Source organism: Gluconacetobacter brunescens (assembly GCF_048695475.1).
GTDB lineage: Bacteria > Pseudomonadota > Alphaproteobacteria > Acetobacterales > Acetobacteraceae > Gluconacetobacter.
Genome location: NZ_JBLHEN010000001.1, coordinates 459574 through 513543, shown reverse-complemented (window position 1 = coordinate 513543; position 53970 = coordinate 459574). Strand labels below are relative to the sequence as shown.

The window sequence follows — 53970 nt, the reverse complement described above, 5'->3', positions numbered from 1 at the left end:
CCGATCCGCCGGTCGACGATCATCGATGCTTTCTCCCTCTGGACAGACTGCGTGCGTGGCCTTCGAAGGCCAGGCAATCAATCCCATACTGACCGCGCGCCCGCGAAAGACAACAGCCTGAACGGAAAGACGGATTTTGTGACAGTCGGGACATTCTCTGTCGCAAACCCGTGTTACGGCATTGACCCTTTCAGGGATGGCACCCTTTATGATGCGATAATTTCGATGCACGATTCTGGAGAGGCACGATCATGGACGTAAGGGCGGCGGTCGCGTTCGAGGCTGGCAAGCCACTCGAAATCGAGACGGTACAGCTTGAAGGCCCGAAGGCGGGCGAGGTGCTGGTCGAGATCAAGGCCACCGGCCTGTGCCATACCGACAAATACACCCTCTCCGGGGCCGATCCGGAAGGGCTGTTTCCTGCCATCCTGGGGCATGAGGGCGCCGGCGTGGTGGTCGAGGTCGGGCCGGACGTGCGGCACCTGAAGCCGGGCGACCATGTAATCCCGCTCTACACGCCCGAATGCCGGGAATGTAAATCCTGCCTCTCGCGCAAGACCAATCTCTGCACCGCCATCCGCGCGACGCAGGGCAAGGGCCTGATGCCGGACGGCACCAGCCGCTTCTCCTACAAAGGGCGGTCGATCCATCATTACATGGGTTGCTCCACCTTCGCGAACTACACGGTGCTGCCCGAGATCGCTCTGGCGAAGATCCGCCCCGACGCGCCGTTCGACAAGGTCTGCTATATCGGCTGCGGCGTGACCACCGGCATCGGCGCGGTGCTGTTCACCGCCAAGGTCGAGACCGGATCGACGGTGGTGGTGTTCGGCCTAGGCGGGATCGGGTTGAACGTCATCCAGGGGGCGAAGATGGTCGGTGCCGACATGATCGTCGGCGTGGACATCAACCCCGCGCGCGAGGAGATGGCGCGCAAGTTCGGCATGACCCATTTCGTCAACCCGAACGATCTGGGCCCCGATGGCGACGTGGTGGGGCATCTGGTCGAACTGACCGGCGGCGGTGCCGATTATTCCTTCGAATGCGTGGGCAACCCGACCCTGATGCGTCAGGCCCTGGAATGTTCGCATCGTGGCTGGGGGGTTTCCACCATCATCGGCGTGGCCGGCGCGGGGCAGGAGATCAGCACCCGCCCGTTCCAGCTCGTGACCGGCCGCCGCTGGATCGGCTCGGCTTTCGGCGGCGCGCGCGGGCGGACCGACGTGCCGAAGATCGTGGACTGGTACATGGACGGCAAGATCGACATCGACAGCCTGATCACCCACACCCTGCCGCTGGAGAAGATCAACGACGGCTTCGACATGATGACGCGGGGCGAGAGCATCCGCACCGTCGTCGAGTTTTGAGCGTGGCGATCACGACCCGCGCCACCCACGCCTGTTGCGGCGGCACGCTCGGCTTCTACAGCCATCCGTCCGAGAGCCTTGGGCTGGACGCGCGCTTCGCGGTGTTCATGCCCGATGGCGCCTCGGCCGCCGCCCCGGTGCCGGTCATCCACCTGCTGGCCGGATTGACCTGCACCGAGGAAACCTTCCTGATCAAGGCGAACGCGGTGCGCTTCGCGGCGGAATACCGGATCGCGCTGGTCGCGACCGATACGTCGCCCCGAGGTGCCGGCATCGCCGGAGAGGATGACAGCTACGATTTCGGCAGTGGCGCGGGGTTCTATCTGGACGCCACGCAGGCGCCCTGGGCCACCCATTACCGGATGGGCACCTACGTGGCCGAGGAACTGCCCGCCCTGACCGAAGCCAATTTCCCACTGGATGGCGCGCGGCGTGGCATCATGGGGCATTCGATGGGCGGCCACGGCGCGCTGGTGCATGCGCTGCGCGCGCCCGATCGCTGGAAATCGGTCTCGGCCTTCGCGCCGATCGTCCATCCGGCAGCGGTCCCGTGGGGCGAGAAGGCCTTCACCGGTTATCTGGGGCCAGACCGCGCGACCTGGGCCTCCCATGACGCGACCCTTCTGCTGCAAGCGGGCCGTACCCATCCGACGACCATCCTGGTGGACCAGGGCGAGGCGGATCAGTTCCTCGATGCGCAGTTGCAGCCCTGGCATCTGGAGCAGGCCGCGAAAGCCGCCGGCCAGAAGCTGATCCTGCGCCGCCATCCCGGCTACGACCATTCCTACTGGTTCATCCAGTCCTTCATCCAGGATCATCTGACCCACCACGCGGCGATCCTGTGCCGATAAAGCGAAAGAATAGCATGACGATGGCTTATCGTGCGGCACGCCGCGCGCGCCTTGCGCTCGGTGGTCTCGTTCTGGCGGCCGGCATGGCCGCCTGCGCGCCGACATCGGTTCCACCGGCTCCCGTGCCGGTAGCGGCCAGCGTGATCAGCCCGCCCGCGCACGGCGATTTCGGCCATTATACGCTGGCGCTCACCTGGCAGCCCGGCTTCTGCGCCAGCGGGCCAGGCTGCCAGCCGGACCAGCCGAAAGCGCCGCTGATCGGCCTGCATGGCCTGTGGGCATCACGCCCCCAGCCGCTCATTGCCCAGGGCGTGCCCCCGCAACGCTGGTGGGCCGCCGGATGCGACATCTATCCCGGACAGGATCCAGCCGGGCCCCTGGCCGTAAGCAGCGAGACGAAACAGGCGCTGGACCAGACCGTGGCGCATCTGCCGCATAGTCTGGCCGACCATGAATATCACAAGCATGTCCAATGTTTCGGCATTCCCGCCGAGACGTTCTTCCATACCGCGCTGGAGATGCGCACTGCGGTCGCGCAGTCCGATTTCGGCAGCACTTTGCAGGCATGGCAGGGGAAAGTGGTCACCAGGGACGCGGTGATGCAGGCGTTTCACGTCGCCTTCCATACCGAAACGGATCGTGCGCTTCAGCTTCGCTGCGAGCACGACCATGCGGGCCGTGATGTGCTGACCCAGCTCTGGTTCACCCTGAAACGCGAGCGGGTGGCCGATTTCCCACGTGCCAGCGCCTTCTTCCGCGCGCCCGAGGCGCAGGATAATTGCCCGGCGCGGTTCCTCGTTCCGGGGTGGTGAGGTTTACTCGCCGATCAGGTGCAAAATGAGCTGCCGGCGGTGGGGCTGGCGGCGATGCTCGAACAGATAGAGCCCCTGCCACATGCCCAGCACCGGTTGCCCGTCGGCAACCGGGATCGAAAGCTGGGTCTGGGTCAGCATGCTCCGCAGGTGGGCAGGCATGTCGTCCGGGCCTTCATCGTCATGGATGTAGCGGCCCGGCGCCTCGGGAACGAGCGCCTCGAAGAAGCGCTTGATGTCCTCGCGCACCGTCGGGTCGGCGTTTTCCTGCACCGTCAGCGATGCCGAAGTGTGCTGGCACCAGATCGTCAGCAGGCCGGTCTCGATCCCGGTCTCCGCGACCCATTGCCGGACCGCATCGGTAAACATCACCAGCCCCTTGCCACGGGTCGGGATGTCGAGGCGATGCAGGGCCTGGCGCATGGTGTCGGGTTGCCTATTTCAGGAAGCCGACGAGGCGTTCGGCCTCGCTGACGATCGGTTCGGCGATCTCGGCCGCGCGCACGGCACCGTCGCGCAGCACAGCGCGCAGATGGTCCGGTGCTTCCAGCAGGCGTCGGGTTTCATCGGCGATCGGCACCACGTTCTGGACCAGCACCTCGGTCAGTGCCGTCTTGAAGGGGCCGAACCCTTCGCCGCCATGGCGTGCCAGCACTTCGGTCGCCGTGATGCCGGCCAGCGCCGCGTAGATATCGACCAGATTGCGGGCCTCGGGCCGGTCCTGCAAGCCGACCGGCTCGGAGGGCAGGGGCTCGGGGTCGGTCTTGGCGCGGCGGATCTTCAGCGCGATCGCGTCGGCGTCGTCGGTCATCTCGATGCGGCTCTGGGCCGACGGATCGGATTTGGACATCTTCTTCGTGCCGTCGCGCAGGCTCATGATCCGCGCGGCGGCAGGCGGGATCAGCGGCTCGATCGCGGGGAAGAAATCCACGCCGTAATCATGGTTGAATTTCTGCGCGATGTCGTTGGCGAGTTCCAGATGCTGGCGCTGGTCGTCGCCGACCGGTACCCGCGTCGCCTTGTAGGCCAGGATGTCGGCGGCCATCAGGTTGGGATAGACATACAGGCCGGCCGAGTGGTTCTCGCGGTCCTTGCCTGCCTTGTCCTTGAACTGGGTCATGCGGTTGAGCCAGCCGAGGCGTGACACGCAATTGAAGATCCAGCCCAGCCGCGCATGGGCGCTGACGGCGGACTGGTTGAACAGGATATGGGCCTTGGGGTCGATGCCGGCGGCCAGCAGGACGGCGGTCTGGGCCAGCGTCTGCTGGCGCAGGGTTTCCGGGTCCTGCCACACCGTGATGGCATGCAGGTCCACGAGGCAGAAGACGCACTCGTGATCGGCCTGCAACGCGACCCAGTTGCGGATCGCGCCCAGATAATTGCCCAACTGCGGAATGCCGGTCGGCTGAATGCCGGAGAATATGCGTTGCATGAGGGTTCTTTTCAGGCGTCGGACCCGATCCGGTCAAGCCGGTCGTCGATCACGACATCCGGGTTTCAGGGCAATGGATGGATATGGTCCAGCGCCCGCCGTTCATCCGCCACGCGGGAAGGGCCCAGGGACTGCGCACGCTGCGCCGCGACGTCGCTGGCGGCGAAGGTGGGCGGATCGGCCTGCCCGCCGCTGGCGGAGAGATAGGTCAGGATCGCCGCGATCTCGATATCGGAGAGACGGCGAAAGGACGGCATGGAGAAATTATAGCGCCCGCCATTGGCGACCAGCGGGCCATTCAGGCCGTTCAGCAGCACATCGACCAGATAATGCCGGCCCTCGGGTGTGCGGGCGATCTGGTCGATCCGCCCGGTCAGAGGCGGGATTTCCCCCAGCATGCCTTCACCGCCATGGTGGCAGATCCCGCAATTGGTCCGGTAGCGCGCCTGGCCGAGATTGTGATGCGACGAGCAACCGCCCGTCGCCAGCAGGCCCATAAGGCCCACAACGAGCGGGGCGAGAGAACGCGCGCGCCGTATCATGCGATTCTGCACACCGGCGCGCCTCCCACGCTTACTGTTTCGAGACGCCCAGAAGCTGGATCTTGAAGATCAGCGGGCTGTCGGCGGGGATGATGCCCATCGAACGATGGCCGTAACCCAGTTCGGGCGGCACATAGAGCATCCAGGTATCGCCCACATGCATCATCGGCAGGGCTTCCATCCAGCCCTTGATGACGCCGTCCAGCGGCATCTGCATATAGGCGCCCTTGCCGTGCTGGTCGGAACTGTCGAAGATTCCGCCTTCCGGCAGGCGACCTTCATAGATCACCATCATTCCGTCGCCGACCGAAGGGCTTTGCCCGTCCTTGGGGCCGCTTTCCAGCACCTTGTAGGCCAGGCCGTCAGGCAGGCTCTTCACGCCAGGCTGGGCCCGCATCTTGGCCATGAACTGCTCGGGCGTCATGTCCGGCTTGGATTCCTCGGGGCGTGCGCCGCACGCCGCCAGCGACAGGGCCGTCGCGGATGCCAGGAGGAGGGAAGTGACGCGGGACAGACGTTTCATGACACCTCGGTTTGGCGGAAATGGAAGGGCAGGAGGGGACGCCGCGCTTACAGCGCGCCGCCCCGGCGTCCGATCTGCGCGCCCAGGCGCAGGCGGAGCGCGTTCAGCTTGATGAAGCCCTGGGCATCGGCCTGGTTGTACGCGCCCTCGTCATCCTCGAAGGTCACGACGCGGGTGTCGTACAGGCTGTTGGGGCTTTCGCGCCCAACGCAGATCACATTGCCCTTGTAGAGCTTCAGCCGCACGCGGCCGGTCACCGAATGCTGGCTCTCGTCGATCAGGGCCTGGAGCATCCGGCGCTCGGGCGAGAACCAGAAGCCGTTATAGATGATCTCGGCATAGCGCGGCATCAGGCTGTCCTTCAGGTGCCCGGCCTCGCGGTCCAGCGTGATGGATTCCATGCTGCGATGCGCCGCCAGCAGGATGGTGCCGCCCGGCGTCTCGTAGATGCCGCGCGACTTCATGCCGACGAAGCGGTTCTCCACCAGGTCCAGCCGGCCGATGCCGTTGGCCTTGCCCAGTTCGTTCAGCCGCGTCAGCAGCGTGGCCGGGGAGAGGGTCACGCCGTTCAGCGCCACCGGGTCGCCGGAGACGAAGTCGATCGCGATCTCGGTCGCCACATCCGGCGCGGCCTCGGGGGAGATGGTGCGCTGGAACACGATTTCGTCCGGCCCCACGGCGGGGTCTTCCAGCAGCTTGCCCTCGGAGGACGAGTGCAGGAGGTTGGCATCGACCGAGAACGGCGCCTCGCCGCGCTTGTCCTTGGCGATGGGGATCTGGTGTTCCTCGGCGAAGGCCAGCAGGCGGGTGCGCGAGGTCAGGTCCCATTCCCGCCACGGCGCGATCACCGTCACGTCGGGCTTCAGCGCGTAATAGGCCAGCTCGAAGCGCACCTGGTCGTTGCCCTTGCCGGTCGCGCCATGGGCGACGGCGTCGGCGCCGACCGCCTCGGCGATCTCGATCTGGCGCTGGGCGATCAGCGGGCGGGCGATCGAGGTGCCCAGCAGGTACTGGCCCTCATACAGCGTGTTGGCGCGGAACATCGGAAAGACGAAGTCCTTCACGAAGGTCTCGCGCAGATCCTCGACGAAGATTTCCTTCACGCCGAACATTTCGGCCTTCTTGCGCGCCGGCTCCAGTTCCTCGCCCTGGCCCAGGTCGGCCGTAAAGGTCACGACCTCGCAGCCATAGGTGGTCTGCAGCCAGCGCAGAATCACGGACGTATCGAGACCACCCGAATAGGCGAGCACGACCTTCTTGACGTCCTTTGCGGCCATGGAACGGGATCTCCTGTCGTCGAATCTGAAGAGGTGAAAGAATGCGGGCGGCGGGGCGCCTGATCCCCGCCTCCTAGCATCGGATGAAAGATGGTGCCAGCGGGGGCCCGCCGGAAATGCAGATGCGCCCCGCCGGGATGTCAGGCCGGCAGGCTGCGGCGTTCACGCTGGCTTTCGGTGCGCAACTGCCCGCACGCGGCCAGGATGTCGCGGCCGCGCGGCATGCGGATGGGCGAGGCGAAGCCGGCATCCATCACGATCTGGGCGAATTTGGCCAGTTGCTCGCGCGTCGAGGGCCGGTAATCGCTGCCGGGCCAGGGGTTGAACGGGATCAGGTTGACCTTGGCCGGAATGCCGGCGATCAGCCGCACCAGTTCGCGGGCATCGGCCTCGCTGTCATTCACGCCGCGTAGCATGATGTATTCAAACGTGATGCGCCGCGCGTTGCTGGCGGCGGGGTAGCGGCGGCAGGCGGCGATCAGGTCCTCGATCGGATATTTGCGGTTCAGCGGCACGATCTCGTCGCGCAGGTCGTTGCGCACGGCGTGCAGCGAGATCGCGAGATTGATCCCCAGTTCCGATCCGCACTGGTCCATCATCGGCACCACGCCGGAGGTGGAGAGGGTAATGCGGCGGCGCGACAGGCCGATGCCCTCGCCATCCATGACGATCTTCATCGCCTTGGCGACGTTTTCGTAATTATACAGCGGCTCGCCCATGCCCATCAGCACGATGGTCGAGAGCAGGCGCGGTGTCTCGCCCCGGGGGCTGGGCCATTCGCCATAGCTGTCGCGCGCCGCCATGAACTGGCCGACGATCTCCGCCGCGCCGAGGTTGCGCACCAGCTTCTGCGTGCCGGTATGGCAGAAGGTGCAGGAGAGCGTGCAGCCGACCTGCGAGGAGATGCAGACCGCGCCGCGATCCTCGCGCCGATCGGGAATATAGACCGTCTCGGCCTCCTGCCCGTCGCGGAAGCGGAAGAGGAACTTGCGGGTTTCGTCGTTCGAGGTCTGGACCGTGGTGGCTTCCGGCCGGCCGATGACGAAGCGTTCGGCCAGCTTCGCCTGCAACGGCTTGGCGATCGAACTCATGCGCGAGAAATCGGTCACGCCCTGATGATAGAGCCAGTGCCAGATCTGCTTGGTGCGGAAGGGTTTCTCGCCGATCGCGACCAGCGCCTCGGTCAGTTCCTGACGCGACAGGCCGACCAGGTCGCGCCGTCCGTCCGGCAGCATGCCGGTCGGCGGGGCGAACAGGGCCGATTTCGCCAGGATGCGCTGGCGCTCGGCCTCGGTGAGCGAGGCGGCGAGGCCGGTCTCGGCGGGGGGCTGGGGCGCTGAAGCGGAAACGGCGGTCATGAACGGCTACTCATCGGGCAGGCGCCGCGCGTATTCGCGGCGCGAATGGGCTGAATCCGCGCTGCCTATCACATTCTCGGGGAAAAAGGGGAATTACTCTGCGTCGCGCCGCGCGGCGATCAGGAATTCGCGGTTGCCTTCGGGGCCGGTAATTGGGCTGGGCTCGACCCCCAGCACGGTCCAGCCGGGCAGGGTGGACCACCATTCCTGGATCATGGTGCAGACCGCGTCATGCACCGCCGGGTCGCGCACCACGCCCTTGGCACCCACGGCCTCGCGCCCGGCCTCGAACTGCGGCTTGATCAGCGCCACCGCCCAGGCTCCCGGCTTGCACAGTGCCAGGCCAGCCGGCAAGACGGTGCGCAGGCCGATGAAGCTGGCATCGCATACTAGCACGTCGATCGGGTCGGGGATGGTCGTCGCGTCCAGCGTACGGGCATTGCATTTTTCCAGCACCACCACGCGCGGGTCGCTGCGCAGCTTCCATGCCAGTTGCCCATGCCCGACATCGACGGCGAAGACCTTCGTCGCCCCGTGTGTCAGCAGCACGTCGGTAAAGCCGCCGGTCGAGGCCCCGACATCCAGCGCCACGGCACCGGCCGGGTCCAGGCCGAAATGCTCCAGCGCGTGGGCCAGCTTGACGCCACCGCGCGAGACCCAGGGATGATCCTGGCCCTTCAGCAGCAGCGGGGCATCCTCGGGCAACTGCTCGCCGGCCTTGGCCACGCGCCGGTCGCCCGTATAGACCACCCCGGCCAGGATCAGCGCCTGGGCGCGGGCACGGCTTTCCACCATGCCCCGATCGACCAGCATCTGGTCCGCGCGCTGCTTGGCCATGATCGCTGCCGCCGGATCAGGCCGTCTGCTGCGAGGACGCGACACCCAGGGCGTGCAGGGCGGTTGCCGCGATGGCGGTGGCGTCGAGACCGGCCTCGCGATACTGGGCGTCCTGCGTGTTGTGGTCGATGAAGCGGTCGGGGAGCGTCATGGGGCGGAAGCGGACGCTGTCGAGCAGGCCGGTGCGCGCCAGATGGTGCATGACATAGGCGCCGAAGCCGCCCTCCGCGCCTTCCTCGATGGTGATCAGCACCGCGTGGTTGCGGGCGAGGTTTTCGATCAGCGCGGTGTCGAGCGGCTTGGCGAAGCGGGCATCGGCCACGGTCGGAGGCAGGCCCTGGGCGGTCAGGACGTCGGCGGCCTTCAGCACCTCGGCCAGGCGGGTGCCCAGCGACAGGATGGCGATGCCGCCCTTCTCGCGTCCGGCCTGGCGGCCCATTTCGCGGATGATGCGGCCACGGCCGATTTCCAGCACCGTGCCTTCCTCGGGCAGGGCCAGGCCCAGGCCGTTGCCGCGCGGGTAGCGCAGCGCGATCGGGCCCTGGTCGAAGGCGCAGGCGGTGGCCGTCATGTGCAGCAGTTCCAGCTCGTCGCTGGGGGCCATGATGGTCATGCCGGGCAGGCAGCCCAGGTAGTTGATGTCGAACGCGCCCGCATGGGTGGCGCCGTCGGCGCCGACCAGGCCGGCACGGTCGATGGCGAAGCGCACCGGCAGGTTCTGCAGCACCACGTCATGCATCACCTGGTCGTAGGCGCGTTGCAGGAAGGTGGAATAGATGGCGCAGAACGGGCGCAGCCCCTCGGTGGCCATGCCGGCGGCGAAGGTCACCGCATGCTGCTCGGCGATGCCGACATCGAAGAAGCGGTCGGGATAGGCGCGGGCGAAGGCGTCGAGCCCGGTGCCGGACGGCATGGCGGCGGTGATGGCGACGATGCTGTCATCCTGCTTCGCCCGGCGCGTCAGCTCGCGGCTGAAGACCGAGGTGTAGCTGGGCGGGCCGGGGGGCGCCTTGTTCTGCACGCCGGTGACGACGTTGAACTTGGCGACCGCGTGATATTTGTCCCCCGCCGATTCGGCCGGGCGGTAGCCGCGGCCCTTCTCGGTGAGGATGTGCAGCAGGATCGGGCCCTTGTCGTCGGCGTCGCGCAGGTTGCGCAGGATCGGCACCAGCTGGTTGAGGTCGTGGCCGTCGACCGGGCCGACATAATAGAAGCCCAGCTCCTCGAACAGCGTGCCGCCGGTGATCATGCCGCGCGCGTATTCGTCGGCCTTCTTGGCGGTGCGTTCCAGCCGCTCGGGCAGGCGGCGGGCCACCTTGCCGGCGAGGTCGCGCAGGCCGAGGAACTGGCGCGAGGACATCAGCCGCGACAGGTAGTTGGACATGGCGCCGACCGGCGGGGCGATCGACATCTCGTTGTCGTTCAGCACCACGATCAGGCGGCCGGCGCCGGGGCCGGCGACCGAGGCGTTGTTCATCGCCTCGTAGGCCATGCCGGCCGAGATCGAGCCGTCGCCGATCACCGCCACCACGTTGCGCTCGCGGTAGGCGGGGTCATGCTCGGCGCGCAGGTGGTGCGCCACCGCCATGCCCAGGCCGGCCGAGATCGAGGTGGAGGAATGGGCGGCACCGAACGGGTCGTATTCGCTCTCGCTGCGGCGGGTGAAGCCCGAGAGGCCGCCGGGCTGGCGCAGGGTGCGCACGCGCTCGCGCCGGCCGGTGAGGATCTTGTGCGGGTAGGCCTGGTGGCCGACATCCCAGATGATGCGGTCGTCGGGGGTGTCGAACACCGCGTGCAGCGCCACCGTCAGTTCCACCACGCCCAGAGAGGCGCCCAGGTGGCCGCCGGTGGTCGAGACCGCGTCGACCGTCTCGGCCCGCAATTCCTCGGCCAACTGGCGCAACTGGTCCACCGACAGGTTGCGCAGGTCGCGCGGTGACTGCACGCGGTCCAGCAGCGGGAAACGGCCCTTCGTCGGGATCGCGTCGTCCGGGATCTCGGCGCGGCTCTTGTCTTCGGCCATGGTCTTCAGCTCCTGCGATCGACGACGTAACGAATCAGGTCCCGCAACCGGTCGGCTTCGGGCCCGAAGATATCGAGATGGGCTTCCGCCTGTTCGGCCACGCGCCGTGCCTCGCGGGCGGCACCATCCACGCCCAGCAGGGCGACATAGGTGGATTTGCCAGCCGCCAGATCCTTGCCGGCGGTCTTGCCCAGTTCCTCGGCGCTGGCGGTGGCGTCCAGCACGTCGTCGGCGATCTGGAAGGCGGCGCCCAGGTCACGCCCATAGGCGGCGATGCGGGCACGCACCGACGGATCGGCCTGCCCGAGAATCGCCCCGGCCTCGGCCGCGTAGCGGATCAGGCAGCCGGTCTTGAGCGCATGCAGGCGCTCGACTTCCGGCAGGGACAGCGAACGGCCTTCGCCTTCCATGTCGATCATCTGGCCGCCGACCATGCCGGCCGCGCCCGAGGCGGCGGCGAGGGCGGCCACCAGGCCGATGCGGATGGTCGCGTCGGGGTGGGTGGCCTCGTCGGCCAGGATCTCGAAGGCCATCGTCTGGAGTGCGTCGCCGGCCAGGATGGCGGTCGCTTCGTCGAACTTGCGGTGCGTCGAGGGCTGGCCACGGCGCAGATCGTCGTCATCCATGGCCGGCAGGTCGTCATGCACCAGCGAATAGGCATGCAGCATCTCGACCGACGCCGCGACGCGATAGGACCGGGTGGCGTCCACATCGAACAGGCTGGCGACTTCCGCCGTCAGGTAGCCGCGCAGGCGCTTGCCGCCGCCCAGCGTGGCATAGCGCATGGCGTCGATCACCCGGCCTTCGGCACCCGGCACCGGGGGCAGCAGGCTGTCGATGGCGGCTTCGACGGCCGTGGCCCGTGTCGACAGGGAAGACCGCAGCAGGCTGGCGCGGTCCGCGGTCTGCCCTGTCCGGGCGGTCGCTGTGGTGTGGCTCATCGGTACGTCAATCCATCGATTTCGTCTCCAGCGCGCCATCGGCCCGCTGGATGATCGCCTGAACGCGGGCATCCGCCTCGTTCAGCTTGCTTTCGCAGTGTCGTCGCAGGGCCGCCCCACGCTCGTAGGATGCGATGGCATCCTGGAGGCGAAGCTGTCCGCCTTCGAGCTTGCGCACGATATCCTCGAGCTGCGCGAGGGCATCCTCGAAGGAAAGCTGGGACAGATCTTCCGTCATTGGGTGCGGTACTTCCATCATGAGGCGCAGGAATTACTCCCAGGTGGCCGCTTCTGCCAAGGGCATAGGGCGGATAGGGGGATTTTGTGCCGCCTGTGGCATTTAGGGCACGTCTTTGGAACGGACAGGCAAGTAATGGCGTCCTATGGGGCTGCCGGCGCTTCGGGCCGGCGCCGGATCACGAAAGAGAGCACGCCGCCATCCTCGCCGAAAGCGATCAGCGCATGGCCCGTCTCACGGCAGAATGCCTGGAAATCCGCAACGCTGGCCCGGTCGGTCGCGATCACGCGCAGCCGGTCGCCCGGCTGCATGCTCCGCAGGGCCCGATTGGCCTTGAGGACGGGCAGGGGGCAGCTCAACCCTTTGACGTCGAGCAGCGTCTCGCTCATGGCGGCGGACTCCGGAAGGCGGCAGCGGATCACGAACCCTCTGCCTGGGGGTGACTTTACGACACGAAAGGTCGCACCATAGAAGAAATGGCGACCATGGAAAATATCACGGCTGACGGGACGGACATGACCGGTTATCGGATTGGAATCGATTTTGGCGGAACGAAAATCGAAATCGCGGCATTGGCCCGCGCGGACGGCCGGGAGCTGGTCCGGCGACGCATCGCCAACCCGGGACATTACGCTGGCGCGGTCACGGCCATTCGCGATCTCGTTGCCGCCATGGATGCCGAACTGGGCGGCACGGGAACCGTGGGCATCGGCATTCCAGGCTCGATCAGCCCAGAGAGTGGCCTGATCAAGAACGCGAACGCCACCTGGCTGAACAACCAGCCCTTCGGGCGGGACCTGACCGAATCCGTCGGACGCGAGGTCCGGGTCGAGAACGATGCCAACTGCTTTGCCCTGTCCGAGGCCGTGGACGGTGCCGGTGCAGGCCGCCGCGTCGTACTGGGCGTGATTCTGGGCACGGGGATGGGCGGCGGGCTGGTCGTGGACGGCAAGCTGCTGACCGGCGCGCACCATATCGCCGGCGAGTGGGGGCACATCCCGCTGCCCTGGCCGCGAATCACGGAAATGCCGTTTCCCAAATGTTTCTGCGGCAACGAGGGCTGCCTGGAACGATTCCTGAGCGGCCCGGCCCTGGCGCAGGACTGGAAAGGGCCGGGCCATCGCGACACGGCAGGCATCGAGGCAGCAGCCGAAGCGGGGGACATCGCCGCCATCGGCGCGCTGGACCGCTATGTGGACCGTCTGGCGCGGGCCTGCGCCATGGCGATCAACTTCCTCGATCCGGATGTCATCGTTCTGGGGGGCGGGGTGTCGAACCTGCTCTCGATATACGCCCGCGTGCCGTTGCTGATGCCCCGTTACGTCATCACGCCACAGTGCAATACGCCTGTCATCCGCAACCAGCATGGCGACAGTTCCGGCGTACGCGGCGCGGCGTGGCTATGGTCGGCGGACGAGGTTGCCGCATAACGGGACCGAGAGACGGTTTGTGGAGGCGGGTTTAAACCGCCTCCTTTACTCTTCCGGTTGCTTGGGAAGAACCCGATCGGGGCGGAAACCCGTTGCGACCACATACAGCTCGCTCGATTCCTTGCGGCTGGCCGGCGGCTTGGCGTGGCGAACGGTCGCGAAGGCGTGTTTCATCGGTTCCAGCATCTGCTTCTCCGACCCGCCCTGAAAGACCTTGGCGACGAAGGTGCCGCCTGGTGCCAGCACCTTCAGCGCGAAATCCAGGGCCAGTTCCGCCAGGCCGAGGATGCGCAGATGGTCCGTCGGGGCATGGCCGGTCGTATTCGGCGCCATGTCCGACAGGACGAGGTCCGCCGGGCCGCCCAGCAATTCCGTCAGCCTGTCCGGCAGATCTGGGTCGTTGAAATCGCCTTCGAGAATCGTGGCGCCGGCAACGGGATCGACCGGCAGCAGATCGACGCCCACGACATTGCTCGCGCCGCGCTTGACGGCCACCTGCGTCCATCCGCCCGGCGCCGCGCCGAGATCGACCACCCGCATGCCGGGGCGGATCAGATGGAAGCGGTCATCCAGTTCGATCAGCTTGAAGGCCGCGCGCGACCGCCAGCCCTGCTTGCGGGCGGCCTGCACATACGGGTCGTTCAGTTGTCGGTTGAGCCAGCGCTGCTGGGCCGTCGTCCGGCCCCGCGCGGTGCGCAGCGATACGGCCTGGCTCCGGGTCGAGCGCGCGGCACCGGAATCCGCCGCCGCATTGCCGGTGCCGGGGGTTGAACTGCTGCTGAGAGCCTTGCCGGGAACCCGTGATTTTCCGCCGCCTCCGGCGGGAGGGCGACGCTTCATGGAAGCGATACGCCCATCGCCGGCGGCCGGGATGCTGCAAAGGGCAGGGGAGAGGGTGACGAAGGCATGGCCACACTGGTCGAATCGTTGATCATGCGCAGCAGCATACCATCACGCAGGCCGCGATCGGCCACCATGATTTCCGGCACCGGCCATACCCGGTGAATCGCCTCGAAAATCGCGCAGCCCGGCATCACGTACTGGGCCCGGTCGGGGCCGACGCAGGGGTGCTGGCTCAACCCGACCGGCCCCATGGCGGCCAGGGTGCGAATCGCCTCCAGGGCCGGTCCGGCCTCCAGGATCGTGCCGTCCACCGCCGTTCGGCTGTAGCGCGCCAGCGACAGGGCGATGCTGGCCAGGGTGGTGACGGTGCCGCTGGTGCCGATCAGGCTGACATTGCCGCGGCTGATTTCGCGGCGAATGCAATGCACGGCCTCGAACGCCCGCAACTGGTTGGCGATCTGCTCGACCATCCGCTGGTAGCCCTGTTCGCTGAACGCGCTCTCGCCGAACTGCTCCGCCTGGGTGATCACGCCCGCCGGCAGGCTGAGATAGCCGCTGAGATCCTGGCGGCGGGTATGCCGGTCGGTGCGGACCCAGGCGATTTCGGTCGAGCCGCCACCGATATCGAACAGCAGCGCGCGGGTGCGGGTGGGGGACACCCGGTCGTCATGCAGCAGGGCCGAACAGCTTTCCATCGCCAGTTCGGCTTCCTCGCGCGACGAGATCACGGTGATATCCAGCCCGGTTTCCTGCCGGGCGCGCGCGATGAAGGCCGCGCCGTTGCCGGCGCGGCGGCAGGCTTCGGTCGCGACCGCGCGGTAGCGATACAGCCGCCGGCGCTCCATGCGCATGGCGCAGATCCGCAACGCCTCGATGGTGCGATCCATGGCGTGGGGGCTGAGTTCCCCGGTCCGTTGCAGGCCTTCGCCCAGCCGGACGATCCGGTTGAAGCTGTCGACGACCCGAAAACCGTCGGCATGCGGGGCGGCGATCATCAGCCGGCAATTATTCGTTCCAAGATCGATCGCGCCGAACATGCCCAGCATGCCGCGATTCGGCCGAAATCCCGAAGCACGGGGGAGTCGCGTCGCCTCCTGGCCATCGCGCCAGGACATCGTACTGTCCATCGGACGGTCCCTCTGCCACCACCGTATGGAGTATATACTGTGTGCTGACCCGCACGCAGGGCAAGACAAATATGTCCGATTGAAAAAACAGCACGGAAAGGTGCTTGTCACGCTCCATGGCCGATGCTATCAGCCCCTCACCGCACGGCACTAAGCCCGGTCACCCGGTTGGGGGATAGTTTAGCGGTAGAACTACCGGCTCTGACCCGGTCAGCCCTGGTTCGAATCCAGGTCCCCCAGCCAATATTTCCTTTAAAATCGATCGACGAAATACGTTGCTCTATCGGGAATCCCGCGTGTGGATCTCCTTGAATGCAGCAGACGCGCTTTCCGTCGTCGCCTCTTGCCAGGGGATACCCGCGTCTGTCGTCGGGTTCTCGCGACGAAGCCGCGTTCAATCCTGCTCCAGGTCGCCAGGGCAGAGAAAGCAGAGGCCGAGCAGGAGCGGGACCGGCAACAGGAAGTAGCCGGATGTCGCATGGCGCACGAGAACCGAGAGAAATGCTCCGGCGATGCAGCCTGCCCAGCCAAGGCCGGGCAGCGCGGCGGCAAGAGAAAAGGCGGGCTTTCCGCGCTTCGAGGCCCAGAGAAACCCCGCGACATTGTCGGCGAATTTGACGATGTTGTTCGTAACGACGATCGTCTGCACGGAGACACTGGAAAAGCGGGAGAGAACTTCGCCCTGCATGGCCATCGCGACGGTCAGGAGCAGGGTCTCGGCCCGCGACCCCGTGCCGGCGGCGTGGGACCAGTGCAGGCATTGGGCCAGGACGAGAAGGGCCGCGATCCAGAGCCATTCGTGGCGGTAGGCGCGCAGGCTGCGGCGCAGAAGGCTGGCGACCAGGGCGCCGCAGAAAAACAGGCCGAGGACGGTGCCGATGGCGGCCACCTTCGGCCAGTCCCGCTCGGCAAGAGAAATGCCGAAATTGGTCGAATTGCCGGTCATGGCGGCGCTGAAGATGCCATGAAGTTCCACATACCCCACGGCGTCCACGTAACCGGCGACAAGGCTCAGCGCCGCCACCCGCAGCGCCGAGTGGGTCATGGAGAGCATCAGACGATCAGGGGTTTGTCCTGGCGCAGTTTCGACAGGGTTTCCTCATCGAGGTTGAGATGCTCCTTCACCATCTGGCGCGGCGACAGGCCGAGCCATTGATTGGCCGAGAAATCGGCAAACCGGTCACTCTTGAAGGCTTCCAGGAACACCATCGGCTCATCGCCGATATTTTCCAGATAATGACCCATGCCCAGCGGCACATAACCCACGTCGCCGGCGCAGTAATCGAAGGTCCGCGCCTTGCCGCCCGAGGCGAAAACAGTCATGCGGGCGCGGCCACGGACAAAATATTGCCATTCGTCGTTGTTGGGGTGCCAATGGAGTTCACGCAGCCGCCCTGGTTCCACGACGTTGATCGCGGCGGCGATCGTGGAAGCCGCCGGAAAATTGCGGGAATCCACGACGCGGACGGTCCCGCCGGCGGCCCGGGCTGGCTCCTGCTTCAGGAAGCGATGCGTGTACTGGATCGGCGACGGGCCCTGAGGGCACTTGATCGCATCCTGCTTCGCAACCGTGGGCTCGGTGCCGTTGAAGATCCAGCGGGTCTTTTCGACCTCGGTGGGCAGATGGGCGAAAGCGGATTCCGGCACGCCGAAATTTTTCGCGAGGATGTGTCGCGGCGTGTGGGCAAACCAGTCGCTGACAAGGAACGTCTCGTTTTCCGAGAAATTCGCATCATCGAAGACCAGCAGGAATTCGCACCCTTCGTCGCCGAGTCCCTGGATGGAATGGGGAATGCCGGCCGGGAAGTTCCAGATATCGCCGGCCTCGACATCATCGACGAACGGCCGCCCCTCGGTGTCGATGGCCGTGACGCGGGCCTTGCCTGCGATCATGAAGCCCCATTCGGCTTCCTTATGATAATGCAACTCGCGGTATCCGCCGGGCTTGAGGCGCATGTTGACGCCGGCCAGTGTCGTGGCGGCGGGAAGTTCGCGAATGGTGATTTCGCGCGCCCAGCCGCCCGAACCGAGGCGGTTGCGCGCATCAGCATAGGAAAATTTCAGGTTGGGAATGGTTCCGGCGTCGGTATCCGGCGAAGCGAGCAGATCGGGTACTTCGCGTTCGCGGGCAAGATTGCGCGGGCCGAGAATGCTGGCGCCGCGATCGCCGCGAATGGGTTCCGGCGCTTCGGGCTTTGAAATGAGCCATGGAAGATCGGTCATCGGAATACCTCCTGATCAGGCTTGGTTTATGACATAATATGTCAAATCGCTGTCGGCGAGCCGTTGACACGGATCAAGGATCCCGATTTCTCACGCCCATGTGATCATTGCTGGTCGCATCTCACGATCTGGTGCCGCGCGTGTCCGCTGGACGTTTCCATGGGTTCAGTCGTCAGGATATGTGTCGAAAATAAAAACAAGAGTAATTATTAAATAATAAGCTGTTTAATATATATTATGCCAATTAACATTGAAAATAATTCAATTATTATAAATAAATAAATAAACTAATATAAGTATTTATATGTATTCCGATGAAACTGAGATCACGACCGCCGGTCGGGGCGGCGCAGCCGATAGGTCAGGGCTTCGGCGACATGGGGCTGGGTCGTTTCCGTTTCTCCAGCCAGATCGGCGATGGTGCGGGCTACGCGCAGCAACCTGGTGAAACCGCGCGCCGACAGGCGCAGCCGGTCAGCGGCCCGCACGGCATAATCGCGGGCGGTGGCGTTGATAGGGAACAGGTCTGGCGAGGTCTCGGCATTGGTCAGTCCGTCCTGGCGCGCGGCCTGGATCGCGCGCGCGGCAGCGACGCGCCGCGCCACCACGGCGCTGCTTTCGCCCGTGGACAGGCCCGCCAGTTCGGCGGGCGAGACCGGTTCGACATGCACGCTCATGTCCATCCGGTCCAGCATCGGGCCGGAAATGCGGGATGTATAATCCTCGCCACAGCGCGGCGCCTTGCGGCATTCCTGCGTCGCATCGCCCAGATAGCCGCAGCGGCAGGGATTCATGGCCGCGACCAGTTGAAAGCGGGCAGGGTAGGTGACATGCCCCGACGCCCGCGCCACCGTAATGGTCCCGGTCTCGATCGGCTGGCGCAGCGCCTCCAGCGCCGGACGCGAAAATTCCGGCAGTTCGTCGAGAAACAACACGCCACGATGGGCCAGGCTGACTTCGCCGGGCCGTATCCGGCTGCCACCACCCACCAGGGCAACCTGGCTGGTCGAATGATGCGGATCGCGGAAGGGTGGCCGGAAGATGGGCAACCCCATGGGCAACTGGCCGGAGATACTGTGAATCCGGCTGATCTCCAGAATCTCGGCGCTGCTGAGGTCGGGCAGCAGGGAGGGCAGGCGTGCCGCCAGCATGGATTTGCCGGCACCGGGCGGGCCGGTCATCAACAGGGAGTGCGCGCCGGCCGCCGCGATTTCCAGTGCCCGACGCGCCGTTTCCATGCCGCGCACATCCGCCAGATCGGGCCCGCCTGCGAGATCGAACGGCAGGCGCGCCGGCAGTTCGACCGACGGCAGAACCTGTTCGCCGGTCAGATGGTTGACCAGTGCCAGCAGGCAGTCCGCCGCGACGATGTCCAGATCGTCGCCAGCCCAGCGCGCTTCGGCGCCTTGCTGCGCGCCACAGATCAGGCCGCGCGACTGGTCGATCGCGCTCAGGGCGGCGGGCAGCACGCCAGGGACCGGATTGATCCGCCCATCCAGCGACAATTCGCCGATCGCGCCATAGCGTCCGCTTTCCTCGGGCGGGACGACGGCCATCGCCGTCAGCAGGGCCAGCGCGATCGGCAGGTCGAAATGCGATCCTTCCTTGACGATGTTGGCCGGCGCCAGATTGATCACGATCCGCTTGGCCGGCAGCGCCAGACCCATGGCCGCCAATGCGGCGCGCACACGCTCGCGCGCTTCGGCCACGGCCTTGTCGGCCAGGCCGACGATCAGGAACGATGGCAGGCCCGACGCAAGCTGCACCTCGACCCGGACGGGAATGGCGTCGATACCCGACAGGGCGAAACCCAGCACGGAAGAATTGGTCATGCAGCCCCGATCGCCGGAAAATCCTGTATCATCATGTTGTAGCCCAGAAAGCCGCCTGCGAAACCCCATGGGTGCTTCCATCGTGGCGCACATATGAGTTGGCATAATATATATTATACGACTTTTGGCCGTCAGCGCAGACTGAGGGAAAATGCCCGCCCACGAGAGCTGTGTCGCTATCGCGCTCCGGTTGTGGCCAACCGCGTCCAGCCTCACGATCAGGACGTCTTTTTTTGGCTTCCGTTGCCGCCCGGCCGGCGTGTCGCGCGCCGTGGTGCCGATTCCGGCGGAGAGACCGCCGGCAAGATGCCCTCCACGGCATCACGCGGCGTAATGCGGTTCCACACATCCAGCGCCGCAATCTTGTATGCCTCGGCAAAGGTCGGGTAGTTGAAGGTCGCTTCGATGAAATATTCGACGCTGCCATCGAAATTCAGGACCGCCTGACCGATGTGGATCAGTTCGGTCGCCCCTTCCCCCACGATATGCACGCCCAGAAGGCGGTGCCCTTCCAGCCCGACGACGAGCTTCAGGAATCCTTCCGTCTTGCCCATGATCACGCCGCGTGACGTCTCGCGGAAGCGGGCGATCCCGGTTTCGTAGGGGATCTTCCGTGCCCGGACCTCCTCCTCCGACAGGCCGACGGTGGAGATTTCAGGCACCGCATAGATCCCGTAGGGGAAGAATTTCGGCGCGGGCGGCACGGGCTGGCCGCAGGCATGGCAGGCGGCGATGCGTCCCTGCTCCATGGAGGTGGACGCCAGCGCGGGGAAGCCGATGACGTCGCCAGCGGCGTAGATGTTCGGGATTTCGGTCTGGAACGTGATCGGGTCCACCGTCAGCCGCCCGCGCGAATCCGCCTTCAGCCCGGCGGCCTCCAGGTCCAGTGTGTCCGTCGCACCCTGCCGGCCGCCCGTATAAAGCAGCAGGTCCGCGCGCACGCGCCGGCCGCCTTCGAGAATGGCCACGGGCTGGTCGGCCTCGACCACGATCGACTCCACCGTGCTGCCCAGGCGGAAATTGACGCCGCGATCACGCAGTTGATGCACGAATTCCTCCACCGTTTCATGGTCGATGAATTCCAGCACATGCTCGCGTTGATCGACGATCGTCACGCGCGCGCCCAGCGCGCTGAAGATCGTCGCGTATTCGATGCCGATCACGCCCCCGCCGATCACGGTCAGGGACCGTGGCAGGCAGGTCAGGCGCGTCATGCCGTCACTGTCGATGATCCGGGCATCGTCGAACGGCACGTAGGCCGGCCGGTGCGGCACGGAACCCACGGCAATGACGATGGCGCGCCCGCGCACCCGTTGCTCCAGCCCCTCCCCTTCGGCGATCGACAGCGTATGGCGATCGAGAAAGCGCGCCACCCCCCGGGTCACGGCGATATCGTTGCGGGCGAACTGGTGCTCCAGCACTTCCACCTCGCCCTGAATGGTCTTGTTCAGGCGCATGCTCAGATCCTGCGCCTCGATCGATTGCTTCACGCGGTAATTGACGCCGTAGAATCCGCGCTCCCGCCAGCCGGTCAGGTTCAGGATCGTCTCGCGCAATGTCTTGGAGGGAATGGTCCCGGTATGGACCGACACGCCGCCGACCTGGGGCTGCCGTTCGATCACCAGCACCGACCGGCCGAATTTCGACGCCTGCACGGCCGCTCGCCGCCCTGACGGGCCGGAGCCGATGACGATCAGATCGTAATCATATGCAGCGGTCATATTTCTCAGCCCCCAGCGGACCCGCAAACGGGGCACCTGACAGGAGCATGACGCCGCCATCGCCTGCCGGGTTGCCTCGGAAACTGTTTGCAAAATCCTCCCGCCGACGATCCGGCGCGCATGGGCCTCAAGCCCGCTCCAGCCGGACGGACCCTCATTCCAGATATGTTTCGGGCGACACCGGCCATTCTGTCGCGGGTTCATGCGCGTTACCTTTTCCGCGCGATGCGTGGAAAGGGAGTCTTGCCCGTCAATGTCCATCAGGCCGGCACTTCTGGGTTATGGCGGGAACTTCTCGTTCGGCCGGACCGCCTATCCGCGTGGCGGCGAATTCCGTGTGACCGGACGGCCCTATGCCTGCCTGCTGCTGCTGGAAGCCGGTATGATGCGCACCGTCATCGACCGCCAGGAGCGCACGCTGCATGCCGGCGAATGCGGTCTTTTCATCAACAGGACAGGCCGCTGCGCCCATTATGCGCCGCGCAGCACCGTCTTGTGGTGCGAGACCCCGTTATCGGTCGCGCCGCCGCCCGAGGCCGCGAACGACTCACTGGGCCAGCGGGTGCAGGCCTCCGTCCGGCTCAAGACCCTGTTTCGCGAGGGCCTGGCCTGCGGCACGCTGAGTTCGCCCGCCACCGACATCCTGCGCAACGCGCTCGGCGAGGCCTTGCTCGCCGCGTGGCGCATCGAGGCCGGATTGGACATCGCAGGTCATCTCCCTGCCCCGCTGCTGGCCGCGCGCGACTACATCGCCCGCCATTATGCCGAAAAACCGGCCCTGAACCGCCTCGCCGCGATCGCGAACGTCACGCCTGCCCATCTTATCGCTCTGTTCCGCCGCCATCTCGGCACCACGCCGATGCGCCATCTGCGCGAGGTCCGGGCCCAGGCGGCGGCGCGGCTGATCCGGCACACGGACATGACGCTGGCCGACATCGCGGAACTGACAGGCTACGGCACCGGCTTTCACCTCTCCCGCGAGGTGCGCCTGCTGGTGGGCCTCAGCCCCCGGCTGCTGCGCCGGCGCGGCATCCGTGAACCCGGCTCCTTCGAAAATGGCGACGGCGTGCGCATCCAGAGCGATGCACCCGCCGGGTCTGCCGCCCCTTTGCCCATGAAAGGTTCCCGCCCCATGTCTCCGCTCATTCCCGTCATCGACATCGCCCCCCTGCGCAACGGCGACGACGCCAGCCGCACTGACGCGGCGGCCGCCATTGGCAAGGCCTGTCGCGAGACCGGCTTCTTCTACATCACCGGCCACGGTGTCGCGCTGGAGACGGTCGCCGCGCTGTTCGCGGCGTCCCGCGCCTTCTTCAGCCAGCCCATCGAAACCAAGGATCGCCTTGCCATGCATCGGGTGGGCCGCAATCGCGGCTATGTCGGACTGGGCGTCGAACGGCTCGACACGACCGCGCTGCCCGACCGCAAGGAGGCCTTCAATATCAGTCCCGCCGAGCCCGGCCAGGATGCATGGCCGGACCTGCCCGGCTGGCGGGCGTTGATGACGCGGTATTTCGAAACCTGCCTGGACCTCGGTGCCGCCCTGCATCGCGGCTTCGCGCGCGATCTCGGCGTGGCGGAGGATTTCTTCGCCGATAAATTCAGGAACCCGATGGCGACCCTGCGGCTGCTGCGCTACCCGGCGCCGTCCGATACCGCAACCGATGCGCCGGGTGCGGGGGCGCATACCGATTACGGCAACGTCACCATCCTCGCCGTCAACGGTGTCTCGGGCCTGCAGGTCCGTCCGCGTGGGGGCGAGTGGACGGATGCCCCGCTGATCCCGGGCACCTTCATCTGCAATATTGGCGACTGCCTGATGCGCTGGAGCAACGACGTCTATGTCTCCACCCCGCATCGGGTCCTGCGCCCGGCGGCGGAACGATATGCCATCGCCTTCTTCCTCGATCCCGACGCGGACGCCGTCGTCGAGCCGATCGTGAGCCTTGCGGGCGATACGCCGCACTATCCCCCCGTCACCGGCCATGATTATCTCCAAGAACGATTGCAGGCGACATACGGCCACCGTTCCTGATGGCGGGCTGAATCCAGGAAACGCCTGCCAACCGGTGTAACGATCATGGACCCGCAGATTGCCGAACGTGTCGCATCGATCCTGAACTGGACCCCGCACGCTCTGTCGCGCATCGTCGGCGGCTATACCCTGGCCGCGCGATACCGGGTCGAGGCTGCGGGCAAGAGCGCGTTCGTAAAGATCGCGACCAATAGCGAGACATCATCCGCATTGCGCAAGGAAGCCCTGGCCTATCAGACGGTGGACGTGTCATTTCGTCCGGCACTCATCGGCTTCCAGGACGACGAGACACACCCGATATTAGTGACGGAAGATCTGTCCGGCTGCTTTGTCACCCCGCCATGGAATACGAAGACGATCGAGAGCGCCCTGTGTCTTGTCGAGCGTCTGCACGCTTCCCCGGCGGCGCTGCGTCCCTACCGCGACATCCATGGCGACACCGGGGCCGGATGGACCCTCGTCCAGCACGACCCGCAGCCGTTCCTGAGGCTGGGCATTGCCTCGCCTGCCTGGCTGTGCCGCGCCTTGCCTGAATTGCTGGCAGCGGAAGCCTGTTGCGTCACGTCGGGTTCCGCGGCCTGCCATTATGATATTCGTAGCGACAATCTCGCCTTCCCGGCGGACGGAGCGAAGCTGGTCGACTGGTCGGAGGCCTGCCTGTCCAACCCGCGCCTCGATCTGGGCTTCTGGCTGCCGAGCCTTGCCAGCGAAGGCGGGCCTGTTCCCGAGGCGCTATTGCCCGATGCGCCGGAGATCGCCGCATGGGTTTCGGGCTACTTCGCCGCGCGCGCCGGCCTGCCCGTCATTCCGCACGCGCCACGGGTACGGCTGGTGCAGCGGCGACAGCTCGTCACCGCGCTTGCGTGGGCGCAGCGGGCCCTGCGTCTGCCGACGCTGTAGCCGGAATTCCAGTACGCGCGACGATCCAGTCTTCCACTGTTTGCAAGGCGATCGGGGCAATGGTCTCCCTTATCGTCCCATATTCGGCGGGCAGCCCCGTATCGGCTGTCTGAAACAGGTGGTTCAGCCCCGGCAACTCCCGCACTGTCGCGTCGTGATCGTTCCGCAGGGCGGTCCTGATGGTCTCCAGATTGGTGTTCGCTTCCACCTGAATGTCTTTCGATCCCCCCAATGCCAGCACCGGGCAGCGTATCTTTTCCAGATCCGTGCGGGGATCATAGGCCAGGAACCAGCGAAACCACGGTGATGCGACAACCCGGATCGCGGGCGGCACGGTGTCGGACGGATGCCCCTGCGCGGTGGTGACCGCTTGCCATGCCTTCAGTAACGCGGCGTCGGCTTCCTTCTGATCCCGTGTGGTTCTGACCGCGTCATAGAGTGTCCGCATCGTCGCCACCGACTGGTCCACTTCCGCGTCGGGCACGCCTGTCGCCTGTTCAAGCTGGCGTTTCTGCTGGAGAAGAAGCTGCTCCCCCGGTTCGCCGGAGCCTGCGAGCATGACAACAAAGCTGATCGCCGGGTCACGGGCCGCGAGCAGTGCGGCGATGATCGCGCCCTCGCTATGGCCCATCACCCCGATGCGGTGCGGGTCGACAGCCGCGCGGGATCGCAGGAAGGCCACCCCTGCCGCGGCATCTCCCGCGAAATCGGCCGTGGTCGCCCTGGCCACCTCCCCCGTCGATCCGCCGGTCTGCCGGTCATCGACACGCAGCACCGCAATGCCCCGCCTTGTCAGCCCATCCGCCCAGAGCAGGAACGGCTTATGGCCGAACAGAGTCTCGTCCCGGTCCTGCAAGCCCGACCCCGTGACCAGCAGCACCGCCGGAAACGGGCCGGCCCCGGCGGGCAGGGTCAAGGTGCCAGCCAGATGGGCATGGCCCGCGTCATTGTCGTAGGCGACGTCCTCGCTCCGATAAGGAAAGGGCGGGTGCGGCGTTTGCGGGCGTGGGTCGGCTCGATCGGTGGCCGTCCGCCCGCGCCGCATCGTCAGCGGCAAGGCACCTGCCCCCTGCGACCACGTTCCGCTCAGGGTCTGGCCATTCTGTGAAAGGGTCGCGTCATAGCCCGCCGGGGGAGCCGCGAGCCGGATCGCCACTGCCCTTCCCTGCTGCGTGACGGCCTGCGCGTGCAGGCCCAGCGCGCCCTGGCTCGGACTATCCAGGGTGGCTGCCCAATGCCCGGCCGAACCGGTGACATGCAGGACAAGCGGAATGCCATGGCCGGGCAGCGGTGCCAATACGCCCACCCAGTCGCCCGAAAGGGTCGGTTCCGGCCCGGCAGCCCATGCCATGGCGGGGAGGAATGGCAACAAGCCGGCGGCGATCAACCACGCCTTTGCTCCCCGCATTGTCGGTGCCTTCCCCCTGCTTTTCTTCAGCGTCAAAGCCTATCGGTTGGCAGGAGACCGCGTCAAACCGTGTCCGAGGATCAGAACTCCTCGTAACGTGCAGGGTCCTGATCGAACGTCCGGCCATCGGGCCGTGCCAGCGTGGCGATTTCCGCCATGTCTTCGGCGCTCAGTTCGAAATCGAACACCGAAAGGTTCTCGACCTGCCGCGCGGGGCTGGCGGCCTTGGGCAACGATACGGCGCCGAGTTGCACGTGCCAGCGCAGGATCACCTGGGCCGTCGTCCGCTGGACCCGCTCGGCGACCTTCTGGATGACCGGGTCCTGCATCAGGTGATTGGCGCGGCCGAGCGGGCTCCAGGCTTCGGTCACGATGCCGAGCGACCTGTCGAAGGCCAGTTGTTCATGCTGCGGAAAATACGGGTGCAGTTCGACCTGGTTGAGGACCGGGGTCACGCCGCTGTCCGCGATGATCCGCTTGAGATGCTCCGGCAGGAAATTGCAGACGCCGATCGAGCGCACGAGCCCGCGCCTGCGTGCCTCGACCAACGCGCTCCAGGCTTCGGAATAGAGATTCTTGCTGGGGTTCGGCCAGTGGATCAGATAGAGATCGTAATAATCGAGCTGCGCGCGATAGAGCGATTCCTCGACCGTGGCGATGGCCTCGTCGAAATGGTGGTGCCGGCCCGGCAGTTTCGAGGTGACGATCAGGTCCTGGCGCGGCACGCCGGCCTTGCGGATCGCGGCGCCGACCGCGCCTTCATTTTCGTAATTGAAAGCGGAATCCAGCAGGCGGTAGCCATTGCGAATGGCGGAGACCATTCCCTCGACGCCGGATGAACCGTTCAGCTTGTAGGTCCCGAAGCCGATGGCCGGAATGGAGCTGCCGTCGTTCAGTTTCAGCTCGGGGACAGCAATCTTGCTCATTCAGAAACTCCTTGCGCGTATCGGTTCATAAGGCGGACGCCACGGGGGCCTTCCGTTGCTAACGGGTGAACGGAAACGCCGTTCCCCCTTGAGCGGGGCCTCGCGCATCTTGACAGAGGCATGGTCACCCTGAAGGCATGCGTCATGAACGCCCTCGGTCTTTTCGCCATCCTCACGACGCTGTCCACCCTGTTCGGTATTGTCAACCACCGGACGCTGCGCCTGCCGATGACGATCGGGGTGCTGGTGATCTCGCTGGCCGTGTCGCTGGTGATCATGGCGCTGGACCCGCTGTTTCCGTCCCACGACCTGCATCTGATCCCCCGCTCGCTGCTGGGGGCGATCGACCTGCCCCGGACCCTGCTGGACGGCGCGCTGTCGCTGCTGCTGTTCGCGGGCGCGATGCAGGTCGATCTGCACCACATGCTCTCGCGCATCGTCTCCGTCGCCGCGCTGGCGGTGCTGGGCACGATCTTCGCGGTCGGATTGCTCGCCGTGTCCGCCTGGTGCGTCTTTCCGCTGGTCGGGGTGCCGGTGCCGTTCGTATGGTGCGTGGTGCTGGGGGCGATCCTGGCGCCGACCGATCCGGTATCGGTGGTCGGCATGCTGCGGCGGCTGGGGCTGCCGGCGCCGTTGCAGGCGATCTTCGCGGGGGAAAGCCTGTTCAACGACGGCGTCGGGGTCGTGATTTTCGGCGTCACGATCGGGCTGGCGACCGGTGAGGTCGCGTCGGTCTCGGGGGCCGATATCGCGACCAGTTTCCTGCTTCAGGCCGTCGGCGGCGGTCTGCTGGGCGCGCTGACGGGCTGGGTCGCGCTGCGCCTCGTCCGGGGGGTGGATGACGCGCATATCGCCCTTCTGGCGACACTCTCCCTGGCCTCCGGCACGTTCGCGTTGGCCAATGCCCTCCATATGTCCGGACCGATCGCCGTGGTCGTGGCCGGCATGAGCCTGGGCACACGCCATGGCCATGCCGCGATACAGGACCACGCGCGCACCGAACTCCTGGCATTCTGGTCGATGGTCGACGAGGTGCTGAACGCCCTGCTCTTCCTGCTGATCGGTTTCGAGATCCTGGAGATCACGCCGCGTCTTTCGGCGCTGCTCGCGACGCTGGCCGTCATTCCGCTGTCGATCGCGGCGCGCGGGCTGAGCGTGCTGTGCGCGACGCTGCCGGTCTATCTGCGCAATCGCGATCGCTGGCGGGCGCTTGTCGTTCTGACATGGGGTGGCCTGCGGGGCGGGATTTCGGTCTCGCTGGCATTGGGCCTGCCGGCCGGTGCGTTGCGCGACACGCTGCTGCCCGTCTGTTACGGTGTCGTGGTGTTTACCATTCTCGTACAGGGGCTGACGATGGAACGCCTGGTCGGGCGCCTGTATCGCCCGGTTGCGGCCGGCGCGGACGAAGCCTGAGCGGAATATTCCGCCGACACGGCCCAGGCGCGCGCGTCGCGGGGTTGCCCCCCGTGGACCGGGCGTCTACAGCGTGTGCCCAGAACTCTATCCTGTTGTTTAAAGTGTATATTTTTATTCCGGAATGAACGGGATGCCTAGTCGGGCCGAGAGCCTGATCCGGCGGGGGCGTGTGTTTGCGCATCGGAGAACGGGGTCATGACGAAGGCCATGCAGAGCATCTTCCGCCATTCCCGGGCCCGACTGCGGTTGGCGCTGGCCCTCTCCGGCGTGGCCGTCCTCCCCGGCGGCGTGGCCGATGCCCGCGCCGACACGATCCAGGACTGGTGGCACGATGTCACCCTGCATGGCCAGATCGAGGGCGGAATCAGCGCCAACCCCGCCCGGCCGGCGAACGGCAATAATTTCGGCGCATTCATGGGCGACCACGCCAATCAGGCGCAACTCGACCAGATCACCCTGACCGTGGCACGGGCGGTGGACCACAGCGCGTCCACCTATCAAATAGGCTTCGGGATCAAGGCCCTGTACGGCGCCGACGCCCGCTATTACGAAATCGCGGGCATTACCGACCGGATGATGAGCGGGCGCTACCAGTTCATTCCCTCCGAGGCCCATCTGGACCTGCATCTGCCCTGGCTGACGCGCCACGGGCTGGACATGCAGGCCGGCATCCTGGGCTCGCCGATGGGAGTGGAAACGCTCGACCCGGCCACCCGCCCCTTCTACACGCTGGCCTACACCACCGAATATTCCACGCCGTTCGAGCATGTCGGCGCGATGTTTCAATGGCATGCCACCGAGCGGTTCGACGTGCTGTTCGGGGTCGATACCGGCAACCAGGTCTCGTTCGGTCGCGGCGACAACAACAATGCTGCCGCCGGTTATTTCGGGCTTTCGGGCAACGGGTTCGCGGGGGGGCGCCTGTCCTTCACCTATCTGGGCCGCGCGGGGCCGGAGAACGCCGTGCGTGCGTTGGGGAACCGGGCCAACAGCGCGCAGCGGTTCTGGAACGATCTGGACGTCACCTATAAAATCAGTAACCGCCTGTCGGTGACCGGCGAGTTCAACGCGCTGCATGACGACGGCATACGGGCCGATACCTACAGTTTCGTCAGTTTCCTGAGTTATGAGGTCACGCCGTCGCTGACATTCAATTATCGGGGCGAGATCTATCGCGACAATACCGGGCTGGTCGTGACCAGCTTCCTCGACAACAACGCCTATATGCGTTCCACGCTCGGCCAGCCGGCCGATACGCAATCCGCCCCGCCGACGACTTACGGCGCGCTGACGCTGGGCCTGACCTGGCATCCGTCGCTCGGCCATGGTGTCAGCCTGTTCGAAATCCGGCCGGAAATCCGTTTCGATCGCTCGCTGAGCAATACGACCCCGTTCAACGACCTGCGGAATGCCGGCATGTTCACGTTCGGCGGGGATGCCGTGCTCGGCTTCTGACCTGATCAACAGGGTGGGGAGAAGGACAATCCCCCTCCTCCCCCGACATCGTTCCGGCTCCGTCAGAGCTGAACGTCTCCCTCGCTTTCCTTCACCTTCGGCGTGTCATCGTCGTGGTCGTCATGGTCACCGCCATCGACCGTGATGGAGCCGATTCCGCTGACCTCTTTGGTCAGCGACGCCGGCTTGCGGGTCAGGTTCACCGCGCCCACGCCACTAAGGCGGACAGAAGCATGCCCGCTCGGCCCGATGCTGACATGGCCGGCGCCCGAGATCCCGATATCCGCGTCACGCACGACCATGTCCGACAGATTGGCCTGCGCCGCGCCCGCGACCTTCAGCACCACCATGTCCGCCTTACCGTGCCCGGTCACGCTCCCTGCCCCCTCCACCGTCAGGGACAGATGATCCACCGCCACGTCGTTCAGCGTCAGCGACCCGGCGGAGCGCAGGGTTATCATCTTCAGGGCCGGGGCCGTGACCACGATCTGGAGATGGCGGTTGTGCCAGTGATGATGCGAAACATGGTCGATGGAGAGTTCGTCGCCATCCAGTTTCACCCGGTCCACGAGATCGCGGGCCCCGGTAACCGTGATGCCGGCCGCCGGTCCCTGCGTATAGACGATGCTGGCCGGAAGTTCGAAGGTCAGCGCCTCGCCGCCCTTCCAGTCCAGCTTGCGCGAGACCGCCGGCGCCGCTGGCGTGCCGCCGTCGTCGTCGTCCAGCAGGTCCCATCCCGACACATTCCACGATATGGGGCCGCGCACGGCCGCCACGGCGAAGCAGGTCATCGACAGAAACGCGCCGCCGACCGCCACCAATATAAGTCCACGAATCATGGCTTTCTCCTCGCGCGCACCGGCGCAGTTGGAAATGTTCCGTCAGTCGCGCAGCGGGGCATTGCTGCCCCTTGCGATCAGCCGGTAGTGGGCCCGCCCGTAGCGGACCAGCAAATTGACCAACCCGATGGTGAACAGGATGCAGGCGGCCGTCAGCGCGGCGCCGCCGCTCATGACGCCCATGCTCAGCAGCCCGGCCTGCAACCGGTCGCCGGCAAAGCCGGGGAGATTGGTGATGAATGCAAACGGCAGCATCAGCCCCCCGCCCAGTGCGGTGACGAGCCCGACCAGCAGGAAGGCGAACAGCGTGCTCACCACGCTGACCAGCACCGGCAGGACGACGAACAGGTCCAGCGCCGCCAGCCCGATAATCCCCACGATCACGCCCAGTGCGGCAGCCAGGCTGCGCTCGTCCTCCCACCGGCGCAGGCCGGCTTCGGCGCGCAGTTCCCGTGCCAGGCGCGCGGGGTCGCCCAGCGAGGCGGCGACATCGGCATCGCTGCGGCCGGCCGCGCGGCCGGCATCGAAATGCCCTTCGTAGTCGGCAATGATGTCGTCGATGGCCGGTCGCGGCAGCCCCCAGAGGCCGCTCCTCAGCCTCCGGAGAAACGAATCCCGCTCATTCATGATGTCTTCTCCAGATCCAGTTCCAGAATGGCGGCGACGGCGCGCGTAAAGTCGGTCCAGGCCGCTTTCTGGGCATTGAGGTTTTTTCGGCCGCCTTCGGTCAGGCGATAATATTTTCGCGGGGGGCCGGATGATGATTCGACCAGGTAAGTGGAAACCAGCCCGTCCTTCTGCATCCGGCGCATCAGGGGGTAGATCGTTCCCTCACCCATATCGATGGCGGCGGACAGACGGCTGGCGATGTCGTAGCCGTAGGAGTCCGACCGCGCGAGGAGTGCGAGAACACAGAGTTCCAGCACCCCCTTCTTGAACTGGACGAGATTGCTGTCCACGACGCCTCGATCCTTGAATGGGCTCCGCACCGCACGGAACCTGTGTATGCAAGGTAGCCATCATTAGCCGGTTCCTTGCAATAGTTTTTTATGGCGATCGAGAATTTGGACACAAAAAAAGCCGGACAAGCCGGCTGAGTTTGTTGCGTTAAAACGTAAGAAGAATATTTTAATAATATGTTTTTAAAACAGATTATTATTCATTCGATCAGGGTCGCGTCTGCGTGGCGCGCATCCGCTCCAGCACGCGCTGATCGGTGCGCTCGAAGCACAGCGGCGTAACGGAGACCTTTCCGGACAGAACGGTCGCGGTCTCGGTTCCTTCGTCATCGGTCGTGGATGACCTGGTCAGGCTCAGCCAGTGATAGGCGCCGTTGCGCGGATCGGTGCGCGCCGTGATCGAGGCGCCGCCCAGCAGGCCCGCTCCCTGGCTGGTCAGCACCGGCCCACCCGCCTGCTCGGGCGGACGATCCGGGAAGTTGATGTTCAGGCAGGCATCGCGTGCCCAGTCGAGCCGCACCATCTCGCGGATGACGGACGGCGCCAGGGCCCGCGCCGTCGCCCAGCGTACCGGCTGGTCGCGGGTGAAAAGCTGGCTCAGCGCGATCGAGGGGATACCCAGCAGCAATCCGGTCATTGCGGCGCCCACCGTTCCCGAAAATACCGTCTCCATTCCCAGGTTGGCGCCGCGATTGACGCCGGACAGGATCAGGTCCGGCGGCTGGTCGGCCATCAGGTGGCTCACGCCCATCACCACGCAGTCGCCCGGCGTACCCGTGACGCCATAGCGCCGCTCCCCCCGCTGGCCGACCCGTAGCGGATCATGCAGGCTGAGCGCGTGGGAGGTGCCGCTCTGGTCGCGTTCCGGCGCCACCACCCAGATTTCGGGGGCCAGGGTCGCGGCGATCTCGACCAGCGTGGCCAGCCCCGGCGCGTCGATGCCGTCATCGTTGGTCAGAAGAATCCGCCGCGCGATAAAATCGCCATCCACCATGTCACGTTCCCGATCGGCGACCGTCGCGCGTGGCGGCGATGGCGCGTCTGTTGCCTGTCGGGCCGGAGCGCCCGGCCGCTCCGCCCTGCCTATCACCGCAATGGCGGGACGGAAACGGGGCGCGGCCCGGTCAGTCGCCGTAGGCGGCCGCGCCCGTCAGCACTTCCAGGCCCGCCGACAGGTCGGCGATCAGGTCCTCGGGGTTTTCCAGCCCGATATGCAGGCGGAACGCCGGGCCGCAATCAGGCGCATCGGACGTGCAGGTGCGCACCACGCCGCCGGTCGTGGGCAGGACCAGGCTTTCATAGCCGCCCCACGACGCCCCGATCCCGAACAGGGTCAGGGAGTCGATCATGGCGACCATCGCCTCCTGGCTGTAGTCCGGCCGGAACACCACGCCGAACAAGGCCGAGGCACCGCTGAAATCGCGCCGCCAGAGCTCATGCCCGGGGCAGGATGGCAGCGCCGGATGCAGCACGCGCGCGACTTCCGGCCGGTCGGCCAGCCACAGCGCCACGTCGATCGCGCTGCGCGACTGGCGCTCCAGCCGGGCGCCCATGGTGCGCAGGCCGCGCAGGGTCAGCCAGCAATCGTCGGGGCCGGCCACCTGCCCAAGCTGGATGCAGGTGTCGCGTAGCACATGCCAATCCTGCTCGTCCGCCACCGAGACCGCGCCGATGATGCTGTCCGAATGGCCGGCCGGATATTTGGTCAGCGCCTGCACCGCGATATCGACCCCATGATCGAACGGGCGGAAGATGCCCACGCCCCAGGTATTGTCCAGCATCAGCCGCGCGCCGTGCTCGTGCGCGACATCGGCGATCATGCGGACATCCTGGACCTCGAACGTATGGCTGCCCGGGCTCTCGGCGACCACGACCTGGGTATTGGGCCGCATCATCGCCCGCAGCCCCTCGGCATCGGTCAGGGGCGGGTAATAGGTTGTCTCCACCCCGAAGCGCCGCAGCACCGTATTGGCGAAGCGCCTTGTCGGGCCATAGACCGAGTCCGGAATCAGGCAATGGCCGTTCTTGCCCAGAAATGCCAGCAGCGGCGTGGTGCAGGCGGCAAGGCCCGACGACACGATCTGGGTATGCCGCGCACCCTCGATCGCCGCGATCGCGGCTTCGAGCTCATGCTGGATCGGCGTGCCCATGGCGCCATAGATCAGTTCGTGATCATAGCGCCTGGTACCGTTGCGGTTCATGTCCGCGACGGTCGGGAACAGCACCGTCGAGCCGCGCGTGGGCGGCTGGTTGACCAGGGTGCCGCGCGCATCGGGCGGCAGGTCGCGGGCCAGGTGAACCAGAAGGGTGCCCATCTCGCGCCACCCGCGCGATACGGCCTGATGCAGGGCGTCGCGGTCCGTCACGAAACGGCGCCCCGTCCCGGCCCGGTTTCCACCGGCGCGCCGGGCGTCGAGCCCCATTCGGCCCACGAGCCGTCATAGAGCGCATCGCCCGTGCGGCCGCAGATCGCCAGCCCCAGCGACAGCACCGCCGCCGTCATGCCGGAGCCGCAACTGGTGATGACCCGCCGATCCTCGGTCACGCCAGCCTCGGCAAAGCGCGCCTGCAACGCTTCGTGCGGCAGGAAGGCGCGATTTTCGTCCAGAAGCATGCCGAACGGCAGGTTGCGCGCGCCCGGCATATGGCCCGACACCACACCCGGCCGGGGCTCCGCCACCTCTCCCGTGAAGCGCCCATGGGCTCGCGCATCGAGAATCAGCCGGTCGCCATGCCGCACATGGTCGCGCATGTCACCCAACCCCGCGACCAGCCTGAAGCGTGGCGCCGGGCGAAAGGCGCCAACCTGCACGGCCTGTACGGGGCCTTCCTCGACCGGGCCGCCGGCACGTTGCCAGGCCGGCAGGCCGCCATCCAGCACCTGCACACGCTCCAGCCCGAACAGGCGGGCCAGCCACCATCCCCGCGCCGCCGATGCCGCGTTGCCCTGATCGTAGAAGACCACATGGGCTGCGTCCGACACGCCCAGCGCCCCCGCCAGCGTCGCAAAACGCGCCTGGGTCGGGATCATGTGCGGCAGAGGGGAGCCTGGGTCGGAAAACTGCTCGATGTCGAAGCGGCGGGCCCCCGGTAGGCGGGCTTCGACGAAACGCCGCGCCGGATCGAACGTCTCACCCGGCAGGGCCATCGTGGCATCGAGCAGCACGAGGTCCGGCGCCGAGAGGATATCCCGCAGCCGCGCGGGCGAGATCAGGGGATGAATGGACGCATGCATCGATAAGGGCCCCATCACGGTTCCATGCTGTCCGGGCCCAGACGGAGCGACGGGGCAGCCGAAGCACGGATCGTCCTTAGCTGAGTGGCTCGGTCCCGATCAACCATCGGTGGCTCGGCGGCCCGCCATGCAGTGCGTGCCCTTTACCATCCCGATGCGGTGCCACATCATCGGAACGGGCCGGATGCGCTCCGGCGTCGCAAGCCATGGCGGGAATGAATGACCGAGCGCATCATGATGGGATTGTTGCTGGGCGGGGTGGCCTTCGGGTGCGGCGCCATCCTCTATCCCTTCATGTCGGCGCTGCTGTGGGCGGCGATCCTGACCTTCGCGACATGGCCGATCTATGTGCGCATCCGCCGGAACACCGGGCCGGCGGTCGGCGCCATCATCATGACGGTGCTGACCACGCTGATCGTCGCCGTGCCGCTGGTGATCGTGGTCAGTTCCAGCATTACCGACCTTCCCGGCACGTTCGAGCGCCTGACCGCCGCGCTGACGTCGATCCACCTGCCCCCGCCCGCATGGCTGTCGCGCATCCCCCTGATCGGCCCGGACCTGACGAACAAATGGACCCAGTGGGCCACCGATCTGGGCCATGCCGAACATATGCTGCTGCCCTATGCCGGCAGTATCGCGCAATCCATTCTCAGCGGCCTGATGCTGGTGGCCAGCGGCCTGGTCCATCTGGGCATGGCCCTGTTCATCGCCTTCTTCTTCTGGCTGGGCGGGGACGCGCTGGGCGGGACGTTCACCGCCGTCATCCGACGCATCGCCGGCGCCTATGCCGACCGGATCATCGGCATCATCGGCCGGACCATCCGCGGCACGGTCTATGGTATCCTGGGCACCGCGATCATCCAGGGCGTGCTGACGGGGCTGGGCTTCGCCATGACCGGCCTGCCGCAACCGGTCCTGTTCGGCATGATCACCGCCGGGGTCGCGGTGCTGCCGGTCGGCGCGCCGCTGATCTGGATTCCGGGGGCGCTGGTGCTGATGCTGACGCATCATCTCTGGCGCGGGATCTGCCTGGTGGCCTTCGGCACCTTCATCATTTCCGGGGCCGATCATGTCATCCGACCGATGTTCATCTCGCGCGGCGCGCAACTGCCTTACCTGCTGACGGTCCTGGGCGTATTGGGCGGGGTCTGGACCTTCGGCGCGCTGGGGATCTTCCTGGGCCCGGTGCTGCTGGGCGTCGGCTATACGCTGACGGCCGAATTCGCTGCCAACGTGCCGGGCCGGGCGAGAGAAGCCGCCCGGATAGAGGAGACCTTCATCGAACCATGAGCATCACGCACCCCTCCCCGCTGCTGCCCCCGCGTCCGGGGCAGCGCCCGCGCCCGGCTCACATGCCGGCGCCGGTCATCGGGTCGGAACGCAAGATCGTCAGCTGGAACCTGCTGCGCCGCGTCGGCGCCACCCCGCGTGACGTGATCCACCTGATCGAGGAGGAACGGCCGGACCTGCTGCTGATGCAGGAAGCGACCGAGGATTTCGACGCCCTGCCCCATCTGATCGGCGGCTATTACGCCCGCGCGCCTCTGCCCGGGCGCATTCACGGCGTCGCATGCTGGAGCCCCGGCCCGTTCCGGCGGCCGCCGCTGGCCTGCACCCTGCCCTCCGGCCCGCTGGTGCGCCGGGTGGCGCAGGTGATCGAGTGCGCGGCCTTCGGTTTCTCGGTGGCCAATGTCCATCTGTCGCATGGCCAGATCATGAACCGCCGCCAGTTGCGCCGGCTGGTCCAGATCCTGCCGTCACACGCTGCCGTGCTGGGGGATTTCAACCTGGTCGGCCCGACCCTGATGCCGAGCTTCCGCGATGTCGGGCCGCGCGCGCCCACTCACCGGATGGTCGACATGGTGCCGATCCGCATCGACCGGTGCCTGGTGCGGGGTCTGATCTGCACCCAGGCGCGGGTGCTGAACCATTATGCCTCGGACCACCGGCCCATCGCGGTGCGGCTGGAACGCTCGGCTCACAGATAGGGCAGCAACAGCCGGGCCGCCGCATCGCGCAGGCGGACCGGCAGCGTCCGGCGGTCCAGATCGTAATGGGTCAGGCGGTCATGCCTGTGTGTGACGATGAAATCGTCGATCCGCGCCGCCAGGGAATCGTCATAGGCTTCCAGGTTGATTTCGAAATTCAGACGCAGGCTGCGCACGTCGAGGTTGGAACTGCCGACGCAGGTCCAGTGCCGGTCCACCACCATCAGCTTGGAATGATTGAAGGGCGGCCGGGCCTGCCATACGCGGCAGCCCGAATCGAGAAAGCGCGGCAGGTTGGCCGAGCGGGCCCAGTCGATCAGCGTGTGGTTGCTGCGTCGCGGCACCACGATATCGACTTCGATCCCGCGCAGGGCCGCCAGCGCCAGTTCGCTCAGGAAGCGTTCGCTGGGCAGGAAATAGGGCGTCATCAACCGCACCGACTGCCGGGCCAGCGTGATGGCCTGAAGCATGGTGTATTCGATCTTCTCCAGGTCGGAATCCGGCCCGGCCGTCACGATCCGCGCCAGCGTATCGCCCTTCCGCGTCACCTCGGGAAAGATCGAGGAAGGCGGCAGGTCTTCCCCCCAGGCAAAGGACCAGTCCCGCGCGAAGGCTTCGGTCAGTTGATGGACGATCGGGCCTTCCAGCCGGAAATGCGTATCCGCCACGGGGTGGCGGGGATGGGTCGCCATCAGGTTTTCCACCCCGATATTCAGCCCGCCCATGAAGCCCAGATGCCCGTCCACCACCAGGATCTTCTTGTGGTTGCGCATGTTGATGAAGGGCATGCGCCAGGGCAGCATCGAATGCATGAAGCGAGCTACCGGCACCCCGGCCCGGCGCAGCGCGGCCGCGACCGGGCAGCGGAAATAGCCACTGCCGATCCCGTCCACCAGCACCCGCACCGCGATCCCGCGCCGATGGGCCCCGATCAGCGCGGCCAGGAACCGCGCGCCGGCCGCATCGCCGCGAAAGATGTAGGAACAGAGCAGCACGCTGCTGGTGGCCCCCTCGATCGCCGCCAGCATCTGCGGATAGACCTGGTCGCCGTTATGCAGCATCTCGACATGGTTGCCGCCCATCAGCGGCCGGCCGGTCAGCTTGCCGACCATGTGCGCCAGCGGAGCGAAGCTGCCCTCCTCGGCGCGCTTCCAGCGCGAGGAAAGCGTGCGGCTGTGCCAGGAGGCCCGCCCGATCAGCTTGCGCGCCCGGCGATGGACGCGATTGATGCCGAACATCGCGTACAATGTGCCGCCGGTGAACGGCATCAGGATGGAAATGCCGATCCAGCCGATTGCCGCGCCGACATCCTTCTTGTGCAGCAGCACATGCACCGTCACCAGGGCCGCAACCGCAATCCGGGATAGAAACACCAGCAGAAGAACGGTTTGCCAGTACACGATCAGCATGCGTCAGTTCGATCCATGATGATGGGCGGCGGCATTGTCGAATCGGGCGTGGCGGCGCACAGTTCAAGCCGACGCGGATAGAGGGTCAGGGCGATTGATGGTGCAGCCGGAATGGGGCAAGGATCAACTCTCGGCCGGACTGCGTGCCCGAAGGCAGGTCCGTGGCGCCGCATCGCACGTACGCGGCCTTCAAGCCGAACAGGCGGCCATGGCCTGGCTGCGCCAGCGCGGGTGGACGATCCTGGGCCATCGGGCCCGTACCCGCTGGGGTGAAATTGATCTTGTCGCCCGTCAGGACGATCTGCTGGCTTTCTGCGAGGTCAAATGCCGCCCCTCCTATGTCGAGGCGGCGGAAAGCGTGACCCGGCATCAGATGCGCCGTCTGGCGAACACGGCTGCGGCGCTCTGCGCCGCCCACCCCGACTGGGTGTGCGGACAGATGCGCTTCGATGTCCTGCTGGTCACCGCCGATGGAACCGTACACCACATCGCCGACGCCTTCAGGCCGGAAGCATAGGCTTCCCGCCCATCCGCGACGGGTGGCACGAATCAGGTACGCTGGCGTCCCTTGTGGGCGGTATGCCGCGCAGGGGCAGCGGCATGGGGATGATAGACGGCATTATGAACCAGACCGCGCGAGTGGACGGTCGCATGGGCCGAATGGCGGTCGCTGATCGAGGCGAGATGAACGGCGCGCGCATCGTGGCGATAGGCGACGTGCCGGACCGGCGCGGGGATCGCGGTCAGAGCGTCGAGCGTCAGCCGCCCGGCTTCATCATTCGTCACCACATGGGCCTGTGCGGCATGAGGGGGAGCAACCAGCAGGAACATTCCGGCTCCGAGTGCGCCGAACGCGGTTTTCCTGAATAGAGCCTGGAACATCCATCACCTCACACCAACCCGATCCGGAAAAGCTAAACGAAAGGCGGGGTGGGCGACAAGAGAAAGGGCGCGGTTCCAATATAAAAAACGGGCCGGTCACGGCGACCGGCCCGTTCTTCAGATCACGATGCGCGAAAGGATCAGGCCGAGGCCGACACGATCCCCTTTTCCTCGAACAGCTTTTCCAGTTCGCCGGTCTGGAACATTTCGGTCACGATATCGCAGCCGCCGAGGAATTCGCCCTTCACATAGAGCTGCGGCACGGTCGGCCAGTTCGTGAAATCCTTGATTCCCTGGCGCAGTTCCGGGTCTTCCAGCACGTTGGCGGTCTGGAACGGCACGCCGGTGTGGTTCAGGATCTGCACCACGCGGGCCGAGAAGCCGCATTGCGGGAACAGGGCCGTCCCTTTCATGTACAGCATGACCGGGTTGGTATCGATATCGTTCTGGATGCGCTGCGCGATGGTTTCAGCCATTTGTTCAGTCCTGTGCGGTAGGCGGTCGGGGGCGACCGCATAATGGGGGCGTTTGTTCAGTCCGGGGCGTTGGTTTGAAGGGCCAGGGCGTGCAGCTTGCCGCCCATATGCCCCTGAAGCGCCGCGTAGACGATCTGATGCTGGCGAACACGCGACAATCCCCGGAAGGATTCGCTGACGACGGTGCAAGCATAATGATCGCCGTCCCCCGCCAGATCCTCGATACTGATCGAAGCATCAGGCAGGGCGGTGCGGATATAGGTTTCGATCTCCTGTGCCGTCATTGCCATCGGCGTTCCTCCTTCGCGACCAGGTCGCTCAATCGTCCATCAGGGCGGGGAAAAATGCCGAATTGACCGCTTTCATCCGCGCCTTCGATATTGTGGCGCCGCTGGGCAAAGTCAAACCGTCTCCCCCCACCTTGCCGAGGATCCGCGTTTCCACCCCGGCCGATGTCGCGGCAAGGGTAAAGGCCTCGGCGTCACGCACCGCCACAACATATCGTGACTGGTCTTCGCCGAACCAGAACGCCTCGGGCCGCATGCCCGATTGCGGGGCCAGCAGGATGCACCCGGCCTCGCCCACCATGGCCATCTCGGCCAGCGCGACCAGAACGCCGCCATCCGACACGTCATGGCACGCCAGGACATGACCGGCTTCGATCTGCTGGCGGACGAAATCGCCGTTCCGGCGCTCCGCCGCCAGGTCGATCGTGGGCGGGGCGCCGTCCTGCAGGCCATGGACCTCGCGCAGCCACAGCGACTGGCCGAGTTCCCCACGGGTGGCGCCGACCAGCACCAGCGTGCCCTCCGCCGGCATGGCCAGGCCGACAGCGCGACTGACATCGTCCAGCACGCCCAGCCCGCCGATGGCCGGCGTCGGCAGGATCGATACCGACGAGCCGTCGGGCGCGCGGGTTTCGTTGTAGAGCGAGACGTTGCCGCTCACGACCGGGAAATCCAGCGCGCGGCAGGCCTCGCCCATGCCCTCGATCGCGGCGACAAACTGCCCCATCACCTCGGGCTTTTCCGGCGATCCGAAATTCAGGTTGTCGGTCACCGCCAGTGGGCGCGCACCGGTCGCGACGATGTTGCGCCAGGCCTCGGCCACCGCCTGCGCGCCGCCCAGGCGGGCATCGGCCCGGCAATAGCGCGGCGTGCAGTCGGTGGTCAGCGCCAGGCCCAGCGACGTCCCTTCGACCTTGACGATCGCGGCGTCGGCGGCACCAGGCCGCTTGACGGTCTGGCCGCCGACGGTGCTGTCGTACTGGTTCCACACCCAGGCGCGCGAGGCCAGGTCCGGGCAGCCGATCAGCCGGATCAGCGCCTGCTCGATCCCGAGCGGATCGGTGATCGGACCCAGCGGCGTGGGCGGGAGCGCGGGCGCGGTCGGGCGGCGATAGAGCGGCGCCTGGTCGGCCAGCGGATCGAGCGGAATATCCGCCTCGACGCGCCCCTGATGGCGCACGACGATATGGCCGGTATCGGTCAGATGGCCGATGATCGCGAAATCCAGTTCCCACTTGTCGAAGATCGCGCGGGCGAGCTCGGTCTTGTCCGGATGCAGGACGATCAGCATGCGCTCCTGGCTTTCGGAGAGCATCATCTCATACGCGGTCATCCCGCGCTCGCGCTGCGGCACGGCATCGAGGTCGAGATCGATCCCCACCCCGCCCTTGCCCGCCATCTCGACCGACGACGAGGTCAGGCCGGCCGCGCCCATGTCCTGGATCGCCACGATCGCGTCGGTGGCCATCAGTTCCAGGCACGCCTCGATCAGCAGCTTCTCCACGAACGGGTCGCCGACCTGCACGGTCGGCCGCTTGGCCAGCGCGTCCTCGTCGAACTCGGACGACGACATGGTCGCGCCATGGATCCCGTCGCGGCCGGTCTTGGAGCCGACATAGACCACCGGATTGCCGATACCGGCGGCGGCGGAGAGAAAGATGCGGTCCTGGCGGGCAATACCCACCGTCATGGCATTGACCAGCGGATTGCCGTCATAGGCCGGATGGAAATTGATTTCCCCGCCCACGGTCGGCACGCCCACGCAGTTGCCGTACCCGCCGATGCCGCGCACCACGCCATCGACGATGCGACGGGTCTGCGGGTTTTCCGGGCTGCCGAACCGCAGCGCATTCAGGTTGGCCACCGGGCGCGCGCCCATGGTGAACACGTCGCGCAAAATGCCGCCCACGCCGGTCGCGGCGCCCTGATAGGGCTCGATGAACGACGGGTGATTATGGCTTTCCATCTTGAAGATGGCGGCCAGCCCCTGCCCGATATCGACCACGCCCGCGTTTTCGCCCGGCCCATGGATCACCCATGGCGCCGTGGTTGGCAGCGTGCGCAGCCAGACGCGCGAGGATTTATAGGAGCAATGTTCCGACCACATGACGGAAAAGATGCCCAGTTCGGTCATGCTGGGCGCCCGGCCCATGATCGAGAGCACATTGCCGTATTCTTCGGCCGTCAGTCCGAATTCCCGTGCCAGGGCTTCGTCGACGGGCTTCTGCCCCGTTGCGCTGCTCATCCGACCAGAGCCTCCACCAGCCCTTCGAACAGGGGCTTTCCATCTTCGCCGCCCATCAGCGGGTCCACCAGGTCTTCGGGATGCGGCATCATGCCGCAGATCCGCAGATTGGCGCTGAGCACGCCGGCAATCGCCTTGATGCTGCCATTGGGATTGGTCCGCGCGTCGCTCTCATCCACGCGCCCGTCGGGCCGCGCGTAGCGGAACGCGATGCGCCCGCTGTCTTCCAGATCGCGGATCGTCGCGTCGTCGGCGATATAATTGCCGTCGCCATGCGCCATGGGGGCGCGGAACACGTCGCCCGCCTTCCAGCGGCGGGTAAAGGGCGTATCGTCGCGCTCGACCCGCAGATGGCAATCCTGCGACAGGAAGCGCAGCGCGCCGTTGCGCAGCAGCGCCCCCGGCAGCAGCCCGGCTTCCGTCAGGATCTGAAAGCCGTTGCACACGCCCAGGATATGGCCGCCGGCCTCGGCAAAGCGGCGGATCGGGGCCATGATCGGGGCATGGGCGGCCATGGCGCCGCAGCGCAGGTAATCGCCGTAGCTGAACCCGCCGGGCAGCACCACGAGATCCAGGTCCGGCAGATCGGTTTCGCCATGCCAGATCATCACCGGCTCGCGCCCGGTCACGGTCCGCAGCGCAATCGCCATGTCACGTTCCCGGTTCGTGCCCGGAAAGACGACGATTCCGGCCTTCATTTGCCGTCACCGCAGGGATAGGCCTCATGCAGGGCGGTGAAGACCAGTTCGCCAACCGGCTTCGACAACTGGTCGGTATGGGCCCGCAGCCACGACACGGTATGGCCGCGCATCTCGGCGCTGGTCACGCCGGACTTGATGCAGAAGCCGGTCGGCGCGGTCTTGTCGCCCTCGTTGCGGTCATAGACATGCGTCAGCGCAACGGAATCGGCCAGGCCGGAGAGGTAGGCATCGCAGATCGCAACGCTCGGCGCGCGGCTGCACAGTTCCAGGAACCGCCCGCCCTGCAAATTCGAGACGCGCTGGGCCATGGCCGAGGCCGGCAGACCAGCCGCCAGGGCGGCGACCAGCAGGATGGAACGACGCGCGCTCATGCCACCACCTCGGTCACGAAATCCTCGATCACCAGGTTGGCGAGCAGGCCGCGCGCCATGGCATCGGCCTTCTCGCGCGCGGCGGCGGGGTCGGTCTCGTCAAGCTCCAACTCGATCACGCGGCCGATCCGCACCTCGCCCACGCCGCCGAAGCCCAGCACATGCAGCGCATGGCCCACGGCCTTGCCCTGCGGATCCAGCACGCCGTCCTTCAGCATGACCGTCACCCGTACTTTCATTGCATCACCTCCGGCCCCTTCATGTCGGAATTCGTGGCCTCGGGCAGGATGCCGAGCCGCCAGGCCACTTCCTGATATGCTTCCTCGACACGGCCCAGGTCGCGCCGGAAGCGGTCCTTGTCCAGCTTCTCGCTGGTCTTCGCATCCCACAGGCGGCAATTGTCGGGCGAGATCTCGTCCGCCAGGACGATGCGCATCTCGTCGCCTTCCCACAGCCGGCCGAACTCCAGCTTGAAATCGACCAGCGTGATGCCGATGCCGACGAACAGCCCGGTGAGGAAATCGTTGGTGCGCATGGTCAGCGCCACGATATCGTCCAGGTCATGGACGCTGGCCCAGTCGAAGGCCGTGATATGCTCTTCGCTGACCATCGGGTCGTTCAGGCTGTCATTCTTGTAATAATATTCGATGATCGTGCGCGGCAGGCGCGTACCCTCGGGAATGCCCAGCCGCTTGGCCAGGCTGCCGGCGGCGACATTGCGCACCACGACTTCCAGCGGAATGATCTCGACCTCGCGGATCAACTGCTCGCGCATGTTCAGGCGGCGGATGAAATGGGTCGGGATGCCGATATCGTGCAGGCGCAGCATCAGATGTTCGCTGATGCGGTTGTTCAGCACGCCCTTGCCGGTGATGATCCCCTTCTTCGCCCCGTTTCCGGCCGTGGCATCATCCTTGAAATACTGGACCAGCGTCCCGGGTTCCGGACCCTCGAAGAGGATCTTGGCTTTTCCTTCGTAGAGCTGACGACGGCGGGCCATACTCGTCCTTCATGCGGCTGATGGAGGGCATGGGCTGCATGCCGTCCGATATGGGAGCCCCCTCAGGGCCCCGGAATGCGACTGCCTCATAGCAATGATTGATCGCGGAAGATACTATTCCCTTGACGGCGCGCCACGGCGGCACCGCCGGTCGCTCAGGCGGCGGAAAGATCCACCGCCGCATAGCCCACGCGGTCCGGCGCGCCGGCGGCGAAATACCAGGACGGTGTGGTGGCCGGATCGGCCGGCAGGCCGATGACCGATGAGCTGCATGTGCCAAATCCCGCGCGCGGCGGAATGTTCAGCTCGCTGCCGGCCGGCAGCGAGCGGTCGGAGAGCAGTCGCGTCCAGTTGGTCCAGTCCGGCGGCACCGGGCGCCCGGCCTCGCGGAAACGCGGCAGGTGCCGCCCGATCCGCGGGATCGACATATCGTCGGGCTCGGTCGTGGCCGCCATGTGCGTGCCGGGTTCCAGCACCCTGATCTCCGGCGTGGCATAGCCGAGACCGGAGATGAAATAGGCACCGGTGCGGTCGGCCACCATCATGTTGAACGATCGCCATGCCCCGGCATCCAGATTGCCGATGGCCCGCACGGCCTCGGCCGCCGTGGCATGTTCCAGCGCCAGCAGGGGCAGCTCGCCGCGCGAACGCTTGCCCGGTGCCGGGCCCAGGCTGCCCACGCGATTCATCACGCCGGCGACGACGCCCGCATCGTTCAGGGCCAGCCACGACCCGCCGGCCAGCCTGTCCCGTCCGCCGACCACCGTGGGCCGATCCGGCCAGTGGCGGCCGGGCGCGTCCCAGGTACGATCCAGCCGTTCGTCACGGTTGGCGCCGAACAGCAGGGGCCAGGCGGCGCCAGGGGCAAAGGACAGGACGATCGTACACATACGGGCTCTGGCTGCTCCTCTGCCTCAGCCGGCGCGGGCCGGGCCGGCCTCGCCGAAGACGCGGGTAAAGCTGTGATCCAGCGCACCCAGATGGGAATCGCTGTTCATCGCCGCATCCAGCACCTCGGCAGGCACGCGGCCCGCCACCTCGGGGTCGGCATCCAGGTTCTCGCGGAAGGTGCGGCCATCGGGCTCGCCCAGCCGGGTCCAGGTCGCCATGGCATTGCGCTGGACGATCCGGTAGGCGTCCTCGCGCAGGATGCCGGCCCGCGCCAGTGCCAGCAGCACTTCGCCGGAATGCACGACGCCGCCCAGGCTCTCCAGGTTGGCCATCATGCGATCCGGATAGATCACCAGCTTTTCCATCATGCCAGCCAGGCGGGCCAGCGCGAAATCCAGCCCGATCGTGCCGTCGGGGCAGATATTGCGCTCGACCGACGAATGGCTGATATCGCGCTCGTGCCACAGCGCCACATTCTCCAGCGCCGGGATGACATGGGCACGCACCAGCCGCGCCAGGCCGGTCAGGTTTTCCGACAGCACCGGGTTGCGCTTGTGCGGCATCGCCGACGAGCCCTTCTGGCCCGGATGGAAGAATTCCTCGGCCTCGCGCACTTCCGAACGCTGGAGATGGCGCACTTCGATCGCCAGCCGCTCGATACCGCTGGCGATGACCGCAAGCGCGCAGAAATAGGCGGCATGACGGTCGCGGGGGATCACCTGGGTCGAAACACCTTCGGGCTCCAGCCCCAGCTTCTCGGCCACGAAGGTCTCGACGCGCGGATCGACATGGGCATAGGTGCCCACCGCGCCGGAAATGGCGCAGGTGGCGATTTCGGCGCGGGCACGCACCAGCCGCTCGCGATTGCGGGCGAATTCGGCGTAATGGCCCGCCAGCTTCAGGCCGAACGAGGTCGGCTCGGCATGGATCGCGTGGCTGCGCCCGATGGTCAGCGTGTATTTATGCTCGAACGCCCGGCGTTTCAGCGCCTCCAGCACCGCGTCCAGATCCGCCAGCAGCATATCGGTCGCCTGGACCAGTTGCACCGACAGGCAGGTATCCAGCACGTCCGACGACGTCATGCCCAGATGCACGAAGCGGCTTTCCGGGCCGATCTTCTCGGCCAGCCAGGTCAGGAAGGCGATGACGTCGTGGCGCGTCTCGGCCTCGATCTCGTCGATGCGGTCCAGGTCTGCCTGCGAGAACGCGGCCATCGCGGCATCGCCCTTCTCGCGCACCACGCGCGCGGCCTCGGCCGGCACGCCGCCATACTGCGCCATGGCTTCGCATGCCAGAGCCTCGATTTCGAACCAGATCCGGTACCGGTTCTCGGGGGCCCAGATGGCGGCCATGGCGGGACGGGTATAACGCGGAACCATCGTGCTCGGCTTTCTCTCTTCGACCGGATACCGCTCAGCGGCATCGTCACGTCATGCGGCAATCCCGGGGCCAGTCGGCGATCTGCTCCGGGGACGGGGCTGCCCCTTTAGCCGATTTCCCGCGCCGCGTCTTCCTTGGAAAGCGGGAGGGTCTTGCCCGGTTGCAACGGGAATGGTCAACATCATGCGGCATCGGCCGACAAACCGGCCGCCGGATCATTCTCTTATCGGGAGCGAGACCATCCTCACCCTATCCGCGCTGGCCTCGCTGTTGCAGGTCATTCTGATCGACCTGACCCTGGCCGGCGACAATGCCGTGGTGATCGGCCTGGCCGTGCGCGGCCTGCCGCATCCCTTGCGGGGGCGTGCCATCCTGGCCGGCGTTGCGGCGGCGGCGGTGATTCGCGTCGGCCTGGCGATCGTCGCCGTCCAGTTGCTGGCCATCATCGGCCTGACCCTGGCCGGCGGCATTCTCCTGCTGTGGGTCTGCTGGCGCATGTTCCGCGAGCTGCGCCACCAGGAGGCACCCGCGGCCTCGGACGAGGCGCCGCCCGGTGCCCTGCGCGCCGCCATCATCCGCATCATCGTCGCCGACCTGTCGATGAGCCTGGATAACGTGCTGGCCGTCGCCGGCGCGGCGGGCGAGCATATCTGGGTGCTGATCTCCGGCCTGGCGGTCTCGGTCCTGATGATGGCCCTCGCGGCCTCGCTGATCGCGCGACTGCTGGAACGGTTCCGCTGGATCGCCTGGATCGGGCTGCTGATCGTGCTGGGCGTGGCGATCGAACTGATCATCAAGGGCGGCGGCGAAATCTGGCATGTCGTGTCATGATGGCGCGCCACGCCTGCTGACATGAGGCCCGCCATGCCGCCGTTCGCCATGCCACCCGCCCCGCGCCGCGCCCCGTCGCGCTCCACGGGCGGTCTTGCGCGCATGGCGGGCATCGCGGCGTGGGCCCTCCTTGCCTGCCTGCCTCTCCCCGCTGCTGCCCGCGACATCGCCAGCGACATGGCCGCGGCACCCAGCCTGTCGCCGGCCTCGGGCGATGTGACGGCGCGGGTCGAAACCTATCTGCATCTGCTCTCCCCCGAAGGCGGAAGCATCGACGCGTATCTGGCCTTCCTCGACCAGCAGCCGGCATGGCCGCGCCGCGCGGTGATGCTGGCCCGCGTCCAGAACCTGATGGCACAGGCCCCCGCCGATGACAGCTTCCTGGCACGGGCCTGCGCCACGCTCTCCCTCACCTCCGCCCCCGCCCTGCTGGCCTGCGCCCGACTGGCGGCTCCACCGCCCGGCCTGCTGGCCCACGCCCGACAGGCCTGGATCGCGGGAATAGACCGGGCGGCCGATGAAGGCCCATTTCTGGCGGTATTCGGCCCCGCTCTGACGGCGGACGACCAGTGGCACCGGTTCAACCGCCAGGAACTGGACGGCCATTCCGATGCTGCCCGCCGGCAGGCTGCTCGCCTGCCCCCGGCGCGTCGTGCGCTGGCGCTGGCCCGACTTGCCCTGCGAACAGCCCGGCCCGACTCCGGAGCGGCCGCCGGACTGTCCGCGCTGGCCACAGTACCGCCTTCGCTCGCCGACGACCCGATCCTGATGCTGGACCGGCTGCGCTGGCTGCGGCGGACGGGACAGCTCGACGAGGCTGCCGCCCTCTGGCCGCAATCCGGCCTCGCGGCGGAACGGCGCCAGCCCCTGCCCGCCTTCTGGAGCGAGCGGGACTCGCTGGCGCACGAAATGCTGCTGGCCGGCCGCGATCAGGAGGCACTGGCCCTGGCGGCCACGACCAGCGACATGAGCCAGACCGCCCGGAACGATGCCGATTTCCTGGCCGGCTGGCTCCTGCTGCGTCGCCTGCACGACCCGAAACAGGCCGCCGACCGGTTCCGATCGCTCTGCGCCTCCCGCGCGCTGATCACGCGCAGTCGCGGCCTGTACTGGACCGGCCGCGCGCTGGAGGAAGCCGGTGACGGCGCGGGCGCGCGCAAGACATGGCAACAGGCCGCCGCCATGCCCGGAACCTTCTACGGCCAGATGGCATTGTCCCGGCTGGATGGAGATGCCGCCAGCCCCCTGCTGTTTCCCGAACGCTCCGGCGCGCTGGTCCGCGACCGGCTGGGAAGCGTGCCCATGCCGGCCTGGAGCAACGATGACATGCACCGGTTCGAGGCCAGCGATCTGGTGCAGGCGGCCCGGCTTCTGGCCGCGCGAGGCGACCTGCCCCATGCGCGAGACTTCGTGCTGTTGCAGGATTCGCGGCAGGACAACGCCGCCGGCCACGCCCTCGCCGCGATGCTCGCGGTGCGGCTGGGCATGCCCGACGTGGCGGTGGCGATTACCCGCCGCGCGGGCCGTGACGGAATCGCGCTGCTGCCGCTGGGCTGGCCGACACCATTCCGGGCCGCCATCGAAGAAGGCTTGCCCAGCGGCTTCGTCATGGCGGTGATCCGCCAGGAAAGCAGCTTCGATCCCGGCATCGTCAGCCCGGCCGGGGCCTATGGGCTGATGCAGCTTCTGCCGGGCGCGGCACGCGACGTGTCGCGGTGGGCGGGGCTGGCGACCGGCACGTTGACGGGTGCCAGCCTCACCGACCCGACGCTGAACATGCGAATCGGCACGGCCTATCTCTCCCGGCTGATGCACAAGTTCGACGGCGCAATTCCCTATGTCCTGGCGGCCTATAATGCCGGGCCGCACCGCACCGACCAGTGGCTGGCCTCGGTCGGCGATCCGGCGCATGCCGACCCCACGCCCACGGCCATGCTCGACTGGATCGAGAGCATTCCGTTTGCCGAAACCCGCAGCTATATCCAGCGCGTGGAGGAAAACCTGGCCGTCTATCAGGCCCTGGCCTCCGAATCCGGATCGGAGGCGCCTCCATGACCCCTGCCCGCCTTGTCGCCAGTTTCGGCGGCTGCGGTTTTTCGCCCGTCGCTCCCGGGACAGTCGGCTCCCTGGCAGCCCTTGTCCTCGGCCTGCTGTTCCTGCCCCACCCGTTCGTCATGGGTGTGGCGATCCTGCTCTGCTGTGCGATCGGCTACGTGGCCACGGCACGGGTCAGCGATGGCGAGGACCATCAGTGGATCGTGATCGACGAAGTCGCGGGCATGTGGATCGCGATGTTTCCCCTGGCGTTCGATCCCATGCCGGTGGACCCGCTCTGGCTCGACCGGCTCGATATCCTGTGGCTGCTGCTGGCTTTCGCGCTGTTCAGGCTGTTCGACATCACTAAGCCCGGCCCTGTCGGCTGGTTCGACCGGCGGCATGATGCGATCGGCATCATGGGCGACGATATCGTGGCTGGCGTGATCGCGGCCTTGATTCTCATGGCCGCGCGAATGCTGATCGTCATGGCCTGAAATCCTGGTGGGGTGCCTTGTGACGTCCATGCTGAACGAAACCGTACTGGCCCGCGCGGCCGATGTGCTGGAGCGGATGCGCGGAGCGGGCGTAAGGGCCGTCACCGCTGAAAGTTGCACCGGCGGACTGGTCGCCGCCGCGCTGACCCACCACGCCGGATCATCCGAGATGGTCGAGGGTGGATTCGTTACCTATTCGAACGCGATGAAGACCGCGCTGCTGGGCGTTCCGTCGGCGCTGCTGGCCCGCCACGGGGCGGTCAGCGCCGAAGTCGCGGCCTCCATGGCGCGGGGCGCGCTGGCCCACGCGCCGGATGCCGATCTCGCGGTCTCCATTACCGGCATTGCCGGCCCCGGCGGCGGTTCGGCGGAAAAACCGGTCGGTCTGGTCTGGTTCGGGGCCATTCGCCGCGACGGTGAAGGTAGCACCGTTTCCCGCCACTTCACCGGCGATCGGGAAACCGTCCGCCGGCAGGCCGTCGAACAGGCGCTGGACCTGCTGGCAGAGCTGACCGACGCCACATGAAAATCCCTCCGGCCCGGCCTGCATGGCCGGGCCGGAGGGCCTGTCCGGATTGCCGGGTTTACTGCGGCGAACTCTCCGGCATCGGGGGCGCCGAAGGCATGGGCGGCGCGACGGTCCCGGTTCCCGCCGGAACGGTCGCAGTGGGTTCGGTGGGCATCGACATCGTGGGCGCCATCGGAACGGTGCCGGACGGAACGGCACCAGGTGGGACCGACGCCTCGGGCGGCGGCGGATTGCCGGCGCGGGCGGTGGCGAGGCTCCTGGCGTTCAGGTCTTCGGTCGTGGGCGAGCCCGTAGCCGCTTCCTGATGGTCTTTATGGTGATGATGATGGTGGTGGTACGGTTCCGCGAGGACCGGCGTACCGACAACCAGGGCTGCGGCGACAATCATCGGACCGAAAGACAATTTCATCACGATCGTTCCTCCAAGGGCTGGAACGCGCCCGCATCCGGGCACGCGGCGTCATGACGGCCGGGGCCATCATCCACCTTGCGCAATGCCAACGTCCCTCAGGCGCCTCCGGTTCCGGCAGGCTGCGCATTCGTGGGCTGCGCCAATGTCTTGTCGGTCGCGGGCGGCGGCCCGTAGATATCGCGCGCCCGCCGGATGAAGGCCGAGACCATCAGGCGGACGGCCTCGTTGAACACCACCCCGATCGCGGCCTGGAGCAGGCGCGAGCGAAATTCGAAATCGACGAAGAAATCGACCAGGCAGCCGCGCGGGTCCGGTGTGAAGGTCCAGACATTGTTCAGGTAGCGGAACGGCCCTCTTTCATAGCGGACGCGGATGCGGGTGGGATGTTCGAGGTCCACGCGGCTGGTGAAGGTCTCGCGGAACGGGCCGAAACCGATCGTCAGGTCGGCCACCAGTTCGGTCGCGGTGCGGGTGCGCACGCGGGCGGCGGCGCACCAGGGCAGGAACTGCGGATATTTGCCGACATCGGCCACCAGGTCGAACAACTGCTCCGGCGCATAGGCAATCAGGCGACGTTCCGCATGCGTCGGCATCAGACGCTCTCCGCCCCGCTGCGCACTGCCGCCAGCTTCGCCTCGCGCGCCGCGCGCAGTTCGGCGAAGTCGGAATCGGCATGGTAGGACGACCGGGTCAGCGGCGAGGCGCTGACTTGCAGGAACCCCTTGGCCCGCGCCATCGCTGCATAATCGGCGAATTCGTCGGGCGTGACGAAGTGCCTGACCGGCGCATGCTTCACCGTCGGCTGAAGATACTGGCCCAGCGTGATGAAATCGACATCCGCCACCCGCAAATCGTCCATCACCTGCAGGATCTCGGGCCGTTCCTCGCCCAGCCCGACCATCAGGCCGGATTTGGTGAAGATCGACGGATCATGGCGCTTCACGTCATCCAGCAGCCGCAGCGACTGATAATAGCGCGCGCCGGGGCGGATGGAGGTGTACAGGCGCGGCACGGTTTCCAGATTATGGTTGAACACGTCCGGGCGCGCCGCCACGACCACTTCCAGCGACGCCGGCTTGCGCAGGAAATCCGGGGTCAGGATCTCGATCGTGGTGGTGGGCGACGCCGCGCGCACCGCGCCGATGACGCGGGCGAAATGCGCCGCCCCGCCATCGGGCAGATCGTCGCGATCGACCGAGGTGATGACGACATGGCGCAGGCCCAGCTTGGCCACGGCCTCGCCCACGCGCTCCGGCTCGCCGTCATCCAGTGGGTTGGGCATCCCGGTGGTAACGTTGCAGAAGGCACAGGCGCGGGTGCAGATCTCGCCCATGATCATCATGGTGGCGTGACGCTGCGACCAGCATTCGCCGATATTCGGGCACGCCGCTTCCTCGCACACCGTCACCAGCTTCTGCTCGCGCATCAGCGCGCGCGTCTCGTGGTAGACCGGGTGATTGGGCGCCTTGACGCGGATCCAGTCCGGCTTGCGGGCGATGGGGTTGTCCGGCCGATGCGCCTTCTCGGGATGACGGAGCAGCGCACCGCCTTTTCTATGGTCGATCACCACGCGCGTGGACATAAGGCAGAACCCATAAAGCAGACAGACAGCCAGAAGTGGAACGTCGCGGGGAGCGCGTCAAGCAAACATCCCCCCTCCCCGCGCCCCGGCGATCAAAAGCTCAGGAGCACCCTCCTGGCCTCACCATTCAAATGTGCAGCGCCCCGTCATAGGCCGCCAGCACCGCCTCGTGCATCGCTTCCGAGATGGTGGGATGCGGGAAGACGGTTTCCTTCAGTTCCGCGTCGGTCAGTTCCGAGGTGCGGGCGATGACGTAGCCCTGGATCATTTCCGTCACCTCGGCACCGATCATATGCGCGCCCAGCAACTCGCCGGTCTCGGCATCGAACACCGTCTTGACCAGCCCCTCGGGCTCGCCCATCGCAATCGCCTTGCCATTGCCGATGAACGGGAAGCGGCCGACGCGCACCTTGTGCCCCGCTTCTTTGGCCTTGGCCTCGGTCATCCCGACCGAGGCGATCTGCGGCCGGCAATAGGTGCAGCCGGGAATGTTCAGCGGGTCGATCGGGTGGACGTGCCGCCCGGCGATGGCCTCCACGCACATCACGCCCTCATGGCTGGCCTTGTGCGCCAGCCAGGGCGGCCCGGCCAGGTCGCCGATGGCATAGATGCCCGGCTCGCCGGTGAAGCATTTCGCATCGACCTTCACATGCGTCCGGTCGACGGTAACAGCGGTGCCTTCCAGGCCGAGCTTCTCGACATTGCCCACGATGCCCACGGCCGAAATCACGCGGTCCACGGTAATGGCGTGCGTCTTGCCGCCGGCTTCGACCGACAGGCTCACGTTATTGACGCCCTTGGTGATCGGGCCGATCCTGGCACCCGTCAGGATGGTCATGCCCTGCTTGACGAACGCCTTGTGCGCCAGCGCGCTGATTTCCTCGTCCTCGACCGGCAGGATGCGGTCCAGCACTTCGACCACCGTCACTTCGGCGCCCATGTTGCGGTAGAACGAGGCAAACTCGATGCCGATCGCGCCGGAACCGATCACCAGCAGCGATTTGGGCATTTCGGTCGGCACCATCGCCTCGCGATAGGACCAGATCAGCTTGCCGTCAGGCTCCAGCCCCGGCAGCACGCGGGCCCGCGCGCCGGTCGCCAGGATGATGTTCTTCGCGCTCAGCGTCGCCACAGGCTTGCCGTCCTTGGTCACGGACAGCAGGCGGCGGCTGCCGTCCTTGCCTGCCAGCGCCCCGAACCCGTCGAAGACCGTGACCTTGTTCTTCTTCAGCAGATGGCCGACGCCGGAGGAAAGCTGGCCGGCAACCTGGCGCGAGCGCTTGACCACTTTCTGCAGGTCGAACCGCACGTTATCGGCGGCGAAGCCGAACTCGCCCAGATGGTGCAGCAGATGATTGATCTCGGACGCGCGCAGCAGCGCCTTGGTCGGGATGCAGCCCCAGTTGAGGCAGATGCCGCCCAGATGATTGGCCTCGACCACGGCGGCCTTCAGCCCAAGCTGGGCGGCGCGGATCGCGGCGACATACCCGCCGGGACCGCCGCCGACGACGACGAGATCGAATTCTGTCTTGTTCATTGATGTACGTTCCCGGAGCAGGATGCCGGTGCAGAAAAAAGCCCGTGGCCCGGACAAGCCGGGCCACGGCGGTTCAGACCACGAGGCTGAGCGGCGATTCGACCACCGAGCGGAAGGCGGCGACCCATTCGGCCGCCAGCGCGCCATCGACCACGCGATGGTCGACCGACAGCGTCACAGTCATGACGGTGGCGATCGCAAGCGCATCCCCCTTCACCACCGCCCGCTTCCCGCCCGCCGCGATGGCCAGGATGGCGGCCTGCGGCGGATTGATGATGGCCGAGAACTCCTTGACCCCGTACATGCCCATGTTCGAGATCGAGAACGAGCCGCCCTGGAATTCCTGCGGCTTCAGCTTGCCGGCGCGG

General features: G+C 66.5%; 57 protein-coding genes and 1 tRNA gene (2 of these 58 cut by a window edge). 16 read left to right on the top strand and 42 right to left on the bottom strand.

Annotation, left to right across the window (positions count from 1 at the left end; genetic code table 11):
• Positions 1 to 23: the 5' portion of a bestrophin family protein gene (locus tag ACMAUO_RS02245; RefSeq protein WP_420355365.1), read on the bottom strand. The gene continues 853 nt to the left of window position 1, outside the view; the window shows 23 of its 876 coding nt (coding positions 1-23); the start codon lies at positions 21 to 23; its stop codon lies beyond the left edge, outside the window.
• 228 nt (positions 24 to 251) lie between these two features.
• On the opposite strand from ACMAUO_RS02245, the gene ACMAUO_RS02240 reads away from it, so the two are divergent.
• Genes ACMAUO_RS02240 through ACMAUO_RS02230 form a run of 3 tightly spaced genes read left to right on the top strand, consistent with a single transcriptional unit; the run spans position 252 to position 3030 of the window.
• On the top strand, positions 252 to 1367 hold the full coding sequence (locus ACMAUO_RS02240) for an S-(hydroxymethyl)glutathione dehydrogenase/class III alcohol dehydrogenase (protein WP_420355364.1): 1116 nt from the start codon (positions 252 to 254) through the stop codon (positions 1365 to 1367).
• 2 nt (positions 1368 to 1369) lie between these two features.
• The gene (gene fghA, locus ACMAUO_RS02235; RefSeq protein ID WP_420355363.1) at positions 1370 to 2218 is read left to right on the top strand and encodes an S-formylglutathione hydrolase; all 849 of its coding nucleotides are present in this window, start codon (positions 1370 to 1372) and stop codon (positions 2216 to 2218) included.
• A gap of 14 nt (positions 2219 to 2232) precedes the next feature.
• The gene (locus ACMAUO_RS02230) at positions 2233 to 3030 is read left to right on the top strand and encodes a ribonuclease T2 family protein (protein WP_420355362.1); all 798 of its coding nucleotides are present in this window, start codon (positions 2233 to 2235) and stop codon (positions 3028 to 3030) included.
• Between the two features lie 3 nt (positions 3031 to 3033).
• Here the strand turns inward: ACMAUO_RS02230 and ACMAUO_RS02225 are convergent, their stop codons facing one another.
• The 11 genes from ACMAUO_RS02225 to ACMAUO_RS02175 form a co-directional block, all read right to left on the bottom strand.
• A complete protein-coding gene (locus tag ACMAUO_RS02225) occupies positions 3034 to 3453 on the bottom strand; it encodes a secondary thiamine-phosphate synthase enzyme YjbQ (RefSeq protein WP_420355361.1) in 420 nt (139 codons plus the stop codon).
• A gap of 13 nt (positions 3454 to 3466) precedes the next feature.
• Entirely contained in the window at positions 3467 to 4462 is a 996-nt protein-coding gene (gene trpS, locus ACMAUO_RS02220; RefSeq protein ID WP_420355360.1) for a tryptophan--tRNA ligase, read from the bottom strand.
• A gap of 65 nt (positions 4463 to 4527) precedes the next feature.
• Entirely contained in the window at positions 4528 to 5004 is a 477-nt protein-coding gene (locus ACMAUO_RS02215) for a c-type cytochrome (RefSeq protein WP_420355359.1), read from the bottom strand.
• Between the two features lie 31 nt (positions 5005 to 5035).
• Complete coding sequence (locus ACMAUO_RS02210; RefSeq protein WP_114727036.1) at positions 5036 to 5527, bottom strand: FKBP-type peptidyl-prolyl cis-trans isomerase; 492 nt, start codon at positions 5525 to 5527, stop codon at positions 5036 to 5038.
• 47 nt (positions 5528 to 5574) lie between these two features.
• Positions 5575 to 6804, bottom strand: coding sequence for an argininosuccinate synthase (locus ACMAUO_RS02205; RefSeq protein WP_114727037.1), 1230 nt, complete (start codon positions 6802 to 6804; stop codon positions 5575 to 5577).
• Positions 6805 to 6944: 140 nt separating this feature from the next.
• The gene (gene rlmN, locus ACMAUO_RS02200; RefSeq protein ID WP_420355358.1) at positions 6945 to 8162 is read right to left on the bottom strand and encodes a dual-specificity RNA methyltransferase RlmN; all 1218 of its coding nucleotides are present in this window, start codon (positions 8160 to 8162) and stop codon (positions 6945 to 6947) included.
• A 93-nt stretch (positions 8163 to 8255) separates the two neighbouring features.
• The gene (locus tag ACMAUO_RS02195; protein WP_420355357.1) at positions 8256 to 8999 is read right to left on the bottom strand and encodes a TlyA family RNA methyltransferase; all 744 of its coding nucleotides are present in this window, start codon (positions 8997 to 8999) and stop codon (positions 8256 to 8258) included.
• 16 nt (positions 9000 to 9015) lie between these two features.
• Positions 9016 to 11022 (bottom strand): 1-deoxy-D-xylulose-5-phosphate synthase, encoded by a 2007-nt coding sequence (dxs, locus tag ACMAUO_RS02190; RefSeq protein ID WP_420355356.1) that lies wholly within the window; start codon positions 11020 to 11022, stop codon positions 9016 to 9018.
• 5 nt (positions 11023 to 11027) lie between these two features.
• Positions 11028 to 11963, bottom strand: a complete 936-nt coding sequence (locus ACMAUO_RS02185) for a polyprenyl synthetase family protein (RefSeq protein WP_420355355.1) — start codon at positions 11961 to 11963, stop codon at positions 11028 to 11030.
• A gap of 7 nt (positions 11964 to 11970) precedes the next feature.
• Positions 11971 to 12201 (bottom strand): exodeoxyribonuclease VII small subunit, encoded by a 231-nt coding sequence (locus ACMAUO_RS02180; RefSeq protein WP_114728417.1) that lies wholly within the window; start codon positions 12199 to 12201, stop codon positions 11971 to 11973.
• Between the two features lie 143 nt (positions 12202 to 12344).
• A complete protein-coding gene (locus ACMAUO_RS02175; protein WP_420355354.1) occupies positions 12345 to 12590 on the bottom strand; it encodes a sulfurtransferase TusA family protein in 246 nt (81 codons plus the stop codon).
• Between the two features lie 126 nt (positions 12591 to 12716).
• Here ACMAUO_RS02175 and ACMAUO_RS02170 point away from each other — a divergent pair, with 126 nt between their 5' ends.
• On the top strand, positions 12717 to 13631 hold the full coding sequence (locus tag ACMAUO_RS02170) for an ROK family protein (RefSeq protein ID WP_420357176.1): 915 nt from the start codon (positions 12717 to 12719) through the stop codon (positions 13629 to 13631).
• Between the two features lie 45 nt (positions 13632 to 13676).
• Here ACMAUO_RS02170 and ACMAUO_RS02165 read toward each other — a convergent pair whose 3' ends face one another.
• The gene (locus ACMAUO_RS02165; RefSeq protein ID WP_420355353.1) at positions 13677 to 14471 is read right to left on the bottom strand and encodes an RlmE family RNA methyltransferase; all 795 of its coding nucleotides are present in this window, start codon (positions 14469 to 14471) and stop codon (positions 13677 to 13679) included.
• On the bottom strand, positions 14468 to 15601 hold the full coding sequence (locus ACMAUO_RS02160) for a Ppx/GppA phosphatase family protein (protein ID WP_420355352.1): 1134 nt from the start codon (positions 15599 to 15601) through the stop codon (positions 14468 to 14470). Before ACMAUO_RS02160 ends, ACMAUO_RS02165 begins: the two co-directional genes overlap by 4 nt.
• 169 nt (positions 15602 to 15770) lie before the next feature.
• Here ACMAUO_RS02160 and ACMAUO_RS02155 point away from each other — a divergent pair.
• Positions 15771 to 15844 (top strand) — tRNA-Gln (locus ACMAUO_RS02155).
• Between the two features lie 151 nt (positions 15845 to 15995).
• On the opposite strand, the gene ACMAUO_RS02150 is transcribed toward ACMAUO_RS02155, so the two are convergent.
• From ACMAUO_RS02150 to sthA, 4 genes are all read right to left on the bottom strand, one after another.
• Complete coding sequence (locus ACMAUO_RS02150; protein WP_420355351.1) at positions 15996 to 16646, bottom strand: YoaK family protein; 651 nt, start codon at positions 16644 to 16646, stop codon at positions 15996 to 15998.
• An 8-nt stretch (positions 16647 to 16654) separates the two neighbouring features.
• Positions 16655 to 17824, bottom strand: a complete 1170-nt coding sequence (locus ACMAUO_RS02145; protein WP_420355350.1) for an oxalate decarboxylase family bicupin — start codon at positions 17822 to 17824, stop codon at positions 16655 to 16657.
• 326 nt (positions 17825 to 18150) lie between these two features.
• Positions 18151 to 19656, bottom strand: a complete 1506-nt coding sequence (locus ACMAUO_RS02140; protein ID WP_420355349.1) for a YifB family Mg chelatase-like AAA ATPase — start codon at positions 19654 to 19656, stop codon at positions 18151 to 18153.
• A gap of 218 nt (positions 19657 to 19874) precedes the next feature.
• Positions 19875 to 21377, bottom strand: a complete 1503-nt coding sequence (gene sthA / locus ACMAUO_RS02135; RefSeq protein ID WP_420355348.1) for a Si-specific NAD(P)(+) transhydrogenase — start codon at positions 21375 to 21377, stop codon at positions 19875 to 19877.
• Positions 21378 to 21630: 253 nt separating this feature from the next.
• Here sthA and ACMAUO_RS02130 point away from each other — a divergent pair, with 253 nt between their 5' ends.
• Positions 21631 to 23412, top strand: coding sequence for a 2-oxoglutarate and iron-dependent oxygenase domain-containing protein (locus ACMAUO_RS02130; RefSeq protein WP_420355347.1), 1782 nt, complete (start codon positions 21631 to 21633; stop codon positions 23410 to 23412).
• 45 nt (positions 23413 to 23457) lie between these two features.
• Positions 23458 to 24312 (top strand): phosphotransferase, encoded by an 855-nt coding sequence (locus ACMAUO_RS02125; protein WP_420355346.1) that lies wholly within the window; start codon positions 23458 to 23460, stop codon positions 24310 to 24312.
• Here ACMAUO_RS02125 and ACMAUO_RS02120 read toward each other — a convergent pair.
• On the bottom strand, positions 24263 to 25720 hold the full coding sequence (locus ACMAUO_RS02120) for an alpha/beta hydrolase family protein (RefSeq protein ID WP_420355345.1): 1458 nt from the start codon (positions 25718 to 25720) through the stop codon (positions 24263 to 24265). The genes ACMAUO_RS02125 and ACMAUO_RS02120 overlap by 50 nt on opposite strands.
• An 80-nt stretch (positions 25721 to 25800) precedes the next feature.
• Positions 25801 to 26646: an aldo/keto reductase gene (locus tag ACMAUO_RS02115; protein WP_420355344.1), complete on the bottom strand. Its 846-nt coding sequence runs from the start codon at positions 26644 to 26646 to the stop codon at positions 25801 to 25803.
• 144 nt (positions 26647 to 26790) lie between these two features.
• On the opposite strand from ACMAUO_RS02115, the gene ACMAUO_RS02110 reads away from it, so the two are divergent.
• Positions 26791 to 28059 (top strand): cation:proton antiporter, encoded by a 1269-nt coding sequence (locus tag ACMAUO_RS02110; protein WP_420355343.1) that lies wholly within the window; start codon positions 26791 to 26793, stop codon positions 28057 to 28059.
• A gap of 198 nt (positions 28060 to 28257) precedes the next feature.
• Positions 28258 to 29517, top strand: a complete 1260-nt coding sequence (locus ACMAUO_RS02105) for an outer membrane beta-barrel protein (protein ID WP_420355342.1) — start codon at positions 28258 to 28260, stop codon at positions 29515 to 29517.
• Positions 29518 to 29579: 62 nt separating this feature from the next.
• On the opposite strand, the gene ACMAUO_RS02100 is transcribed toward ACMAUO_RS02105, so the two are convergent.
• The 6 genes from ACMAUO_RS02100 to ACMAUO_RS02075 form a co-directional block, all read right to left on the bottom strand.
• Positions 29580 to 30356 (bottom strand): GIN domain-containing protein, encoded by a 777-nt coding sequence (locus ACMAUO_RS02100; protein ID WP_420355341.1) that lies wholly within the window; start codon positions 30354 to 30356, stop codon positions 29580 to 29582.
• A 42-nt stretch (positions 30357 to 30398) separates the two neighbouring features.
• Positions 30399 to 30983 carry a DUF1700 domain-containing protein gene (locus ACMAUO_RS02095; protein WP_420355340.1) on the bottom strand — a complete coding sequence of 195 codons (585 nt, stop codon included), beginning with the start codon at positions 30981 to 30983 and terminating at the stop codon, positions 30399 to 30401.
• The gene (locus ACMAUO_RS02090; RefSeq protein WP_114728394.1) at positions 30980 to 31315 is read right to left on the bottom strand and encodes a PadR family transcriptional regulator; all 336 of its coding nucleotides are present in this window, start codon (positions 31313 to 31315) and stop codon (positions 30980 to 30982) included. The genes ACMAUO_RS02095 and ACMAUO_RS02090 overlap by 4 nt, the downstream gene beginning before the upstream one ends.
• A gap of 208 nt (positions 31316 to 31523) precedes the next feature.
• Positions 31524 to 32309 carry a 5'/3'-nucleotidase SurE gene (gene surE, locus ACMAUO_RS02085; protein ID WP_420355339.1) on the bottom strand — a complete coding sequence of 262 codons (786 nt, stop codon included), beginning with the start codon at positions 32307 to 32309 and terminating at the stop codon, positions 31524 to 31526.
• A gap of 130 nt (positions 32310 to 32439) precedes the next feature.
• On the bottom strand, positions 32440 to 33630 hold the full coding sequence (gene metC, locus ACMAUO_RS02080; protein ID WP_420357175.1) for a cystathionine beta-lyase: 1191 nt from the start codon (positions 33628 to 33630) through the stop codon (positions 32440 to 32442).
• Between the two features lie 47 nt (positions 33631 to 33677).
• Positions 33678 to 34550, bottom strand: coding sequence for a sulfurtransferase (locus tag ACMAUO_RS02075; RefSeq protein WP_420355338.1), 873 nt, complete (start codon positions 34548 to 34550; stop codon positions 33678 to 33680).
• Positions 34551 to 34769: 219 nt separating this feature from the next.
• On the opposite strand from ACMAUO_RS02075, the gene ACMAUO_RS02070 reads away from it, so the two are divergent.
• Together ACMAUO_RS02070 and ACMAUO_RS02065 are read left to right on the top strand one after the other, a co-directional pair.
• A complete protein-coding gene (locus ACMAUO_RS02070; RefSeq protein WP_420355337.1) occupies positions 34770 to 35840 on the top strand; it encodes an AI-2E family transporter in 1071 nt (356 codons plus the stop codon).
• 62 nt (positions 35841 to 35902) lie between these two features.
• Positions 35903 to 36538: an endonuclease/exonuclease/phosphatase family protein gene (locus tag ACMAUO_RS02065; protein ID WP_245949069.1), complete on the top strand. Its 636-nt coding sequence runs from the start codon at positions 35903 to 35905 to the stop codon at positions 36536 to 36538.
• On the opposite strand, the gene cls is transcribed toward ACMAUO_RS02065, so the two are convergent.
• Positions 36529 to 37947, bottom strand: a complete 1419-nt coding sequence (cls, locus tag ACMAUO_RS02060) for a cardiolipin synthase (protein ID WP_420355336.1) — start codon at positions 37945 to 37947, stop codon at positions 36529 to 36531. The two genes, ACMAUO_RS02065 and cls, sit on opposite strands and share 10 nt — an antisense overlap.
• 97 nt (positions 37948 to 38044) lie before the next feature.
• Between cls and ACMAUO_RS02055 the strand changes: the two genes are divergently transcribed.
• The gene (locus tag ACMAUO_RS02055; RefSeq protein WP_420355335.1) at positions 38045 to 38464 is read left to right on the top strand and encodes a YraN family protein; all 420 of its coding nucleotides are present in this window, start codon (positions 38045 to 38047) and stop codon (positions 38462 to 38464) included.
• A 32-nt stretch (positions 38465 to 38496) separates the two neighbouring features.
• Here the strand turns inward: ACMAUO_RS02055 and ACMAUO_RS02050 are convergent, their stop codons facing one another.
• The 10 genes from ACMAUO_RS02050 to purB all read right to left on the bottom strand — a co-directional run bounded on the left by ACMAUO_RS02050 (position 38497) and on the right by purB (position 46179).
• A complete protein-coding gene (locus tag ACMAUO_RS02050; protein WP_420355334.1) occupies positions 38497 to 38778 on the bottom strand; it encodes a hypothetical protein in 282 nt (93 codons plus the stop codon).
• A 191-nt stretch (positions 38779 to 38969) separates the two neighbouring features.
• Entirely contained in the window at positions 38970 to 39305 is a 336-nt protein-coding gene (gene grxD, locus ACMAUO_RS02045; protein ID WP_420355333.1) for a Grx4 family monothiol glutaredoxin, read from the bottom strand.
• A gap of 56 nt (positions 39306 to 39361) precedes the next feature.
• Entirely contained in the window at positions 39362 to 39595 is a 234-nt protein-coding gene (locus ACMAUO_RS02040; protein WP_420355332.1) for a BolA family protein, read from the bottom strand.
• 28 nt (positions 39596 to 39623) lie between these two features.
• On the bottom strand, positions 39624 to 41837 hold the full coding sequence (gene purL / locus ACMAUO_RS02035) for a phosphoribosylformylglycinamidine synthase subunit PurL (RefSeq protein WP_420355331.1): 2214 nt from the start codon (positions 41835 to 41837) through the stop codon (positions 39624 to 39626).
• The gene (gene purQ, locus ACMAUO_RS02030; protein WP_420355330.1) at positions 41834 to 42535 is read right to left on the bottom strand and encodes a phosphoribosylformylglycinamidine synthase subunit PurQ; all 702 of its coding nucleotides are present in this window, start codon (positions 42533 to 42535) and stop codon (positions 41834 to 41836) included. Before purQ ends, purL begins: the two co-directional genes overlap by 4 nt.
• Positions 42532 to 42909 (bottom strand): Rap1a/Tai family immunity protein, encoded by a 378-nt coding sequence (locus tag ACMAUO_RS02025; RefSeq protein ID WP_420355329.1) that lies wholly within the window; start codon positions 42907 to 42909, stop codon positions 42532 to 42534. The genes purQ and ACMAUO_RS02025 overlap by 4 nt, the downstream gene beginning before the upstream one ends.
• Positions 42906 to 43148, bottom strand: coding sequence for a phosphoribosylformylglycinamidine synthase subunit PurS (purS, locus tag ACMAUO_RS02020; RefSeq protein ID WP_114728364.1), 243 nt, complete (start codon positions 43146 to 43148; stop codon positions 42906 to 42908). The genes ACMAUO_RS02025 and purS overlap by 4 nt, the downstream gene beginning before the upstream one ends.
• Complete coding sequence (gene purC, locus ACMAUO_RS02015) at positions 43145 to 43909, bottom strand: phosphoribosylaminoimidazolesuccinocarboxamide synthase (protein ID WP_420355328.1); 765 nt, start codon at positions 43907 to 43909, stop codon at positions 43145 to 43147. Before purC ends, purS begins: the two co-directional genes overlap by 4 nt.
• Positions 43910 to 44064: 155 nt before the next feature.
• Positions 44065 to 44799, bottom strand: coding sequence for an NRDE family protein (locus ACMAUO_RS02010; protein WP_420355327.1), 735 nt, complete (start codon positions 44797 to 44799; stop codon positions 44065 to 44067).
• Positions 44800 to 44823: 24 nt separating this feature from the next.
• Positions 44824 to 46179, bottom strand: coding sequence for an adenylosuccinate lyase (purB, locus tag ACMAUO_RS02005; RefSeq protein WP_420355326.1), 1356 nt, complete (start codon positions 46177 to 46179; stop codon positions 44824 to 44826).
• Between the two features lie 184 nt (positions 46180 to 46363).
• Here purB and ACMAUO_RS02000 point away from each other — a divergent pair, with 184 nt between their 5' ends.
• The 4 genes from ACMAUO_RS02000 to ACMAUO_RS01985 are packed head-to-tail and all read left to right on the top strand — an operon-like array spanning position 46364 to position 50068.
• Positions 46364 to 47011, top strand: coding sequence for a YjbE family putative metal transport protein (locus ACMAUO_RS02000; RefSeq protein ID WP_420355325.1), 648 nt, complete (start codon positions 46364 to 46366; stop codon positions 47009 to 47011).
• A gap of 33 nt (positions 47012 to 47044) precedes the next feature.
• Positions 47045 to 49066 carry a lytic transglycosylase domain-containing protein gene (locus ACMAUO_RS01995; protein ID WP_420355324.1) on the top strand — a complete coding sequence of 674 codons (2022 nt, stop codon included), beginning with the start codon at positions 47045 to 47047 and terminating at the stop codon, positions 49064 to 49066.
• Complete coding sequence (locus ACMAUO_RS01990) at positions 49063 to 49542, top strand: phosphatidylglycerophosphatase A family protein (RefSeq protein ID WP_420355323.1); 480 nt, start codon at positions 49063 to 49065, stop codon at positions 49540 to 49542. The genes ACMAUO_RS01995 and ACMAUO_RS01990 overlap by 4 nt, the downstream gene beginning before the upstream one ends.
• A 28-nt stretch (positions 49543 to 49570) precedes the next feature.
• Complete coding sequence (locus ACMAUO_RS01985) at positions 49571 to 50068, top strand: CinA family protein (RefSeq protein ID WP_420355322.1); 498 nt, start codon at positions 49571 to 49573, stop codon at positions 50066 to 50068.
• A 58-nt stretch (positions 50069 to 50126) separates the two neighbouring features.
• On the opposite strand, the gene ACMAUO_RS01980 is transcribed toward ACMAUO_RS01985, so the two are convergent.
• The 5 genes from ACMAUO_RS01980 to ACMAUO_RS01960 all read right to left on the bottom strand — a co-directional run.
• On the bottom strand, positions 50127 to 50480 hold the full coding sequence (locus ACMAUO_RS01980; RefSeq protein ID WP_420355321.1) for a hypothetical protein: 354 nt from the start codon (positions 50478 to 50480) through the stop codon (positions 50127 to 50129).
• Between the two features lie 98 nt (positions 50481 to 50578).
• On the bottom strand, positions 50579 to 51076 hold the full coding sequence (locus tag ACMAUO_RS01975; protein WP_420355320.1) for a type II toxin-antitoxin system RatA family toxin: 498 nt from the start codon (positions 51074 to 51076) through the stop codon (positions 50579 to 50581).
• Complete coding sequence (lipA, locus tag ACMAUO_RS01970) at positions 51076 to 52065, bottom strand: lipoyl synthase (RefSeq protein ID WP_420355319.1); 990 nt, start codon at positions 52063 to 52065, stop codon at positions 51076 to 51078. Before lipA ends, ACMAUO_RS01975 begins: the two co-directional genes overlap by 1 nt.
• A gap of 127 nt (positions 52066 to 52192) precedes the next feature.
• On the bottom strand, positions 52193 to 53602 hold the full coding sequence (gene lpdA / locus ACMAUO_RS01965; RefSeq protein ID WP_420355318.1) for a dihydrolipoyl dehydrogenase: 1410 nt from the start codon (positions 53600 to 53602) through the stop codon (positions 52193 to 52195).
• A 73-nt stretch (positions 53603 to 53675) separates the two neighbouring features.
• Positions 53676 to 53970: the end of a pyruvate dehydrogenase complex dihydrolipoamide acetyltransferase gene (locus ACMAUO_RS01960; RefSeq protein WP_420355317.1), read on the bottom strand. Its footprint extends 968 nt past the window's final position; only the last 295 of its 1263 coding nucleotides appear in the window; its start codon lies beyond the right edge, outside the window — the gene reads right to left on this strand; its stop codon occupies positions 53676 to 53678.

What these genes read in the sequence shown, in the direction of transcription:
- ACMAUO_RS02240 (WP_420355364.1), top strand. Translation starts at nt 252, where the DNA reads ATGGACGTAAGGGCGGCGGTCGCGTTCGAGGCTGGCAAGCCACTCGAA.
- ACMAUO_RS02230 (WP_420355362.1), top strand. Translation starts at nt 2,233, where the DNA reads ATGACGATGGCTTATCGTGCGGCACGCCGCGCGCGCCTTGCGCTCGGT.
- ACMAUO_RS02225 (WP_420355361.1), bottom strand. Translation starts at nt 3,453, where the DNA reads ATGCGCCAGGCCCTGCATCGCCTCGACATCCCGACCCGTGGCAAGGGG.
- trpS (WP_420355360.1), bottom strand. Translation starts at nt 4,462, where the DNA reads ATGCAACGCATATTCTCCGGCATTCAGCCGACCGGCATTCCGCAGTTG.
- ACMAUO_RS02215 (WP_420355359.1), bottom strand. Translation starts at nt 5,004, where the DNA reads ATGATACGGCGCGCGCGTTCTCTCGCCCCGCTCGTTGTGGGCCTTATG.
- ACMAUO_RS02210 (WP_114727036.1), bottom strand. Translation starts at nt 5,527, where the DNA reads ATGAAACGTCTGTCCCGCGTCACTTCCCTCCTCCTGGCATCCGCGACG.
- ACMAUO_RS02205 (WP_114727037.1), bottom strand. Translation starts at nt 6,804, where the DNA reads ATGGCCGCAAAGGACGTCAAGAAGGTCGTGCTCGCCTATTCGGGTGGT.
- rlmN (WP_420355358.1), bottom strand. Translation starts at nt 8,162, where the DNA reads ATGACCGCCGTTTCCGCTTCAGCGCCCCAGCCCCCCGCCGAGACCGGC.
- ACMAUO_RS02195 (WP_420355357.1), bottom strand. Translation starts at nt 8,999, where the DNA reads ATGGCCAAGCAGCGCGCGGACCAGATGCTGGTCGATCGGGGCATGGTG.
- dxs (WP_420355356.1), bottom strand. Translation starts at nt 11,022, where the DNA reads ATGGCCGAAGACAAGAGCCGCGCCGAGATCCCGGACGACGCGATCCCG.
- ACMAUO_RS02185 (WP_420355355.1), bottom strand. Translation starts at nt 11,963, where the DNA reads ATGAGCCACACCACAGCGACCGCCCGGACAGGGCAGACCGCGGACCGC.
- ACMAUO_RS02180 (WP_114728417.1), bottom strand. Translation starts at nt 12,201, where the DNA reads ATGACGGAAGATCTGTCCCAGCTTTCCTTCGAGGATGCCCTCGCGCAG.
- ACMAUO_RS02175 (WP_420355354.1), bottom strand. Translation starts at nt 12,590, where the DNA reads ATGAGCGAGACGCTGCTCGACGTCAAAGGGTTGAGCTGCCCCCTGCCC.
- ACMAUO_RS02170 (WP_420357176.1), top strand. Translation starts at nt 12,717, where the DNA reads ATGACCGGTTATCGGATTGGAATCGATTTTGGCGGAACGAAAATCGAA.
- ACMAUO_RS02165 (WP_420355353.1), bottom strand. Translation starts at nt 14,471, where the DNA reads ATGAAGCGTCGCCCTCCCGCCGGAGGCGGCGGAAAATCACGGGTTCCC.
- ACMAUO_RS02160 (WP_420355352.1), bottom strand. Translation starts at nt 15,601, where the DNA reads ATGGACAGTACGATGTCCTGGCGCGATGGCCAGGAGGCGACGCGACTC.
- ACMAUO_RS02150 (WP_420355351.1), bottom strand. Translation starts at nt 16,646, where the DNA reads ATGACCCACTCGGCGCTGCGGGTGGCGGCGCTGAGCCTTGTCGCCGGT.
- ACMAUO_RS02145 (WP_420355350.1), bottom strand. Translation starts at nt 17,824, where the DNA reads ATGACCGATCTTCCATGGCTCATTTCAAAGCCCGAAGCGCCGGAACCC.
- ACMAUO_RS02140 (WP_420355349.1), bottom strand. Translation starts at nt 19,656, where the DNA reads ATGACCAATTCTTCCGTGCTGGGTTTCGCCCTGTCGGGTATCGACGCC.
- sthA (WP_420355348.1), bottom strand. Translation starts at nt 21,377, where the DNA reads ATGACCGCTGCATATGATTACGATCTGATCGTCATCGGCTCCGGCCCG.
- ACMAUO_RS02130 (WP_420355347.1), top strand. Translation starts at nt 21,631, where the DNA reads ATGTCCATCAGGCCGGCACTTCTGGGTTATGGCGGGAACTTCTCGTTC.
- ACMAUO_RS02125 (WP_420355346.1), top strand. Translation starts at nt 23,458, where the DNA reads ATGGACCCGCAGATTGCCGAACGTGTCGCATCGATCCTGAACTGGACC.
- ACMAUO_RS02120 (WP_420355345.1), bottom strand. Translation starts at nt 25,720, where the DNA reads ATGCGGGGAGCAAAGGCGTGGTTGATCGCCGCCGGCTTGTTGCCATTC.
- ACMAUO_RS02115 (WP_420355344.1), bottom strand. Translation starts at nt 26,646, where the DNA reads ATGAGCAAGATTGCTGTCCCCGAGCTGAAACTGAACGACGGCAGCTCC.
- ACMAUO_RS02110 (WP_420355343.1), top strand. Translation starts at nt 26,791, where the DNA reads ATGAACGCCCTCGGTCTTTTCGCCATCCTCACGACGCTGTCCACCCTG.
- ACMAUO_RS02105 (WP_420355342.1), top strand. Translation starts at nt 28,258, where the DNA reads ATGACGAAGGCCATGCAGAGCATCTTCCGCCATTCCCGGGCCCGACTG.
- ACMAUO_RS02100 (WP_420355341.1), bottom strand. Translation starts at nt 30,356, where the DNA reads ATGATTCGTGGACTTATATTGGTGGCGGTCGGCGGCGCGTTTCTGTCG.
- ACMAUO_RS02095 (WP_420355340.1), bottom strand. Translation starts at nt 30,983, where the DNA reads ATGAATGAGCGGGATTCGTTTCTCCGGAGGCTGAGGAGCGGCCTCTGG.
- surE (WP_420355339.1), bottom strand. Translation starts at nt 32,309, where the DNA reads ATGGTGGATGGCGATTTTATCGCGCGGCGGATTCTTCTGACCAACGAT.
- metC (WP_420357175.1), bottom strand. Translation starts at nt 33,630, where the DNA reads ATGGGCACCCTTCTGGTTCACCTGGCCCGCGACCTGCCGCCCGATGCG.
- ACMAUO_RS02075 (WP_420355338.1), bottom strand. Translation starts at nt 34,550, where the DNA reads ATGCATGCGTCCATTCATCCCCTGATCTCGCCCGCGCGGCTGCGGGAT.
- ACMAUO_RS02070 (WP_420355337.1), top strand. Translation starts at nt 34,770, where the DNA reads ATGACCGAGCGCATCATGATGGGATTGTTGCTGGGCGGGGTGGCCTTC.
- ACMAUO_RS02065 (WP_245949069.1), top strand. Translation starts at nt 35,903, where the DNA reads ATGCCGGCGCCGGTCATCGGGTCGGAACGCAAGATCGTCAGCTGGAAC.
- cls (WP_420355336.1), bottom strand. Translation starts at nt 37,947, where the DNA reads ATGCTGATCGTGTACTGGCAAACCGTTCTTCTGCTGGTGTTTCTATCC.
- ACMAUO_RS02055 (WP_420355335.1), top strand. Translation starts at nt 38,045, where the DNA reads ATGGTGCAGCCGGAATGGGGCAAGGATCAACTCTCGGCCGGACTGCGT.
- ACMAUO_RS02050 (WP_420355334.1), bottom strand. Translation starts at nt 38,778, where the DNA reads ATGTTCCTGCTGGTTGCTCCCCCTCATGCCGCACAGGCCCATGTGGTG.
- grxD (WP_420355333.1), bottom strand. Translation starts at nt 39,305, where the DNA reads ATGGCTGAAACCATCGCGCAGCGCATCCAGAACGATATCGATACCAAC.
- ACMAUO_RS02040 (WP_420355332.1), bottom strand. Translation starts at nt 39,595, where the DNA reads ATGGCAATGACGGCACAGGAGATCGAAACCTATATCCGCACCGCCCTG.
- purL (WP_420355331.1), bottom strand. Translation starts at nt 41,837, where the DNA reads ATGAGCAGCGCAACGGGGCAGAAGCCCGTCGACGAAGCCCTGGCACGG.
- purQ (WP_420355330.1), bottom strand. Translation starts at nt 42,535, where the DNA reads ATGAAGGCCGGAATCGTCGTCTTTCCGGGCACGAACCGGGAACGTGAC.
- ACMAUO_RS02025 (WP_420355329.1), bottom strand. Translation starts at nt 42,909, where the DNA reads ATGAGCGCGCGTCGTTCCATCCTGCTGGTCGCCGCCCTGGCGGCTGGT.
- purS (WP_114728364.1), bottom strand. Translation starts at nt 43,148, where the DNA reads ATGAAAGTACGGGTGACGGTCATGCTGAAGGACGGCGTGCTGGATCCG.
- purC (WP_420355328.1), bottom strand. Translation starts at nt 43,909, where the DNA reads ATGGCCCGCCGTCGTCAGCTCTACGAAGGAAAAGCCAAGATCCTCTTC.
- ACMAUO_RS02010 (WP_420355327.1), bottom strand. Translation starts at nt 44,799, where the DNA reads ATGTGTACGATCGTCCTGTCCTTTGCCCCTGGCGCCGCCTGGCCCCTG.
- purB (WP_420355326.1), bottom strand. Translation starts at nt 46,179, where the DNA reads ATGGTTCCGCGTTATACCCGTCCCGCCATGGCCGCCATCTGGGCCCCC.
- ACMAUO_RS02000 (WP_420355325.1), top strand. Translation starts at nt 46,364, where the DNA reads ATGCGGCATCGGCCGACAAACCGGCCGCCGGATCATTCTCTTATCGGG.
- ACMAUO_RS01995 (WP_420355324.1), top strand. Translation starts at nt 47,045, where the DNA reads ATGCCGCCGTTCGCCATGCCACCCGCCCCGCGCCGCGCCCCGTCGCGC.
- ACMAUO_RS01990 (WP_420355323.1), top strand. Translation starts at nt 49,063, where the DNA reads ATGACCCCTGCCCGCCTTGTCGCCAGTTTCGGCGGCTGCGGTTTTTCG.
- ACMAUO_RS01985 (WP_420355322.1), top strand. Translation starts at nt 49,571, where the DNA reads ATGCTGAACGAAACCGTACTGGCCCGCGCGGCCGATGTGCTGGAGCGG.
- ACMAUO_RS01980 (WP_420355321.1), bottom strand. Translation starts at nt 50,480, where the DNA reads ATGAAATTGTCTTTCGGTCCGATGATTGTCGCCGCAGCCCTGGTTGTC.
- ACMAUO_RS01975 (WP_420355320.1), bottom strand. Translation starts at nt 51,076, where the DNA reads ATGCCGACGCATGCGGAACGTCGCCTGATTGCCTATGCGCCGGAGCAG.
- lipA (WP_420355319.1), bottom strand. Translation starts at nt 52,065, where the DNA reads ATGTCCACGCGCGTGGTGATCGACCATAGAAAAGGCGGTGCGCTGCTC.
- lpdA (WP_420355318.1), bottom strand. Translation starts at nt 53,602, where the DNA reads ATGAACAAGACAGAATTCGATCTCGTCGTCGTCGGCGGCGGTCCCGGC.